This window comes from Niveispirillum sp. BGYR6 (assembly GCF_027568365.1).
In the GTDB taxonomy this organism is placed as follows: domain Bacteria; phylum Pseudomonadota; class Alphaproteobacteria; order Azospirillales; family Azospirillaceae; genus Niveispirillum.
Genome location: NZ_JANLNL010000007.1, coordinates 57324 through 114994, shown reverse-complemented (window position 1 = coordinate 114994; position 57671 = coordinate 57324). Strand labels below are relative to the sequence as shown.

The following is a 57671-nucleotide window of genomic DNA, read 5'->3' as shown; positions in this document are numbered from 1 at the left end:
CAGCCATCGCGGCACCGGTGCCGATGGGGTGCGCGACTGGCTGCCCTTCACCGTGCGGCTTTATTTTCAGGCCGGTGCCGAATCGGTGCGGGTGATGCACAGCTTCATCTTCGATGGGGATGAGAATAAGGATTTCATCCGCGGCCTGGGTCTGCGCGCATCCGTGCCGCTGGCCGATGCGCCGCACGACCGGCATATCCGCTTTGCCGGGCTTGATGGCGGCCTGTGGGGGGAGGCGGTGCGCCCGTTGACGGGCCTGCGCCGCGACCCCGGCAAGGATTATCGCGCCGCCCAGATTGCGGGCCAGCCCATCCCCGCCCTGTCCGGCATGGCGGAAACCGTCTCCAAGCGGCTGGAGCTGATCCCCAGCTGGGGTGATTTCACCCTGTCCCAGCCCAATGCCGATGGTTTTGCCATCACCAAGCGCACCAAGCCCGGCCATGGCTGGATCAACGCGCAATCCGGCCAGCGGGCTGCCGGTCTGGGCTATGTCGGCGGTGGTACGGGCGGCGGGGCCGCCTTTGCCCTGTCGCATTTCTGGGAAAGCCACCCGTCCCGCCTGGATATCCGGGGGGCCAATGGCGATCTGGCGGAGGTGACGGTCTGGCTCTGGTCACCCGACGCGCCGGCCATGGATCTGCGCTTCTATCACGACGGGATGGGGATCAAGGACCACCCGACCGAACGCGAAGCGCTGGAAATCACCTATGAGGATTATGAGGAAGGCTGGGGCCGCCCCTATGGCATTGCCCGCACCAGCGAGCTGCATTTCTGGTCCCTGCCGGCCACCCCGGCGCGGGAAAAGCTGGTGCAGATGGCCGCAGCGGTGCGGGAGCGCCCGCAACTGATGTGCCCGCCGGAACGGCTGCACGCCGTGCCGGTGTTCGGTGACTGGGCGCTGGTGGACCGCTCCACCCCTACCCGCACACTGATCGAGGATCAGGCCGATTTCCTGCTGGACCTGTATCAGCGACAGGTGGAACAGCGGCGCTGGTACGGGTTCTGGCATTACGGCGACGTGATGCACACCTATGATACCGACCGGCATGAATGGCGCTATGATATTGGCGGCTATGCCTGGGCCAATTCCGAACTCTCGCCCGATCTCTGGCTCTGGTACAGTTTTCTGCGCACCGGGCGGGGCGATGTGTTCCGCCTGGCGGAGGCCATGACCCGCCATACTGGCGAAGTGGATGTCTGCCACCTGGGTCCCTATCGCGGCTTTGGCACGCGCCATGGGGTGCAGCATTGGGCCGACAGTTCCAAACAGCCCCGCATCTCCAACGCCGCTTACCGCCGGATTTACTATTTCCTCAGCGGCGGGGATGAACGGGTGGGCGACCTGATGCGCAGCCTGCTGGGGTCGGAGGAAACGCTGACCCGCGTGGATATCAGCCGCAAGCTGGGCAAGCCGCCGCCGACCGAAGTGATGGTGGGCTTTGGCACGACCTGGGGTTCCTTCCTGGCCATGTGGCTGGTGGAATGGGAGCGCACGGGCGACAAGCGCTGGCGTGACCGCATCCTGACCGGCATGAACAGCATCGGCCGGATGCAGCGCGGCTGGTTTGCCGGGGAAGCGCCGTTCGACATGGCGACCGGCGCCTTCAAAGACCCGGGCGACCAGATCGGCGTCTCCCATCTCAGCGCCGTGTTCGGCGCGGTGGAGATCAATTCAGAGCTGCTGACCCTGGTGGATGCGCCGGAATATCGCAAGGCCTGGCTGGAATATTGCGCCTTCTATAATGCGCCCGCGGCGGAGCTGCGCGCCAAGCTGGGCAAGGATGTGAAGGGGCGCGGCCTGACCGAATCGCATTCCCGCCTGACCGCCTATGCCGCGCACCATCTGGGTGACCAGAAGCTGGCGGATCGGGCCTGGCAGGAATTCCTGACCGGCCATGCCAAGGCCGGTTACGGGCTGGGCATGACGCTGACCCATATTGATGGGGCGGCCGTGCTGCATCCGGTGGATGAAAACCCGGCCATGACCACCAACAACACCGCCCAATGGGGCCTTGCCGCCTTCCAGAATCTGGCCCTGGTGGGCGACCGGCTGGAAGCGGTGGCGGCCCAGTTGGGGCCGGATGCCTATCGGACGAAGGGGTGATAGATCACAATTGGTGTTCCACCCGTCCATAGCCGGGGATGGCGCGGCGGGTCTCATCCCCGCGACGGCCATAGACACCATCGGCCTGCTGGCGGGCGGCGATGCGGGCCATGTGACCCGTGATCGCCGCCACCGCCTCCTGCGCCGCCGTCAGGGTGCGCAGGTTGGCGGCGATGGCCTCACGCAGCCGGTCACCCGCCGCGCGCAGCGCCGCCGGCGGGGCCGGATCGTCCGCCGCTTCATCGTCCACATCCGTATCCGCTGACGGGGAAACCGTCAATGCTGGCCGATGGGCCTGCCGCAGCAGCAGGCCCAGCCGTTCGAACAGCTGGCGCTTGGCCGCCAGATAGAGGTCCAGCCCCTCGGTCTGGCTTTGGGCGACCTTCTCCGTCTCCTCCTCCAGCACCTGGGACAGCAGTTCCAGCGCCTCCAGCAGATGCAGGCGCAGATCGGGCGACATTTCCTCAGCGCGCATGGCTCAGGACTCCTTGGATTTGTTATAGGCGTCGATCTGGGCCGCCACCTGGGGGGCGATGCCCAGCCCGCCGCCGTCAGCGATGGAGCGGGCCACGGCGTCCAGCATCATCCCGCGATAGACCTCTTCGGCATAACCGCCCCCGAAAGCGCCTTCCGTGGACACACCTTCGAACATGGATTGCAGCGCCTGATTCAGCATCATCGCCTCAAATTCGCGGGCAACACTGTTCACCTTGTCCACCCCGGCCGCAGCGGGCGGCGTGGCGGGCGGGGTGGCGGCCGGCAAGGGAGCGGTCACGGCATCCAGCATCACATCACCTCCAGTTCGGCATGAAGGGCGCCCGCCGCCTTGATGGCCTGCAACATGGTGATGATGTCACGCGGCGTGGCGCCCAGCTTGTTGAGACCATTGACCAGATCGCGCAGCGAGGCCCCGCCTTCCAGCACATTCACCCGCTGGCCCTGGCCTTCATCCACCTGGATCTGGGTGCGCGGTACCAATGTGGTCTGACCCTGGGTGGCAAAGGGTGCGGGTTGGGAAACTTGCGGTGTCTCCTCCACCCGCACGGTCAGGTTGCCCTGGGCGATGGCCACCGTGCTGATCCGCACATTCTCACCCATGACGATGGTGCCCGATTGTTCATCGATCACCACGCGGGCCACCTGATCGGGCTTGATGGGCAGGGTTTCGATGCGGGTCATCAGCCCGGCGACATTGCCCTGGTAATTGGCAGGCACGGTAATATCCACGGTGGCGGGATCGGTGGACCGCGCCGTCCCGCCGCCCAACGTCTGGTTCACCGCCGCCGCGATGCGGTTGGCGGTGGAGAAATCGGGATTGCGCAGGGTCAGCCGCACCCGGCTGAGACTGTCCAGATCAAACTCCACCTCCCGTTCGACAATGGCGCCATTGGCGATGCGGCCGGAGGTCGGCACCCCCTTGGTGACGCTTGCCGCCGCCCCCTCCACCGCATAGCCCGCCGTTGCCACCGGCCCCTGCGCCACCGCATAGATCTTGCCATCGGCCCCCATCAGCGGCGTGGCAATCAGGTTGCCGCCCGAAAGGCTTTTCGCGTCCCCCATGGTGGAGATGGACACATCCAATCGTGTGCCTTGACGGGGAAAGGGCGGCAATGTCGCCGTCACCATCACGGCGGCGACATTGCGTGTTTTCACATTCAAGCCGGTGATGTTCACGCCCAGCCGTTCCAGCATCCCTTCCAGACTTTGCTGTGTGAAGGGGGAGTTCTGCAAGCGGTCGCCGGTGCCGTTCAGCCCCACCACCAGGCCATAGCCCAGCAACTGGTTGCCACGCACCCCTTCCACCTCCACCAAATCCTTGATGCGCATCTGGGCCGATGCCGCCATGGGCAGGGCAAGCGCCCACAGACAGGCCGCCATGGCCATGAAACGGCGGACGTAATGGCGCTCAGCCATGGCCTTCCCCTGCAAATTCCCGATCGGATGCCAACCATAGGCCCGCAGGGTTAAAGCGGGTTTTCAGGTCGGCTTCGCGTTAATGGTGCTTTAAGACATTTTTGATTCCCGACTTGACTACGACCTTGTGGGTAGTCATTGCTCTTTCAGGTGAGTTTCTGAGAGTAGAGCAAATCAAAAACGCTACAAAAATCATAATAAATTTTCCTCGAATAGAATCTACTGAGTCTTCCCTTGGGCTTGGACTTGAACGCAGGAGTGGGGTAATGCGCGTCTTGTTGATTGAGAACGATCGAACCATCGCGGGAGCAATTTCCCGGGCCATCGGGCGGGTTGGTGTCCGTTGCGAACATCAGACCCAGGCAGAGGCGGAGGGTTTCCTGGCCGAACGCGATGGCAGCATGGAAAACCATGACGCCATCCTGGTCGGGGGCATCAGCGGCGCTGACGGCTTCATCGCCCGGCTGCGGGCCATCGTCGGCCAGGCGATCATCGTCAGCCTGCTGGACCATCGCTGCGTCAACTCCACCATCCAGCATCTGCGGGCGGGGGCCGACGATGTGCTGGTGAAGCCGATCAATCCGCAGGAGATCGAGGCCCGGCTGCACGCCGTGCGCCGCCGCACCCATGGCCATAGCTCGCCGGAACTGACAGTGGGCCGCCTGACCGTCTATCTGGACGGGCGCGATCCCTGCGTGGATGGCCAGCGCCTGCGCCTGTCCCACCGCGAACATGCGATTTTCAGCGTGCTGGCGCTGAATGTCGGCCGGGTGGTTTCCAAGGAAAAGATTTACGAATCGGTCTATACCCTGTCCGGCTCCGACCCGCTGGACAAGGTGATCGACGTTTATATTTGCAAGCTGCGCAAGAAGATCGCCGAGGCGACCGGCGGCGACAAATATATCGAGACCGTCTATGGTCGCGGTTACAAGTTCGAGGCCCCGGCCGATGAAGACCGCGAGCTGACGCCCGCCTCCGCCAAGGATTTTCCCATGGCCCTGATGGGGGGTGCGGCGGCCTGACGGGCCGGCGGCACCTCCCCGCTGCCCAGGCAGGTCCAAGGCTCTGGCTATTTGCGCCGCCGCTCCCGCAATTGCCGGGGGCGGCCTTTTTCCGTCACGGATGAAAAGGTGGGGTGTTGCGGCCCGTTTAGGGGGCTCGTAAATTTCTTATTCTATTACAAATACCTAACCGTCATTCCCGCGCAGGCGGGAATCCAAAATCCGCGCTGTCGTATGGATTCCCGCCTGCGCGGGAATGACGGTGGTGAGATGGTAAGGTTTCAAAAAGTACGATAACCTTCCGGACCAACACTTACAGATAATTCATCAGCGACAGCTTGCCCAGGCTTGCCGTGACGGAGAAGGTGGCTTCCAGCTGGGTCTTCAAGACGGTCAGCCGCAAGGATGATTCATAAGGGTCGGCTTCCTCCAGCTTGACGATCTGGTTGTTCACCAGCCCCTTCTGAACCCGCAGATTTTCCTGGGTGTTCGACACGGTCTGTTCGTTCAGGCCCAGCAGGCTCTGCGTCTGGGTCAACTTCTCCAGCCCGGAATTGATCAGCTTCATGGCCCGCCCGGCCAGCTGCTGATAGGCCTCGTCCGGCACATCTTCGGCCCGGACGGCGGAGAGCATGTACAGGCCCTGCATCATGTCGCGCACGCTCTGGTCGCCGGCCGTCGCGTTATAGGTGATGGTGACACTGCCTTCCACCCGGCCCACCACGGGCGTGGTGGAGCCATTGAAGAAGGTGTTGGAATAATTGCCGGCCGCCGGCACACGGGTATCATTGAACAGGGCGCTGATACCGTTTGGCCCATCGATCAACGCATCCACCTGGGCGGGGCTGGTCAGTGCAGCGGTGCCGCCAAAGGCGTTGATCACCTGGGTAACAGCGGCGTTGGGGGACAGGCCCGACGCCGCCACCGCATCGGGCTGCTGCACGGGCTGCTGGTCAAAGCGGGTGCCCGCGAACAGGAAGCGGCCGGACTGGCTGCTGTTCAGCATATTGGTGATCGCCTTGATCGCATCGGTTGCCGCCCCCTTGATGGTGGCGTTGCTGGTCTGCGACTGGCTGCCCGACGCGGCCAGCGCCAGGTCACGAATTGTCTGTGCCGATGTGCGGGCCTGGGTCAGGGCTTCCTGCATGGTGGACAGGCGGGCCGCCTGTCCGGTCATGTTGGTGTCGAACTGGTTGATCTCGTCAACCGTGTTGCGCAGGCTGATCAGGGTGGCGGTGCGGCTGCCATTCTCCCCGGCCACATCCATCTTGGTGCCGGACGCCTGTTCCTGCTGCAGCTTCATCATCTCGCCCTGCATCTGCGCCACATTGTTGCGCGTCTGGCGGGCCATGGAGAGGGTGGAAACGCGGATCATGGTCATGGGTCAGATCTCCAGCAGCTTGTCCAACATGCGACCGGCGGCCTGCATGATCTGGGCGTTGGCGGCAAAGCTGCGTTCCAGCAGCATCAAGTCCTGCAGCTCTTCCTCAATATTCACACCTTCGGCCGCCTCCCGGCTGGCCTTCACGGTTTCCAGCTTCACATTCAGCGCGGTGGCGCTGTTCTGTGCCGCAGCGCGGGTTGTGTGCTGCTGGCTGATGGCCGCATTGGCGTAGTTCTTGATGGTGTTGCTGGTGCTCAGCCCGGCTGCGGCAGAGAAGCTGGTCCGGGTACTGAAGGTGCCGATGAAGGCGGCGACCTGCTTGGTATTGCCGATATCGCCGCCGCTGGCATGCAGGCCGGTCACCACCCGCGACGGGTCGCCACCGGCTGACAGCAGCACCCGTTCATTGACATCGATGCGACCAGCCATGCCAAGCACCGTGCCGGCGGCCCGGTCATGGGGCTGACCATTATCGGTGAACAGGCCGGTTGCACTGCTGCCGGTGCCGGTGACGGAGGCATCGGCGGACTGGAACAGGCTGGTCAGCACGCTGGCCACCTCATCCACCTGGCGCTGTGCCTCCGGCATGGCCTCGTCACGGACAGCAAACAGGCCGGCAACGCGGCCGCCGGCGATGCGCTGCGGCGAACCGCTGCCCGGTGTGATATCCACGCCTTCCACCTTCAGGCCCGACAGGCTGGCGGGATAGGCTGCCTGCGCCCCGATGATGGGGGTGGCGGTGAATTCCAGCGTGCGGGCCCGTTCATCCAGCAGGGTGACACCGCTGCTGGTCATCACCACCATCTCGTTCCCGGCACGGGTGAAATATTGGATATCGATCAGGGAGGCGACCTGATCCAGCAGCCGGTCACGCTGATCCTCCATCTCGCTGGTATCCTGGCCGGCGCCTGTACGGATACCGATCTGGCGGTTCAAATCCTCCATCTGCTTCAACGCGGTGTTGACCTGGGTCACCCCGTCATTGATGCCGGCGTCGGCTTGCTGGCGTATATCGGCGATGGTATCGCTGGCACTGTTCAGCCCCTTGGCCAGGGTGACGGCAGCATCCACCACGGCGCGTTGCTGGGCAGCACTGTCGGGCAGTTCCTCCAGCCCGACCAGTGCCTGTTCCAGACCGGACAATTTGCTGCTGATGCTACGCGCATCGGCGGGCTGGCCGATGCTGTTGGTGTACAGCGTCAGCATTTCCGCCTTGGCGGCCTGGGCCTGATAGGCGGATGACTGAACCCGGGTTTCCCGCACCAGGGACGCGTTGAGCTGCCGCTCCACGCTGGCCACCGTGACACCCCGCCCTTCGCCGGCAATGGTGAGCGAGGTCAGCACCGCCTGCTTGCGCGTATAGCCCTCTGTGCTGGCATTGGCGATGTTGCGGGAAATGACGGCAGATCGGGACTGGTTCGCCTGCATCCCGCTGAGGGCATTCTGCAGGGCCACGCTGATGGTCATGATGGCTGGCTCCCCTTTTCAAATCCCCGGATCAGCGCATCAACATGCTGATCTGTTCCAGCATCTCATCGGCCGTCTTGATGATCTTAGCGCAGGAGGAATAGGCGCGCTGCGTCTCAATGATACTGGTCAGTTCCTTGGCGATATCGACATTGGAGGCTTCCAGCGCCCCACCACTGATGGTGCCGGTCGACCCCGACCCGGAATCCCAGAGATAGATATCGCCCGATTCACGGCTGACCTTGTAGGCATTGCCGGCCACGCTGGTCAGCCCGTCGGCATTGATGACGGTCGCTAGCGGCAGCTGGTAGACGGGCTTGCGCAGGCCATTGCCATAGATGGCGGTGATGATGCCATCCTTGCCCACCTGCACACGATCCAGCGAAGCATAGGAGGCGCCGTCCTTGCTGATCTTGCTGGGCACATACTGGTCGCCCCACTGGGTCAGCCCGCCGGTACGCCCGATATCACCCATCTTGATGGTGATCGGCTGGCCGCCGACCGATAGGGAGATGGTACCTCCGGTCACGGTCACCCCAGCCGTGCCGCTGGTCATGCTGGACAGAGTGCCCGCCGGCAGGGTGCTGGCGATCCCGTTGGAAAAGGCCATATTGACAGAGCCGATACTGGCACCGGCACTGTCCTTGATGTTCAGCCGCCACTGGTTGGCCACCGTGGACGGCTGCCATTCCAGGGTCAGCTGCTTGGTGAAGCCCAGCGGGGTGAAATAATCGATGGAAGTGGAGAAAGAGCCGGCGGCCGGTGTCTGGCCGGTGGCACTGGCGGGCAGGTTGGCGGAAAATTCTATGTTGTTGGTCGCCTGGGCCATACCAGTAATGTCCGCCAGGTTGACCGTCTGCAAGGTAGTGAAGCTGGTCCGCGACGGCTCCCCGCCGATAACCTTGCCGTTGCTGTCCAGGGCCCAGCCCTGCAGGAAATAACCGGCCGCATTGACCAGGTTGCCCTGCTCATCCACCCGGAAGGAGCCCGAACGGGTCAGCAGCTTTTCCGACGCCTTGGTGACATCCGCGTTGGCAGCGGAACTGACCACGAAAAAGCCACTGCCGGAAATGGCAAGGTCGGTGGAGGTGGAGGTGCTCTGCACCGTGCCCTGGATGGTGGTTTCCGAACGCACATCGGTCTGCAGACCGCCGGCCGAGTAGGAACCGGGGATGGTGGTGCTGGTCACCATGGTGGCGAACTGCACATCAGTGCGCTTATAGCCGATGGTGGAGGAGTTGGAGATATTGTCGGAAATGGCACCGAACTTCGTGCTCTGGGCGGCCAGACCGGCAACACCGGAATTCATGGCGCTGTAGATGGTCATCTTTCTTCTCCAGTCTGCTTGATGCGGTTGAAGCAACCTGTTCTGGGGATGGCTGGCGCTGTCGGGCCGGCCGGGGCCGGATGCGTGCCATGGGGACTGCCCCCTTCAACCAGACTTCTGCCCGGAGGGATGTTCATGGGTGCTATTGGGGTGTTGGCACCGCGCCGGGCTTCATGCCCATCGGCAACGGCACGCGGCGCAGGACGGTGATGCTGATGCGACGGTTGCGGGGATCACCGGGATTATCCGGGATCAGGTGCAGCGTGTCGGCCATTCCCTCCACCCGCGCCATGCGGGTGGAAGGGATGCCGCCCGCGAACAGGATGCGCCGGGCGGCATTGGCCCGATCGGAGGATAATTCCCAATTGCCATAGCGCGCCGTGGTGGAAAAGCCGCGACCATCGGTATGGCCGGAAACGGCGATACGGTTGGGCACCGGCACCAGGGCTGCCGCCACCACGCGCAACAGCGCATCCGCCCGATCATTCATGCGGGTGGACCCCACCTCGAACATGGCGAAATGCGGCTGGTCGGTGATCTGGATGCGTAGGCCCTCCGGCGTCATTTCGAACAGCAGATTATCCGACAGCCCGGCCAGATCGCCGGCCGCCGCCATGGCGGTGCGCACCTCTGCCTCAATCCGCTGGAAGGCGGCCTGCTCGGCCGCCACCTTGGCCAGTTGTTCGCGCAGCAGCGGGTCCATCGCCTCCCCTTCCGGAATGCTGCCGGCGGGGATTTCGCCCAGGGTCATGTCACCGGTGGCGCCGGCCAGACCGGGCTTGCGCACCTTCTCATCCCCCACCCCTTCTTCCACGATCTGCGGCGAGGGGCCGGGGGGTGACAGGGCCGGCACGCGGGCGGCCGGGATGGTTTCCCAGGCACTGGCGACCGAACTGGTCAGGTTGCCCTTTTCCGCCACGCTGCGGCCGGAAAGCTGGCCGTCAGCGCCGGAATTACTGTCCGAGACATTGATCGGGCTGAAATAATCGGCGATGCCCTCCCGCTGTGATTCGGTGGTGATATTCACCAGCCACATCATCATGAAGAAGGCCATCAGCATGGTGGCATAGTCGGCATAGGCGATTTTCCAGCCGCCATTATGCGGCTCATAATCGCTATGCATGAATTTGCGGCGCACAATGACAGGGTGATGATTGCCGCTTCCGCGCTTGCCGGGGCCTGCCATGATCAGGCCGCCTTGCGCTCGCCACCCAGGCGCTGGGTGGCGTTGCTGGTCACTTCCTCCACCTCGTGGAAGGTGGGTTGCACTTCGCTATGCAGCATCTTGCGGGCATGTTCGATGGCCACGGCCGGGGCGGAGCCGCCGACATGGGCCACCAGTGCTGCCTTGATGCAGTGGAAATAGCGCAGCTCATCTTCCCGCATCCGGTTCAGGGCCGCGGCCAGCGGCCCGACCAGCCCATAGGAGAGCAGCACGCCCAGAAAGGTGCCCACCATGGCCCCGCCGATCAGCTTACCCAGATATTCCGGCGGTTCGGAAATGGCCCCCATGGCCTTGATCATGCCCAGCACGGCCGCCACGATGCCCAGCGCCGGCATGGCCTCTGCCATGGTGTGCAGGGCGCGCGGCGCGCGGCCGAATTCCTTGGACATGGTGTGCAGCTCCTCATCCATCAGCACTTCCAGTTCCATCGCCTTGTCGCCGCCCAGCGACATCAGGCGCAGGTAATCGGTGATGAAGCGCAGCGCGCGCTTATGGTCCACCACCTTGGGAAATTGCTGGAACAGGGCGCTGTCCTGGGGATGTTCGATATCCTTTTCCAGCCCCAGCAGCCCCTTGGTGCGGGCCGTGCGCAGGATGGCGTAGAGCAGGGACAGCAGGTCGAGATAATCGGACCGCTTGTGCCGCGTGCCCTTGAAAATGGCGATGACGGAACCGCCGGTATCCTTGATCACCTCCCACGGGTTGGCGATGACGAAGGCGCCGAAGGCGGCACCGCAGATGATGATGGCCTCGAACGGTTGCCACAGGACAGTCAGATGGCCGCCCAGGGCCATGAAGCCGCCCAGGACAGAAGCAAAGACGATGACAGCGCCGATCAGTAAGTTCATCCGAGAATCTCCGGGCTTCGGCCGCGGGGCCTGACTGTGCCCATCCTGCCCGCTTCGGGTTAAACCAGCTTTTCGATTGCGGGGGGTGTCGCTGTTTCCGGCTCACCGGGAACGGCGCCGGCGATTGCGGAAAACGAAACATCACCTACCGCCGGACAATGCCGCCCAGCACCCGGGCATCCTCTACCAGGGCGCGCAGGTCGGCATCGCCGGCCTCTTCCCCCGGTACCGGCTTGGCCAGCGTGGTCAGCCCGGCCAGCCAGGGGCGCTTGCCCAGTTGCGCGCCATGGCGCTCCAGGGTGCGGCTGGCCAGATCGCGGTCACCGGACAGGATGCCGGACAGGGCCAGCTTGGTGGCCTCCTCCCCGCTCAGGCTGTCGCGCTTTTCCAGGGCCTGCAGGGTGCGGGCCACGTCGGCCCAGCGCTGTTGACGCCAGAGCGCACTGGCCCGCGCCCGCAGGCTGGCCGCATCGCCCTGATCGGCCACCTGTTCCAGCGCGCCATTCAGGTCGCCGGTCAGCAACAGGGCTTGGGCGCGCAGCAAGGCGGCCTGCGGGGCCTGCTTGCCCAGCTTGTCGCCCAACTCGTCCAAGGTGGCAAGGGTGGCGCCGGCATCGCCGCCGGCAAGCTGCAGCCGGGCCATATCCAGCCGGATCGGCAGTTTCTCCTCTGCCGGCACCAGGGCCAGCAGGGCCGACAATTCCTGTTCCGCCCCGGTGGTCATGCCGGCATCGGCCAGATTGCCGGCATGGTGACGGCGTACCGCCCAGCCGGCGGGGCCATCGGGGATCAGGTCGCGGTTGCGTTCATAAAGCGCCACCCGCTCCGGCAACGGCTGGCTGGCGAAATCCGTCCCGGTCAGCGCCAGCAGCAGCCGGCCGGCCAGATCATCATCGGCCACACGTTCAGCCGGCGTGCGGTCGGGGAAGCGCAGCCGCAACAGGCGCAGCCACTCCAACCCCTCCGCCACCCGGCCGGCCTCACCCGCCAGCGTGGCCAGCCGGCGCAGCGCCTGCATCTCCACCTCTGCCCCCGGCCAGTCGCGGACAGCGCGTTTCAGCACCTGTTCCAGGCTGGCCGCATCGCTGGCGCCATTGCCCAGCCGTAGCTCCGTAGCAGCCATGGCCGCCAGGGCGGCATGGGGGCCGGGCAGGTCGGCCGCCTTGTCCCACTGGGTCAGCGCCAGGGCGGCGCGCTTGTTGGCGGCGTGCAGCCGCCCGATCTCATAATAAAGCCGGGCCAGATCGGCCCCTTGCGGTTTGGTGGCCTCCACCGTGCGGGCGATTTCCCGCGCCATGCCATCCAGCCCCCGGCCCGTCGCCAGCGACAGCAGGTCCAGCCCCACGGGGCGGGCCAGATCGGCGGGCAGGGATGGCAGGGCGCGGTTGGCCAGCGGCAGATAGTGCAGCGCATCGGCCATCTCCCCCCGCCGACGCAGCAGGGTGGCCGCCCAGAGCGGGCCATCGGCGGCACGCAAGGCCGCCGGCGTCAACAGAAAGTCAGCCGCCGCATCGCGCGGATCGGCCAGCGCAGCGGCCACGGCCAGCAAGGGCTGTTCGTCGTCCGTCATCCCTTGCGGATTGATGGCGGCCCGCACCTCTGATGCCAGCCCCCAGGCCAGCAGGAAGCGCAGCATATCCCGCCGCGCCGTGGGGGCAACGGCCTCCCCCGCCGCCTCAGCCTGGCGCAGCCGGTCGCGTTCGGCGCGGAAGGGCTGGCGGCGCCAGGCGGCCAGGTCCAGCAGCGGGCCTTCGGTGCCCCATTCGGTCTGGCTGGGACGCGGGGCCATCAGCGCCGCCGCCTTTTCCGCCGGATCGGGCGCCGGCGGTTTGGCGGCTTCCTTCAAGCCTTCGGCAATGGCGCTGCGGGCGAATTCGGCATCCCGGGCAGCATGATGGGGGGCCAAAGGCTGAGGCGCGGCAGGGGCCGGCGCGCCTTCTGTCAGCGGTGCCGGCACAGCCGCCGCCGCTTTTTTCTCCGCCTTATCCGCTTTCTCTGCCTTCCCCGCCTTGGCCTGCTGTTTTTCGGGCTTTTCCGGCGGGGTCGGCTTCTGGCCCGGCAGCAGCGGGGCGGCAATGGTCAGGATGCTGTGATCGCCCTCGCGGCGGTAACCGATGCGGCTACCGCATTCGGTCGCCACGGTCAGGGTGTGCGGGTCCAGCAGGCCCACCCCCTTGATATGGCCCGCCCCGCGCGCCACCGCGCCCAGATCCATCTCCTCCTCCAGCGCGAAGCCCAGCACCACATGGCATTGGCCGCGCTGGAAGCGGACGGGGCGGCGGTCGCCGCTGGCAATCAGCAGTTCGGTACCGGCCGCCGTTTCCCGCAATTCCACCGGCACTGCCGCCCATGCGACGGGGGCCAGCAGAGCGACCGCAGGCAGACAGGCCAGCAGGCAGGCGGTGCGTTTTTTCATCGGACAGGCCCCAAAGCCATCTTGAACGTGGCTTTAACCTAGCCGCTGCACATTAAAGCCCGTTCAAAACCGGGATGCGCCGAAGCAGCATATCCCGCACCGCCCATCCCGCCTGCCGGAGAAACCGGCCCGGCGGGCCCTTGCCGGAGGCTGGTCCGCCCGTGGAAAACGCGCTCTATGTCGCGCTGTCGCAACAGATGGCGCTGCGCCGGATGCTGGATGTGACGGCGAACAATATCGCCAACATGAACACCACGGCCTACCGCGCCGAACGCCCGGTCTTTGACGATTACGTCACCCGTGTCAGCCAGGGCGATCCCACCGCCTTTGTGGTGGACCGCGCCACCTATACCGACCTGCGCGAAGGCACGGTATCGGTGACCAGCAACCCGCTGGATATTGCGATCCGGGGCGATGCCTGGCTGCAGGTGGAAACGCCGGGCGGCGTCCGCTACACCCGCGACGGCCGCCTGCAGCGCTCGCAAGAGGGGATGCTGGTGACGGTGGATGGCCATAATGTGCTGGATGCCGATGGCAATACGGTGGAAGTGCCGGAAGATGTCGGCCCGATCAGCATCGGGGCCGACGGCACCCTCTCCTATATGGTCGGTGGCCAGGGGGAACAGATCCAGTCGGTGGAGCTGGGCCGCATCGGCCTGTTCACCCTGCCCAACCCGGCCGGGCTGCAGCGTGATGGCAATGGTCTGGTGAAGGCCGAAGGTGAGGCGTTGCCCGCCGTCGGGGCCAGCATCGTGCAGGGTGCGCTGGAAGGATCGAACGTGCAGCCGATCATGGAAATGGTCCGGCTGATCGATATCAACCGCGCCTATGCGCTGGCCAGCAATATGACCGACTCTGAAAACCGGCGGCAGAGCAACGCCATCGACAAGCTGGGCGGGACGGCCTCCGCCTGACCGGCCGCCCCGCCCCTTCCCATAAAGGATAGCGACCCATGCGCACGCTCGATATCGCCGCCAGCGGCATGATGGCCCAGCAGATGAATGTGGAGGTGATCTCCAACAACATCGCCAATATCAATACCGTCGGCTTCAAACGCTCCCGCGCCGAATTCCAGGATCTGATGTACCAGTCCCAATTGCGCGCCGGTTCCAGCGCGTCGGACCAGGGGCAGATCGTGCCGGCCGGCATCCAGTTGGGGCTGGGCGTGAAGCCGGCCGCCGTGTCACGCCTGCACGCCCAAGGCACGTTGAGCCAGACGGAAAACACCTATGACGTGGCGCTGGACGGGCGCGGTTTCTTCCTGGTCACCCTGCCATCGGGGGAGACGGCCTATACCCGCGCCGGCAATTTCCAGCTTTCCGCCGAGGGCAGCATCGTCACCATGGATGGCAATCAGGTGAACCCCGGCATCACCGTGCCGGAAAACACCAAAAGCGTGACCATCAACAAGAATGGCGAAGTGCTGGCCTATATTGACGGACAGAGGGATCCGGAGAATGTCGGCCAGTTTGAGGTCGCCATGTTCGTCAACGAAGCCGGGCTGGAATCGATCGGCAACAATCTCTACCTAGAAACCCCGGCCTCGGGCGTGCCGATTCTGGGCATTCCGGGTCAGCAGGGTTTCGCCAATATCCGCCAGGGCTATATCGAATCCTCCAACGTCAACATCGTCTCGGAAATCACCAACCTGATTTCGGCCCAGCGCGCTTATGAGATGAACAGCCGCACGGTGGAAGCCGGCGACCAGATGCTGACCACCCTGACCCAGATGCGCTGAGGAGGGGCCGGATGAAGCGCATCGCCCCCACCCTGCTGGCCCTTCTGCTGCTGTCGGCCCCCGTCGCCCCAGTGCTGGCCCAGCCCGCCATCGGCACCGAACAGGCCGACAGCGCCACCCGCCTACTGCTGGCGGAAATCCAGGCCCGCTATGGCGATGCGCTGGGGGAGGGGGAATTGCGCCTGCGTCTGAAAGACCCGGTGACCCGCCCGGTCACCGGGGTGGAGCAGATGAATTTCGATCCCGCCACCCGCCGTTTTGCAGCCATGCTGCGCAGCAAAATGGGCGAACAGGAGGTGCGGTTCCGCGTGGATGGGGAGGTTTGGATGGAAATCCTGGTGCCCGTCCCCACCCGCCGCATCAGCGCCGGTGAGGTCATCGCAGCGGGTGACCTGACCCTGATCCCCATGCGCAGCGATCAGGTGAGCGGACGCACCCTGACCAGCGCCCAATCCATGGTGGGGATGGAGGTCAAGCGCCTGCTGTCCCCCGGACGGCCGGTGCAGGCCAGTTCGATCAGCCAGCCGGTGATCATCCAGCGCAACAAGCCGGTGACGGTGGAATTCCGCCAGGGCCCGCTTTTGGTGACGGCCCGCGGCCGCGCCCTGGCCGATGCCGGCCTGGGCGATCTGGTGCGGGTGCAGAATCTGGACAGCAACCGCACCGTCACCGCCACCGTCACCGGTCCTGGCACTGTCAGCGCCGCCGATTAAGGAGCAAATCCGATGCCCCACATGAAGACAAAGGCGGCCATCCTGCTACTGGGCCCGCTGCTGCTGGCCGGCTGTGCCGATCGGCTGGACCATCTGGGCAAGGCCCCCAGCATAACGCCGATCGAAAATCCCGGCCAGCAGGCCGAAGCCACCGGCGTCAGTATGCCGATGCCGCAGCGTTCCACCCAGCTGCGCCAAGCGGCATCGCTGTGGGAGGCGGATGCGCGCGGCTTCCTGCGTGACCTGCGCGCCACCAAGGTGGGCGATATCGTCACCGTGGTGGTGAACATGGCCGAGCAGGCCAAAATCAGCAACCAGACCACCCGGTCGCGCGCCGGCAGCGAGAAGACCGGCGTGCCCAATTTCCTGGGTCTGGAAAGTAAGCTGAAATCCGTGCTGCCCGACGCGGTGGACCCGCAAAATCTGGTGAACCTGAATTCCAGCGGCAGTTCCAGCGGCTCCGGTGCGGTGAACCGGCAGGAAAATATCTCGTTGCAGGTGGCGGCCGTCGTCACCAACGTGCTGCCCAATGGCAATCTGGTGATTGCCGGGCGGCAGGAAATGCGGGTGAATTACGAATTGCGTGAGCTGCGCATCGCCGGCGTCATCCGCCCGCAGGACATCACCACCACCAACACCGTCAGTTACGAAAAGATCGCCGAAGCCCGCATCGCCTATGGCGGTCGCGGCCAACTGACCGACCTGCAGCAGCCGCGCATCGGCCAGCAGGTGCTGGACGCGGTGCTGCCGTTTTAGGGTCGAACGCATTTGAAGAATCGCCGGCAGCGCCAAGGGGATTTCACCACCTGCCGCGGCCTCATCTCCCGTCACCCCGGCGCAGGCCGGGGTCCAGTTTCGCAGGGGAAAGTGCCTGTGATTCTGGACCCCGGCCTGCGCCGGGGTGACGGTGGAATAGACAAACACCCCCCATCCACAGGCCAAACCATGCCCCTGCCAAAGCTTGCCCTTCCCGCCCTGGCCGGGCTGTCCCTGTTTGTTGCCGGGGCTGCTGGCGGCTATTTCACCGCCCCGTCGGAGAAGGCCCCCGTGACGGTCGCCGACGGCGATGCCAAACCGGCCATGGGCGATCTGGGCACGTTGATCGTGCCGATCTGGCAGCATGGCAAGGTGGTGGCCTTCCTGGCCACGGAGCTACGCCTGGAACTGGCCCCCGGTAACAGCCCGGACACCATCCTGCCCCCCGTGCGCGACCGGCTGTTGAGCAGCCTTTATGAACAGGGGGCCAAGGGCCAGCTGGCCCCCAGCGGCATCCAACCCGCCCGTTTCAAGGCCGATCTGCTGCGGCTGGCGCAGGAGGTGGCGGGGCCCAAGGTCACCGGCGTGGAACTGGTGCGGCTGGTGCATCAGGAAAACCGCCGGGCCTGAGCGTGGGTTATCCACCACCCCCCTTTAGGCCGGCCGCCAATCCGCCCAGGTCAGGTCCAGATCGATGCTGTTCTTCTGGGTCAGCGCATGTTCGCGGAACAGGAATTCCGCGCGCGCGCCATCGCGGCTGGCGATGGCGTCGACAATGGCGTGATGCTGCTGGTGGGCATAAAACAGGATATTATACATGCCCTCCCCGCCGCGCTGCTGGAATGCCAGGCTGAGCGGGGACACAAAGGGCACGATATTGCAGCGCTGGGCAAAGCTGACCAGCAGCGGCCGCCCCGCCCCTTCCAGGATCAGCCGGTGGAACCGGTCATTCATCACGCCATAGCGCGCCTCGTCCTCTTCCTCGATCATGCGCTTGGCGAAGATGGCATCGCCCTGGGCCAGACAGGCGCGCAGGGCTGAAAGCAACAGTTCCGGCGCGCCGCGCTCGGCCAGGGTGCGGGCGGCCAGCCCCTCCATCACCGCGCGCAGCTCTATCGCCTCCACCGTTTCCTGTGCGGTGAAGGTGCGCACGGCATAGCCGCGCCGGCCCGATGCCACCAGCAGCCCTTCCTGGGCCAGGGCCGGCAGCGCCTGACGCACCGGCGTGCGCGACAGGTTGAGACGGTCGGCAATCTCCGTCTCCCGCACCCGCTCCCCCGGCGCCAGTTCCCCGCGCAGGATCATTTCCCGGATGCGCAACACCACGGTGGCCAACTGCTTGGCCGAGGCGGCAGGGCCGGCCGGCACGGGCGGAACGGTCAGGCTGGTCATGCGACAACCCCGGAAAAACGGAAACCGCCGGCGCTGACAGGCCGGCGGATGCTGAACGGTTGCATCATATCGCCCTTCACAAAACCCGGCAAACCGGAATCCGGGATCCATACTGGATCCAGAGCAGCATTTTTCAGCGATACGAACAGGACGTATTGACCTGTTTGGATCCAAAGCCATATAGTTCTGAGAAATAACAATATGCGCTTACGGGAGGCGATGGTGACGTCAGGTCTCAATGGCATCGGTATCTCGCCTGTGCTGGTGACGGGTTTTGCCAGGGGTTTCGGCCGCACCTGCCCCGGGGGTGCATCATGATGCTGGCCCCGGTAAGCGGCAGCGGCGGCCCCACGCCGAACTATCTGGAACAACGCTTGAAGATCAGGCACTTGCGCGCCATCGACGCCATCGACCGGCATGGCAGCCTGCTGGGTGCCGCCCGGTCGCTGCATGTCAGCCAGCCGTCCTTGACCCGCACCCTGCATGAGGTGGAAAGCCTGATGGGCGGGGAGCTGTTCACCCGCCATGCGCGCGGGGTGCAGGCGACGGCGATGGGATCCATGCTGTGCGAAACCGCGCGCGGCGTGCTGGGCCAGATTCGGCGGTTGCAGAATGATATGAGCCGGCTGGCCGATACGCGCAGCGCGTCGATCACCGTTGGTGCCCTGCCGGTGGCGGCGGCCGGCCTGCTGCCCGCCGTGCTGCGCGAATTGTGCGACCGGGCACCGGACCTGAATGTCAATGTGCTGCAGGGCCGGACGGAAGAGCTGCTGCCCCGGCTGTGGGCCGGCGATATTGACCTGATCATCGGCCGGCTTTACCCGCCCGACATGCCCGATGGGCTGATCCGCACGGTGCTGTATCACGAAGCCGTCTCCTTCATCGTGCGTGAGGGGCATCCGTTGCTGACGGAAAGCGACCTGTCGCCGGACAGCATTTCCCGTTATGGGCTGGTATTGCCAACGCTGACGCAACGGATTGAACAGGATGTGCAATCCGCCATCCAGGCCGCCCGGCTGAACCCCGCCCGCCAGTTGCGCATCAGTTCGATGAGCCTGGCGCGGGAACTGGCCAGCACCACCGATTTCGTGGTGGCGGTGCCGGCCATGCTGGTGGCCGATGAAATCCGCCGGGGCCTGTTCTGCCCGCTGGCCCTTCCGGCCCAGGGGACACGGCGTTCCGGCGGCATCATTTCCCGCGATCCCCCGCAATCCGGCCCCGCCCGCCTGATCCTGCCCATCCTGCGCAACCAGTTGGCCGAACTGCGCGAACTGGCAATTGTGGAGGCGTGAGGGCGGGAGCGCTCCCGCCTCCCGGCTTTCGCTCATCCCACATCAAGCGCGGACACCCTTCATTGCCTCCCCCGCGAAAGCGGGGGTCCAGGGGCCAGGGGAACAAAGCGTCGTGATGATCCCCCTGGACCCCCGCTTTCGCGGGGGAGGCACCGAGGAATGAGAGTTAAGCATCAAACCAACCGGAAATGAGGGGGCGCAAACGCCCCCTCACCGCACCACGATCAGCGCGTCCAGGGCCAGCGCCCCCTGGCCCTGCGGATAGGCGACGACGGGGTTGATATCCACCGCGGCCACATCCGGATGGGCCAGCATCAGCGCCCCCAGCTTGGTGACGATATCGGCCACCGCTGGCAAATCGACCGGCGGCGCGCCCCGGAAGCCGCGCAGCAATGCTGCACCTTTCAGCCGCAGCAATTCCGCCTCAATGGCGTCGCGTGACAGGTCGGGCGGCAGCAGGCGGACATCGTGCAGCGCCTCCGCCATCACGCCGCCCAGCCCGACCAGCAGCACCGGCCCCCATTCGGGATCATTATGGGCCCCGACGATCAGTTCGGTGCCGCGCGGCCCCATCTTTTCCACCAGCACCCCATCCAGCACCAGGCCCGGCCGGGCCTGGGCCAGCGCCCCGGTCAGCCGGGCCCAGCCGGCGGCCAGCGCCTGCGGCCCGTCCAGGTTCAGCACCACCCCGCCGACATCGCTTTTGTGCGACAGGGCCGCCGCCTGGGCCTTCAGCACCACCGGATAGCCGATGCGTTCCGCCGCCTGCTGCGCCTCGGCCAGCGATGTCGCCATGATGCCATCGGGCACCGGCACGCCCAGCGCCGACAGCACCGCCTTGGACCGGTATTCCGGCAAGGTGCCGGTATCGAAGACGAAACTGTCGCTGGCCTTGTCCGGCACCACCCGGCCCCGCCGATCCTGCGTCACCGATGCCGTCAGCCGGGCCAGCGCCACCAGGGCGCGTTCGGCGGTGGGGAAGAAGGGCACGCCCAGCCGGCGCAAGGCAGCTATATACTCCACCGGCACATCCGCCCCTTCATCCAGCCCGGCGAAGATCACCGGCTTGGAAGGCTTCAGCCGCTCCAACGCCGCCAGGATGGGCGGGAATTTCAGGTGGCAGGTGCCGGGATCGGTCAGGATGATGCCGAAGACGATGGCATCGTACCGCTCATCCTCCAGCAGCACGGTCAGGGTGCGGTCATAAAGACCGGGATCGACCAGGGCCTGGGCTGTCAAATCCAGCGGGTTGCTGGGCGGGATGAAATCCGGCAGCACTTGCCGCAACCCGCTATCCGTCTTTTCCGACAGGGCGGGCAGGGCCAGCCCCTCCGCCTCGCACAGATCCAGGGTCAGGGCCTTGAAGGCCCCGGATTCGGTCATCACCATCACGCCACCGGCCGGCGGTTGCGGGCAGCGATACAGCAGTTCGGTGATATCCAGCAGGCTTTCCAGCCGATCGGCGATCACCACCCCTTCATGGGCCACCTTGGTGCACATCACGGCATAATCGCCGGCCATGGCCCCGGTATGGGTTTCGGCAGAGGCGCGCGCGGCGGCAGAGCGGCCGGGATGCAGCAGCACCAGCCGCTTGCCCTTGGCGCGGGCCTGCCGGGCCAGATCCAGGAAGCGCCGGGGCTGGCGGAACTGTTCCACGATCAGGGCGATGGTGTCGGCGTGCGGGTCATCCAGCAGATAGTCGATATAATCCTCCACCCCGCTGGCCGCCTCGTTCCCGGTGGAAACGTAGTAGGAAAGCCCGACATCGCGGGCCAGCAGCCCCACCGACAGCACCGCCGCCATCGCCCCGCTCTGGGAGACGATGGCCACCCCCTTGCGGTCGCCCAGCCGGATGGCCGGCACATCGGTGAAGGTGAGGAAGGCCCCATCCAGATAATTCACCAGCCCCAGGCAGTTCGGCCCTTCCACCACCATGCCATATTCACGGGCGATGTCGCGGATGCGCGCCTGATCGGCGCGGCCCTGTTCACCCGCCTCGGCAAAGCCGGCGGAAAAGATGATGACGCCGCCGACACCGCGCTTGCCGCAGGCTTCCAGCACCTCCAGCACGGCAGCGCGCGGAATGGCCAGCACCACGCAATCCACGCCCTGGGGCAGATCATCCACGCTGGCGACACAGGCGCGCCCGCTGATCTGCGCGTGCTTGGGATTGACCAGATGGATGGCGCCGTCAAAGCCGGCACGCTCTAGATTGCGCAGCACCGCAGAGCCCAGCGCCCCCGGATTGGGCGAGACCCCGACAATGGCGACGGAGCGGGGGCGCAGCAGCCGCTGCACGGAAAAGGCAGGTGACGGGTTCATGCCTGGGTTCCTCCAAAGAACAAGGGGGCGTTCGCCCGGTTTTTGGTTTTGCAGTGCGTCAGCAGAGAGCAAAGGAGCCTCTCGCCCTTTTGTGCTTCCCCCGCGGAAGCGGGGGAGGCAGCAAACAGCTTCAAGTGTTTAGCCCTTAAAGGGGGCGTTCACCGCCGATACGCCTGCAGCCCCGGCTTGATCGACTTCTCATCCAGGAACTGGCTCATGCCCTTTTCCCGGCCCTTTTCCTTGTCGCGCCCGATGGACTGGTCCACCTTGGCGTACAGGTAATCCTCGTTCTGTTCCCAGGTCAGTTCGCGGCAGCGCTTGAAACCATGCTTGGCGGCGCGCAGGATCACCGGGTTCTTGTCCAGCAGCTTGGCGGCCAGTTCCACCGTGCGCGCCTTCAGCTCCGCCGCTGGCACGGCGTAATTCACCAGCCCCATCTCGGCCGCCTGCCGGCCGGTGAAGGTGTCGCCGGTCATCACATATTCCAGGGCCTTGCGATGGCCCACCGTGTCGGCCAACGCCTTGCTGACCAGATTGCCGGGCGGAATGCCCCAGTTGATCTCTGACAGGCCGAACACGGCATCTTCCGCCGCCACCGCCAGATCGCAGGCCACCAGGGGAGAGAAGGCGCCGCCGAAGCACCAGCCATTGACCATGGCGATGGTGGGCTTGCCATAGAAGCGCAGCACCCGCCATTGCCAGTTGGAGGCATCGCGCCGCACCCGTTCCTGCACCACATCCGACTTGCCGTCGGTTTCGCGGAAATATTCCTTCAAATCCATGCCGGCGGACCAGGCCGTACCCTCGCCCGTCAGCACCACCACCTTCACCTGTTCATCCAGTTCCAGATCGTTCAGCGCTTCCAGCATTTCCCGGTTCAGGGTCGGGCTCATCGCGTTGCGCTTTTCCGGGCGGTTGAAATAGAGCCAGCCGATCCCCTGATCGTCCAGATCCACCCGCACCGTCTGCCAGCGATTCTCGTAGCTTGCCATTTCCGTTCACTCTCCTCAGACGCCCGCCCCATTTGTTTTTCTGTCGGGGCGGGCTTTATTGTTTTGAAAGGTCGCGCGTTAGACCGCTCAGAACGGCTTAGGCGAAGGCTTATCCTCCACCGTCACCCAGCGCCATTGGGTGAACAGATCCCAGTTGGCCGGGCCGCCCGTATTGCCACCATTGCCAGAGGCACCGCGCCCGCCGAACGGATTGAAAATCTCGTCGCTGACCGTCTGGTCATTGATATGCAGGATGCCGGAATTGATCTTGTCGCCAATGGCCAGGGCGCGGGCCAGATTGGGGGAGAAGACGGCAGACGACAGGCCATATTCGGTATCGTTGGCGATGCTCACCGCCTCTTCATCGCTGCCAAACGGAATGATGTTGGCCACCGGGCCGAACACTTCCTCCCCATAGGCGCGCATCCCCGGCTTCACGCCGTACAGCACGGTGGGGCGATAGAACAGGCCCTCAAAACTACCGCCGGCGGCCAGCTTGGCCCCCTTGGCCACGGCATCCTGCACGATGTCATGCACCCGGTCGCGCTGGCTGGCGCTGATCAGCGGACCCAGGGCGACATTATCGGTGGCAGGATTGCCCACCGGCAGGTGGCTGGCCTTTTCCGCCAGCCGGGCGGCAAAGGCATCGGCAATCCGCTCCTGCACCAGGATGCGGCCGGACGCCATGCAGATCTGCCCCTGATGCAGGAAAGCCCCCATGGCGGCGTTGGAGGCGGCTTGATCCACATCCGCATCTTCCAGCACGATCAGCGGGCTCTTACCGCCCAGCTCCAGCGAGGCGCGCTTCAGCAGCCGGCCACAGGCCTCCCCGATGGCACGCCCGGCGCGGGTGGAGCCGGTGAAGCTGATCATCCGCACCAGCGGATGTTCCACCAAGGCCTCGCCCACATCCACCCCACCGGGCAGCAGGTGGAAAACATCGGCAGGCAGGCCCGCCTCCTCAAACAACCGGGCCAGCACCACGCCGCCGGAAACAGAGGTGCGCGGATCGGGCTTCAGGATCACGGCATTGCCGGTGGCCAGCGCCGGGGCCACGGCACGGGCGGCCAGGATCAGCGGCACATTGAAGGGGGAAATCACGCCCACCACCCCATGCGGCACCCGCTTGGCATAGCTTTGCCGACCGGTGATGGAGGGCAGCAGCAGGCCGCGATTTTCCCCCAGCATCCCCGCCGCCTGATGGAAGATGGCGATCGTCTCGTTGATTTCCAGTTCCGCCTTGGGCCGGATGGAACCGGTTTCCCGGATGATCCAGCCGATAATCTCCTCGGCCTGTTCCCCCAGCAGGGTGGCCACCCGCAGCAGGATGGCAATCTTGGTACGCTCCGGCGTGGCCTGCCAGCGCTTCTGCGCCTCATGCGCCCGCTGTGCGGCCACCGCCACATCGGCGGGGGTGGCGGCACCCAACTGGCCCAGCGTCTCACCGGTCGCCGGCTCGGTCACTGTCAGCGTGCCCGCCGTGCCGGCGTTCCAGCCGCCCAGGAACAGTTTGCCCGTCCAGCGCCGGGGGGCCAGGAAAGTCTCAGTCGCCTTGTCCGTCACCGTTTCCTCCGTCCTTATCTTTTTGGGGGGGGCGGCTTGCTCAGGGTGCGTCCTGCAAGCTGCCCTTCATCAGCAACGATCCCTGTCGGGACCGGAAAAGCCAGTCCTCGCCCTGGCGCACCAGTTCATCGTCAAACCCGCCGACCAGCAGGCTGACCGGCCCGCCGGCCACGGGGCTGGTGAACAGGATGATCTGGCTGCGGGCCTGGGCGGACTGCCCGTCCGCCAGCAGATCAATCTCGATATTGGCGGCCAGATGCCGGGTCAGGCGCGGCGGCCGCGCCTTGAACGAAGCCAGAATGGCCGCCCGCCCGATGATCGGCTGGTCCGGCGTTGTCGGCCGGGCAAAACGCCCGTCGGGCGTGAACAGCGCCGCCAGCGCGTCATAATCCCCAGCGTCATTCAGGCGGATAAACTGATGGATCAGCCGGGTGATGGCCCGTTCCGCCAGCAATTCTTCCAGCAGTGCCGTCTGCATCACCACGGCCCCCTTTAATCCACCGCCAGCCAGCGGCGCAGGGCCTGGGTGACGGCAACGGGGGCCTCCATCGGTGCCATGTGGCCACTTTCCTCAAAAATCTCCAGCTTTGCCTGGGGAATGGCGTCGGCCATGGCCTGATGCTGGGCCGGCGGGCTCCAGCCATCCTGGCGGCCCACGCCCAGCATCACCGGGCAGCCGATACGTGACAGGCCGGGCCCGGCATCGGGCCGGTTCAGCAGCGCCCGCACCTGCCCTTCATAAATTTCCGGCGACATGCGTTCCACCATGTCGGTCAGCACGCCCATGAATTCCGGATCTTCCAGCCGGTCGGGATGCACCATCGGCGGCAGCCAGCGGGCGGCCAATGCCGTCATCCCCTCTGCCTTGGCCAGATCGATCAGCACCTGGCGCTTTTCCGGCTCGCCCGGCTGCGGGCCGTGGGTGCCGGTATCCAGCAGGCCCAGCCGGTCCACCCGGTCGGGCCGCTGGCGGATGATTTCCAGCGCCACCCGGCCGCCCATGGAATGGCCAGCCAGGGCAAAGCGGGCGGGGGCGTCGGCCAGCACCGCCTGCGCCATGGCGTTCAGGCTGTCGAAGAAGCGGAAATCGGGGATACGTACCTCATGCCCGTCGGCAGTCAGCGCCTCGGCCTGATGTTTCCAGACGATCCCGTCACACAGCAGACCGGGCAGCAGATAAATGACGGAGCGGGGGGCAGCCACGTCGCACACCTTGACGTTTGCGATCCGGTCCATGAACTGACCGTTGATCCGACTTTCCCCCGAAAGCCCCCGCCCGTCTTATCGCGTTTCCGCACGAAGCTATAACCTTTGTTGATAGGCATCGCCCAGCCGCCCGTTCTATCGGGTTTGGTTATAGCTTCGTGCCAAAACGGGATAAGACGGCAGACGTTTTTTCCCCGACATTCCGATCATCAATAACCGGGCCCGCCACAAAGCCCGGACCCCAAGGGAGGATCAGGAATGACACGAGGGCGCAACACCCGGACCCAAAGCCTTGCCCTGGCCACGGCCGGCACCCTGCTGGCACTGCTGGCGCTGCCGGCCGCCGCACAGGACCAGATTGAAGAAATCATCGTCACCGCGCAGAAGCGGTCGGAAAATGTGCAGGATGTGCCAATCGCCGTCAGCGCCTTTTCCGCCGAAGCGCTGGAGACCAAGGGCATCACCGATGTGCAGAACATCGCCGCCATCGCCCCCAACATCAATCTGGATGCCGGTTCGCCGTTTTCCGGCTCGCCCTCGGTGCTGTCCGCGTCCATCCGGGGTATCGGTCAGGATGATTTCGCCTTCAACCTGGACCCTGGTGTCGGGGTCTATGTTGATGGTGTCTATCTGGCGCGCACCACCGGCGCCAATGCCGACCTGATGGATGTCGGTCATATCGAGGTGCTGAAAGGGCCGCAGGGCACCTTGTTCGGGCGCAATACCATTGGTGGCGCCATCAGCATCGTCACCCGCCAGCCGGCCGAACAGTTCGGCGCCACCGCCTCTGTCACCGGCGGCAGCCTGAACCGGTTCGATGTGGGCGTGGCCGCCGATGTGCCGCTGACCGATACGCTGTTCAGTTCCTGGGCCTTTTCATCGAAGAAGCGTGACGGCTATCTGAAGGTGGAGAAATTCCCCGGCACCGCCGGCACCGTCACCGACCTGACCCCGCTGCACCGCGCCGGGTCCGGCACATCCGACCGGCAGGGCAATATTGACAGCCATACCGCCCGCGGCAAGCTGTTCTGGAAGGGCAATGGCAGCGTCACCAACACGCTGAGCTTTGATTATACCCGTGACCGTTCCACCACCACCAACAACCTGCTGGCCACCAACCCCGCCGGCGGCCTGCTGGCCATCTATAACCTGTGCGTCAGCAACCCGGCCCCGGTGATTGCCGCCATCAGTGCCGCCCCCGGCAACCCCAATTTCACCAATGCCTGCGTGGTGCCGCGTGCGGTGGTGGGCACACCGCTGACCGGTGCCGGCACGCGGCTGCCCTATGATAACCGGTTCCTGACCAAGGATATCGACAAGACCTATGGCAGCAATCTCAGCTTCTCCCGCCTGCAGACCTTCGGGTTCACCAATACGCTGGATTGGGACATTGACGATGATATGGGGCTTAAATCCATCACCTCCTACCGCCGCCTGCTCTGGTCGGCGGGGCTGGATGCCGATGGGTCACCGCTGAACATGGCCGACCTGTCCTTCACCATGAAGCAATATCAGGTCAGCCAGGAATTCCAACTCACCGGTACGGCGCTGAGCGACAAGCTGCATTATGTCTATGGGCTCTATTACTTCAACGAAGGCGGCAGCCTGCATGATTTCGTCACCTTCAACGAAGGTCTGCTGCAACTGGATGGGCCCAACACGCTGGAAACCAGTTCGGCCGCTGCCTATACCCATCTGAATTACAAGCTGACCGACAAGCTGGGCCTGACCGTGGGTGCCCGCTATACCTGGGAACATAAGACGTTCGAGGGCGCGCAGTCCGACCTGAACGCGCTGAATTACAAGCTGTCGGGCTGCTATCCGGTGTCGGAAGCCTGCCGCGCCGCCCTGGGCTTCCCCGTGCCGGGCCAGCCGCTGCGCTATTACCCGGCCGGGGAGAATGAGAAGACCTATTACATCTTCACCCCCCGCCTGGGGGCGGAATACCACATCACCGATGATGTGATGGGCTATGGTTCCTGGTCCAAGGGCTTCAAGTCCGGCGGCTGGACAACGCGCCTGTCCAACCCGCTGTCCACCGCCCCCGGTTTCGGCCCGGAAAAGGCCGAAACCTTTGAATTGGGCGTGAAATCGGAACTGCTGGATCGCCGCCTGCGCCTGAACGTGGCGGGTTTCCGCACCGATTATAGCGGCATCCAGCTGAACTTCCAGGAAGGCGTTTCGCCCACCCTGCGCAATGCCGGTGAGGCGCGGATCTGGGGTGGGGAAGCCGAGTTCCAGGCCCTGCTGGGCAATGGCTTCACCCTGGATGGCACGCTGGGTTACCTGCACGCCCGCTATCAGAAGGTGGATCCCGGCGCTCTGGGCGTGACGCTGGACAGCCGCCTGCCCAAGACGCCGACACTGAAATTCAGCCTCAGCCCCTCTTACACGGCCGACCTGCCCAACGACGCCACCCTGCGCTTCGGTGTGGATTATACCCACACTGGGGCCATGTATAATGACAGCGCCAATACGGCGCTGCTGCGCCGTCCGTCGATCGACATGGTCAACCTCTCCGTCACCTATACCGCACCCGATGGGCGCTGGTCGGCCACGGTGGGCGGCACCAACATCACCGACGAACGGTACCTGACCACCGGCAACCAGAATGATGCCGCCGGCGCCACCTTCGGCAGCTACAACGCCCCGGCCCAATGGTACGCGACGTTGAAATATAAGTACTGATCCAGAAGTCCCCAGCTTTACCCGGCCAACTGGCTGCGGCATCGGCCCCCCGCCGATGCCGCTTTTTTTGTCAGGCCGCCGAGAGGATGGCGTCGCGCGCGACGCTGACACCGGTGGAAAGGTCGAACTTCGTCTCCCCATCCGCACGGCGCACGCGGGTGACCGTGGCATCATAGGTAACGCTGGTGCCCGCTACGGACTTGCCGGCCTCGTCCTTGGCAGCAACGACAACAGTATAAGTGCCGTCAGCCAGCTTCACCCCGTCAGATGTCTTGCCATCCCAGGACAGGTCATAGGTGCCGGCGGTGTGGGCGCTACTGAAGCTGCGCACCACAGCCCCATCAGCATCGACAATATTCACGCCCACACTGGCCGCTCCCTTGGGCACGGTATAACGGACAGCCAGCTTGCCATCCTTCAGGCCCACCTTGTCGCCCTCCACCTCTACCTTGCGGCCGATATAGCTGAGATCGATCCGTTCGGAGGTGGATTTCAGCTCCGTCAGCACATCGCCAAGCTTGCCGTTGGACTGGACCTGCTGTTCCACGCTGGAAAACTGGGCCAGCTGCGCCACCCATTGCGTACTGTCGGTAGGCTGCATGGGATCCTGATTGCGAACCTGGGCCACCATCAGCTTCAAGAAGGCGTTGATGTCGGCCGTCAGCTGGGTCTGGGCGGTTTTGCCGGTGGTTTGACCGCTATCATTGCCGTTGATGCCAGAAACACTCATGGCCATCTTCCTTTTCAGATCTGGATATCGACAAGGCTGTCGGAGGTGTAAAGGGTCGGTGACAGGGGATCGGCGGCCGGCTCAGCCGCCGCCAGACCATAGGCCAGCCCGCCACGCCGGTTGCCGGCCTGGGCTTCAGCCCACTGGCCCGCCCCGTCACGCAGGGAGAATTGCAGGCCGCCACCGGAGAGCTGCAGCCCACCCTGTTCCACCGCGCGTTCCAGCAGGCGGGCATCACGCTGCAACAGGTCCAAGGTGGCAGGGCGTTCGGCGGCGATATGGGCCGTCACCCGGCCATCCTGCAATTCCAGCTTCACCTCCACCCGGCCCAGCGTCTCCGGGTCCAGCCGTACAGTCAGGGTGGTCCGCCCTTCGGAAACGGCCTGTTCGATGCGGCCGGTCAACTGTGCCGCCGGGGACAGGTGGCTGACGGATGCGCGGTGCACTGCCTGCGGGCCGGTGCCGGTCGCCACCTCCCGCGTCGCCTTCACGGCGGTGGTGGCAGTCTGATCTATCGGGAAAGCCGATACCGCCGGTTCGGGCAAGGGATCGGGACGGGCAGCGGCGACAGGGGCCGGCACGGGTGCAGGCTGTTCAACCGCGCCCTGCGGAGCGGGGCGCAGGGCACCGGCCGGATCATCACCGTCGGCCCCCTTGCCAGATTTGACGGGTGCGGGAACGGCGGAAGCGTCCCCCAGCCCCGGCAGCTCCGTCGCCCGCGGATCGCCATCGGCGGTGATCGGTGCGGCAGCCCGCGCGGGCCGGAGACGCGGTGTATCGGCGGGTGCCGACACTGCCGGGGGAACCGCAACAGCGCCCCCGGCGGGCGCAACGACAGCTGTCGCCACGGCAGCAGTTTCGGCAACCGCTTCGGCAATGGGACTACTGGTGATCGGTGCCTCCGCCGTCCCCGTCAGCGGTGGCGGCACTTGCCTGTCAGAAGGGGCAACGGCGCTGGACGTCGCCTTTGCCACCAGACCCCTTTGCTGACCCACCACCCGTTCGGCGGGCGCCGTGACAGGGGTGGGGGAGCTGTCGGTGACCGGTTGCTGGCCACTCATCACCCGGGGTGCCACCGGCGGGGCGACGAGAGGGGTGGATTGCGTGTCAGGCACGAGGGCCGGGGTTTCCGGCTGAATCCCGGCGACAAGTGGTGGCGGGGCGCTGACGGGCAGAGATCCGGGCAACAATGACGCTGGCTCCAGCCCCTCAGCCTGGGGCGGGATGGCAGAACCCGCCGGCCATTGCGGCGGGGACATCGCATCGGAAACGGGAATAGCCGGTGCAGCCGGCATGGACGGGATCGGTACCACCGGCACAGCGTCACCGGGCGGGGTGCTGGCGGCCGGCAGCGTCACCGGGCGGATATCCAGGGACGCGTCGGTCCCCGCCGGGGTCGGCTGCGCCAAGGCTGGCTGCGGCGCGGGTGGCCATCCGGCCAGTTGCATCAAGGCGGCGGCCAGGGAGGCTCCCTCCGCCGTCTGATCCGGCCGGGCCGGCTGCGGCGCGCTGTTCTTGCCGGGCGCGGTACCGGTGGAGGAGACGCCATCCGGCGCCGGTGCCGCGCCCCCCAGCAGCGATGCGATCAGCGCATCAAAACCCGCCCCGGATGCCGGCCCGGCCGCGCCAGGGAGGGTGCGGCCGGGGGCGATGGCCCCCCCTTCCAGGGAAACAGCAGGAACCGGTATGGCGTTCAGCGACGGCATCAGCCGGCCTCCCCCTGGGACAAACAGCGATGGTGATTGAACCATGGGGGGATTAAGGCCGGTTTTAAGCGGGACCGCTGCCGGTCTGTGCGATCAGAAGCGATAGCGCAGGCCGGCACCATATGTCGCCGGTTCCCCCACCAGCCGGGCCGCCCCGTTCAGTTCGGGGAAATAGACCTTGTCGGTGATGTTGCGGCCGTAGAGATAAACCGTCCAGTCCCCCGGTGCCGTCAAGTCCAGGCGGGCATTCAGCAACGTATAGGCCTTGGCCGTATTGTTGGGCAGGGCGTTCAGCCGGTTGCTTTCCTTGCCATGGTGGGACAGGTCGATCCGGCTGCCCAGCACCCAGCCGTCAAACAGGTCGAGATTGTGGATCAGCGCCACATTGGCGGTGATGTCCGGGGCGCCGGGCAGCGGGTCGCCCACCGTGGCCAGCACATCGGCGATGCGCTTGGAGGTGAACTGGGTGATCTTGGTATCCAGATAGGCGGCCGACGCCTTCAGGTCCAAACTCTGCCCGTCCAGCCGCAGCAGCCCCGCCTGTACCGATGCCTCCACCCCGCGCGACCAGGCACGGCCGACATTGGTGCGGCCGTTGGTATCGTTGGCCAGCCGCGTGGTGGCCTGCAAATCCTTGAACCAATAGCCGAACCCGTCCAGCGACACCCGGATGCGATCGCGCGTCCAGCGCACCCCGCCTTCCACCGACTGCACGGTTTCCGACTTGAACGGCAGCGTCTCTTCATAGGTGAAGATGGAGGTGCCGTCGAACCCGCCGCCGCGATAGCCGGTGCCATAGGAGGCAAACAGGTTCAGCTCCTCATTGGCGAACCATTGCAGGGTGACGCGGCCGGACAGATTGTCATCATCAAAGGCGCGGTCCCAGCGGAACGGGCTGGTGGTGCCGAAGCTTTTGGCGAAGGTGGAGATGCCCCAGGGGTTCAGGTCGATATTGCTGCCCTGGAAATCGGCATTGTCGCGCGTATAGCGCAGACCCAGCGACAGGCGCAGGCTGTCAGAGATGTTCCAGTCGCCCTGGCCGAACAGGGCCATGCTGTCACGCGTCTGCGAATAGGGGGACTGATAGACCGACAGCACGGTGAAGCTGGTCCACAGACTGTCGAAATCCACATCATCGCTGACATAGAAGGCACCCAGCAGCCAGTCGAACGTCCCGCCCCGGTCATCGCTGATCCGCGCCTCGAAAGAGACTTGGCTCAAGCGGTCGTCAAATTCGAACTGATATCCCGGATAGGGCGTGCCATCGCCATTGCCGCCGCCCTTGCGGGTGCTGTCCTGCCAACCGGCCAGCACGGTCAGGTTCAAATTATCGGCCAGCCGATGTTCCATTGTGCCGGACAGGCCCTTCATGTCGATATGGTGCCGGTAATATTGCGCCGTATAAAAACGATAGGGATCGGCATCCTCCCCCGCATTCATCTGCGTATTGTCCTGGGCCAGGGCCAGCCGGTCATATTGCCTTGTATCGCCGCGGTCGCGGCTGCCGAAGGCCTTGATCGTCAGGCTGGTTTCCTCGGCCAGTTGCAGGGCGATGGTGCCGCGCGCGGCGAACAGATCCTTGTCGCCAAACCCGTCGCGGGTGCCGGGGTCGCTGATGGCCGGCACCTGGGTCTGTACCTTCCCCCCGACGGAAGGGCGATATCCGGCCAGCCGGCCCGCCCCCATGCCTTCCATGAAGCCGCCGCCCTGTTCACCGAAAACCGCCAGCCGGATACCCACCTTGTCGGAAACGGGGCCGCCCACGGCCGCCTCAAACCCGGTATAATCATGGCTGCCGGCCTTCAGATCGACATAGCCTTCCAGCCTGTCGCCCGGCCCCTTGGTGATGGCATTGATCACGCCCGCCGTGGTGTTGCGGCCATAAAGCGTACCCTGCGGGCCCTTCAGCACCTCGATCCGCTCCAGATCGAACAGGGGCGTGCCCAGATAGGCGTTGGAAGTCTGGTAGATGCCATCGACATGCAACGCCACCGAGGGGTTGCCATTGGGCTTGTAATCATCGGCCCCGCCGATGCCCCGGATGGAGAGCAGCCCGTAATTGGCCCCGCCGAACGCGTAATTGATGGACAGGCCCGGCACCTCATCCACCAGCCGGGTGAAATCGGTGACGCCGCGCTTGGCCACCTCTTCCCCATCCATCACCGCCAGCGCGGCGGGCACGAATTCAATCGGCTCGGCGCGCTTCTGCGCCGTCACCAGGATTTCCTCCAGCACCAGCGGTTCCGCCGCCGCAGGGGCCGCGGCGTGGGGTGCGGCGGCGGGGTGGGGCTTGGCCTTGGGGGCCGCCGGGGCGGGGGCGGCCGTCAGCGTGACGGAGCCATCGGCCTCCACCACGGCGCGCAAGCCCGACCCGGCCAGCATGATATCGATGGCGGTGGTGAAATCTGCCACCTTGTCGATGGCGACGGAGCGGCGGCCCTGCACCATCTCCGGCGTGAACAGCACATTGCGGCCCGACTGACGGGCCAGCGCCATCAGGGCGGCGGACAAATCCTGTGCCGGCACGCTATAGCCGGGCTGCACCCCCTGCCCGACCTGCGCCATGGCGGGCAGCGACAGGCTGCCCGAAAGAATGGTGCCCGCCAGCAGGCAATGGTTCAGCATACGTGCAAACATCTATTCCCCCGTCATCACTCTATCCGGTCTCGCCCGGTGACAAACAGAGACGCAGGGGACACAGAGATTCCGGGATTACTTAAAACTTTCACATTTGAAGGGGCAAGGTGCTGCTGATTTGTTGCCGACGCCGCCTCAGCCCACCGGCTCCACCACCACCCGGCCGGGGGCTGACTGGTGCCAGCGCACCTTGTACAGCCGACTGACGGCGTTCAGGAAGGCGATCAGGTCGCTGTTGCGGTAAACCCCGCTGACCTTTAACTCCGCCGCCCCTGGCAGTACCTGCACATCCACGGGCGAATAGCGGGCGAATTCGGCCAGGGCGGTGGCCAGGGGCGTGGCCTCGAACGCCACCTGCCCCTGCCGCCAGGCGAATTCACGGGTGGCGTCGCTGCTGGCCAGGGCCAGCTTGCCATCGGCCGCCAGATCAGCCCGCTGGCCGGGGGTCAGCCGGGTCAGCAGCCGGTCATCGGCCAGAAGGCGCAGATCGACCCCACCTTCCGCCAGGAAAACCCGCGTGCCCCCTTCCGAGTCACGCACGCTGAACCGCGTGCCGGTGGCCCGCACGGACAGGGTGTCATCGCGCACGGTGAAGGGGCGGAAATCGCCATGGGCGACGGTGAATTCCGCCTCCCCGCGCTGCAGACGCACATTGCGGCCCAGCCAGCCATATTCCACCGTCAGCACCGTATCGGTGTTCAACCGCAGAAGGCTGCCATCGGGCAGGGGGACTTCCACCATCTGGCCGATGGCAGAACGGTAGGTCTGTTGCGTGGCATAATTGGCGGGCGGGAAAATGCTGACCACCGCCAGTGCCGCCGCTGCCAGCGCCCCGGCACCGGCCAGCGCCATGGACCAGGGCCGCACCGGTCGGGCCGGCGGCCGGGTCGAGGGGCCGGCCAGCCGCAGGCCACGGGCGCGGCGGCGTTCAGCCTGGATCAGCGGATCATCGGCCAGATCGCCACTGGCGCGCCAGCCGCTTTCCACCAGATGCATGGCTTTACCATGGCGGGGATCGGCATAAAGCCAGCCGGTAAATTCATCCCAATCGGCATCACTGGCCTCCCCGCCCGTCAGGCGGGACAGCCAGGCTGCAGCATCGGCCAGCAGCCCGTCATCGCCATGGTGATGTCCGTCTCCAGAACTGACTGTCATGCCTGATCGGCCACCCGCCGGGCCAGATGAATCATCGCGCGCTCAATATGCCGCCCCACCGCCACGGTGGGGATGCCCAGGCGCGCTGCAATTTCCTTATGCGACATACCCTCGTAACGGGCAAGCACGAAGGATTGCCGGCAAACCGGGTCCAGTTCCAGCAGGGCCGCGCGCACGGCGGCCAGCCGCTGACGCCCGGCGGTGGCCGCTTCCGGCGATGTGGCGCCGCCATCGCAGACCTCAATCGCCTCGTCAAAGGCGACATGGCGGTCGCGCACCCGCGCCTTGTCACGCCGGAACCGGTCGATCCAGACGCTCGACGCCACACGCATCAGCATGTCGCGCCAATTGGCCACCCGCTGCCCATCCACCCGTGCCGCCAGCACCCGGCAATAGACATCCTGCACATGGTCATCCACCTCATCCGCCGCCTCAACGCGGCGGGCGAAATAGGCGCGCAGGGCAGCGCGGTGGTCGGCATGGTCCAGCGCCTGCGTGCCGGGGCGCGGCGGAAGCGGACGGTTTTTCAAAGGGGGCATGGCCGTCTCCGTTACCGGTCGGGTTGACCCAAGAAAGCGGGGCCGCCCCTATAGCACCGGTTCCGCGACAGTTTCGTGTAAGTTGGATGGCAGAGAGCCCGTCAGTAAACGTCGCGGCAATAACGCCGCTCGGCCGCCATATCGGCCAACATGTCGGCACCCAGCATCTGTTCCAGCACCGCGTGCACCCCGCCGGCCATGCCATCCAGGCTGCCGCAGACATAGAGGGCTGCCCCCTGTGCCACCCAGGCCCGCAGCTCCTCCGCCGCTGCGGCCAGCCGGTCCTGCACATAGCCGCCGCCATCGCGGGAAAAGGCCAGATCCAGGCGGGAGAGATGGCCCGCCGCCTGCCAGGCGGCCAGTTCATCACTGAAAAGGCTGTCATGGGCGCGGGTGCGCTCCCCGAACAGCAGCCAGTTGCGCCCATGCCCGGCCGCCGCCCGCGCCTTCAACTGCGCCCGCAGCCCGGCAATGCCGGTGCCATTGCCGATCAGGATCAGCGGCCTGTCATCGGTGGGCGGGTGGAAGGCGCTGTTGCGGCGCAGGCGCAAACGGACAGGCCCGCCCATCGCCGCGTGCTGCGTCAGCCAGCCGGAGCCCAGGCCCAGCCGCCCATCGGGGTCGATCACCTGCCGCACCACCAGTTCCAGCGCCCCATCGGCCGGCAGGGAGGCGATGGAATATTCCCGGTGCGGCAGTGGCTCCAGCCGTTCGCGGATCGCCGCCGGCGACAGGCCGCGCCAGCTTTCCGGCCTTTCCGGCAGGCGGGCAAAGGTCAGATCAGCTTCCATATCCGCCGGCAGGCCCAGGGTGGCCAGCAGGGCCGCCACCTGTGCCGGATCGTTCCCCGGCCCCACCTCCGCCACATCACCGGCCTGCCAGTCCGCCACAACATCGGCCGGCGGAGACAGGCGCAGGTGATGGACCGGACCGCCGGGGCTGCCGGGATTCAGGTGGCTGCGGGTTTCCAGTCGCCAGGACTGATAGGCCACAGGCGCCCAGTCTGCCGCCACCGCACCACCGGCCAGATGCGCCAACTGCCCCTGCCAGTGGCGCAAGGCGGCACCATCGCCATTATCCACCTCCACCCGGTCGAACAGGGGCACCGCCCCGCCATGGCGCAGCCAGCCATCCAGCGCATGGCCAAAGGCGCAATAATGGCGATAGGATCGGTCACCCAGCGCCAGCAGGCCATAATTCAGCCCCTGCAGGGCCGCCGGCTTGGCCATCACCTGGGCAACAAAGCGGGCGGCATTGTCCGGTGCATCGCCTTCGCCTGTGGTGCTGATGATGAACAGCACCTGCCCGGCCGCCGCCAATGCTGCCGCATCCAGCCCGCCCAGCGGGGTGGCCCAGGCGGCACGACCGGCCCCCTGCAGGGCGGCAACCGTGCGTTCGGCCAGCATTTCGGCAAAGCCGGTCTGGCTGGCATAGGCCACCAGCACCCCGCCCGCCGGCCCGGTTGCCGCGCGCTGGCGCCGGCGGTGGCGCCACCATGTCCAGCCGCAGAAACCGGCATAGGCCAGCAGCAGCGCGCCGGCCGCCAGCGGGCGCGCCGTGGCGGGGGACAGCAGCAACAGCGCCTCAGACATCATCCTCATCCAGCATGGCGGCCAGGGCCGGGCTGAACCGCTCCACAATCCCGCCGCCGTCACGCAGCAGGAACAGGGCGGCCAGCCCCTGCCGGGTGGCCAGTTCCATCCCCTGTTCCGGTCCCAGCACGCCCAGGGCCGTGGCCCAGACATCAGCCAGCATACATTCCGGATGCAAAACAGTCACCGCCGCCAGCCGATCCGGCACCGGGTAACCGCTGCGCGGGTCGATGGTGTGGGACAGGCGGCGCCCATCCTGGCTGATGAAGCGCCGGCTGTCGCCGCTGGTGGCGATGGAAAGCCCGTGCAACGCCACCTTGGTTTCCACGCCCCCCATCACGCCATCCAGCGTGCAGGCCCGTTCCAGCCCCACCCACCAGGGGGTGGCATCGGGTTTGATGCCCCAGCCGCGCAACTCCCCGCCAATATCCACCAGAAAACTGCGGATACCGCGTGCCGTCATGGCGGCCGCCACCTTATCCACGGCAAAGCCCTTGGCGATGGCCGACAAATCCAGATGCAGCCCGCCGGGTTGATAGAGCCGGATTTCATTCCGGTTCAGCAACAACCTTTGCCAGCCGCAGCTTTCCCGCGTGCGGGCAATGCTGGCAGCATCGGGAATCGCCGCCGGCCCGGCCGGCCCGAAACCCCAGAGATCCACCAGCGGGCCGATGGTCGGGTCATAGGCGCCGCCGCTGGCCGCCGCCACATCCAGCGCGCAGCCGATCACCTGGGCCATATCAGCCGGCAGATCATGCCAAGTGCCCGGCTCTGCTTGATTGTACCGGGTTAGCAACGAATCCTTTTCCCAGTTGCTCATCTGCTGGATGACCCCATCCAGGATGGCCATCACCTGCATGCGCAGGGCCACCGGGTCGGGGGCGGCGGGCTGGATCAGGCGCAGCGCCCAATAGGTGCCCATGGTCTGCCCCTGCAGGGTCACCATGGGCGTACCGGGCGGCGGCAAGGCCGCCTCCGGCGCATCAAGCGGAAGGATCAGGCGCAGCATCGGAACCGGACAAGCGGGACAAGGGAGGAAAAACGGGGGCGCCAGGGCATGGCGCCCCCTGCCCGTTACTGGGCCAGCACTTCCAGCGTGGTGTTATAGCTGGCGCGGCGCTTGGCCGCCTGCTTGACGGAGGTTTTGTTATCCTCCAGATCGGCTTCCAGCCAGTACATGCCGGGGGCCGGCCATTTCACCGTCAGCTTGCCGTCCTTGTCGGTCTTCAGCTTCATCTCGCCCAGCTCATTGCGATAACGAATGCCGCCGGGGATGATGGAGACTTCCAGGTCAGGGGCCGGCTTGCCATCCAGCACGAACTGGAAAACGGCATTCTCCCCGGCGAACAGGTCGTTCGGGTGGGTCACCGGCACCAGTTCCAGCCCCTTGCCCGTCGGCTTCAGCACCGTATCGGTCGGCTTGCCGGCGGTGGCGAAGAATTCCATGCGGCGGAAATTCTCCGTCACCTGCAGCTTTTCGGCATTGGCCGGCACTTCCTTGGCGAAAGTCTCGGCCGTGCCGCGCCAGCGCTTGCGCTGACCGCCTTCTTCCCAGGATGCCATCAGGCCACCGCTGGCCATCGCCACCTTATAGGTGCCGGGCTTGTCCAGATGCACATCAAAGGTGGAGCGGTATTTGCCGGTGGCCTGGTTCTCCGCCTTGCCCTCCCCCCCATCGGGGGTGATGACCTGCAGCCCGTCCAGGCGCAGCGGCACATGTTCGAAGTAGAACAGATCGTTGGAAACGGCGGCATCCACCGTGATCCACGGGTCTTGGCCCGACAGCACGGTGGCCGATGGCAGCATCCAGGTGCGGTGGGCGGCGGCAGGCAGGGCCATGCCAGCAATCAGGGCGATGGCAATGCCGGTGCGGGCGAGCAGCGATTTCATGGTTTGTGACCCTTTCCAGAGGCAGAAAAATCAGGGCTTGATGGCAAGTGCGATGGTGCCCAGCTCACTGCTGCCCTTCACCGATTGTGAAACGGCTGCCTTGGCGGGCCATTCGAAGGGAATGCGCAGCAATTCGCGGCCGCCCACTTCGCGCGCCGCCTCCACCACCAGGGCATAGGCACCGGGCTTCAGCCCCGCCAGCGGGCCCTTGGCCGTATCAAAGCTCAGCTTATGTTCGCCCACTGGCAGGGTGGGACCGGAGACGCCATCCATGGGGAAAGTCTGGTCGCGGCCCGACCGGCGCCACCATTGGCGCATGTCCTTCAGCCATTTGGTGCCTTCATTGTCGCGCTTCTGCACATCGTAGCGGACAGTCAGATTGGCGATGGCCTGATCATTCTGTTCCACCCAGACGGCCAGATAGGGACGGTGATATTCGGCCACGTCCAGGCGGGGGATTTCCACCGTCACCGCCATTTCCCCCGCCATGGCGGGGGTGGCGACCAGACCGGTCAGGGTGACGCTCAACAACTTGCGCATCGGTTTCCTCGTCAATGACTGAATAGATAAGCAACTCAATGGATCAACAGGATCATCAGCAGCAGCGGTGCCACCAGCCCCAGCCCCACCAAAGGCCAGGTGGTGGGGCGGTTGCGGGCGTGCATCTGCAACAGGAACAGACCGGTCAGGCAGAAGACCAGACAGGCACCGGCAGCGATATCGATGAACCAGGCCCAGGCGGCCCCGGTATTGCGGCCCTTATGCAGATCGTTGAAATAAGAGACCCAGCCGCGATCGGTAACCTCGTGCAGCACCGCCCCGCTTTCCCGGTCGATCGACAGCCAGGCATCACCACCGGGGCGCGGCAGGGAAATGTAAAGCTCCTCCGCCGACCATTCCACCGGCCGGTCGGCCACCGTCACGCCCAGCGTCTCGGCAATCCAGTCCGCCACGGCGGCCGGCACCGGCGGGGCGGGCTTGGCCGTATCATTCACCGCCGCCAGGGCGGGGCGCAGCGCTTCGGGCAGGCTGGTGCGCTGTTCGGTCACCACCGGCTTGGCCTCAATGGCGCCGGCATGGTTCAAGGTGATGCCGGTAATGGCGAATCCCAGCATGGCGATCAGGCACAGGGCCGAACTGACCCAGTGCCATTGATGCAGATGTTTCAGCCAAAAGGCGCGGCGCGACTGCGCCGCCACATCGCTGGCCACTTTCCCTTTCCCAATCGCCCCCGCCATCGCCATCCACAAGCAGCAACCCATCATCGGCGCAGATATGAAGCACGGATGCGAATAAGTCGCAATGAAATTAACACAGGGGCGATGGCGGTTTTGGGGTAAAGTCCCGCAGCTTTTTGCCTGAAATTTCCAGGGCAGCCCTGGCCGGCCTCTTGTCGCGGAAGTTGCCTAACCCTCAGCATAGAAAGCCAGGAGCCGCACGATGGCCTATCATCCTGTCAGAATGTGTTGGCCGGAAAGTTTCTTTTGGCAACACCCTCATCTCATTGTTTACGGGAAACCCAGGTCTTGCTGAACCCTTGGTATCAAATCCAGGACGAAGGGTCCGTCCGGGCGGCGCAATCGGTCGCCTTTGTTCAGCAATTGCCGATGATCATTGCGGGCAACCTGTTCGGCGCCTGGATCGGCGCCCTGCTTCTGGCCGAACAGTTCTCGGTGTGGGAGCTGCTGCCGCTGACCCTGGGCGTACCCCTGCTGTTGAGCCCGGCGATGATGGGCGTCATCCGGGCGCGGCGGCGGACAGCGCCGCTGACCGTCTCTCGCCAGCGGATCGGGCGCATCATCCGGGCGTCTTCCATGCTGGGGCTGGTCTGGTGCGGGCTGATGTTCTATTACCTGCCCCGCACCACGCCCGATATCCGTTTCCTGCTGATGGGCGGCTGCACCTTCCTGGCGGTGGGGGCCAATGCGGCCCTGTCCACCGTGCCGCAGGCCTGTCTGGCCTATGCCATGCCGATGAATCTGGCCGCCATCATGGTGGCCATCCTCGTCCCCCATCCCGACCGGGTGGGGGTGGTGCTGCTGATGGGGTTGATGACGGCGGGGCAGCTGGCTTTCCTGCGCGGCAACTGGCAGGGTTTCCTGGCGCTGCGCCATCATGAAAGACGGTTGGCAACAGCACAGAAGGTGGCGCAGCTGGGCTGGTGGGTCAGCGACCCCACCACCGGCCATCATGAATTTTCCAGCAATCTACCGGCCCTGATCGGGCTGCCGGCCGATACGCCATTGACGCGGGACTCGCTGTTGCCAACCCTGCGGGCATTCACCCCGGTGGCGGGGACAGAGGGGGCGGATGCCAGCAGCAGCCACCCGGTGCAGCGGCCCGATGGCACGCTGGCCTGGATCCGCCGTGATACCGCCCTGCTCGCCGGGCCGCAGGGCGGGGGTGACTGGGTGATGACCACTTTCCAGGATGTCACCAGCCTGGAAGAGGCGCGCGGCATGGCCCAGGCGCGCGAAGCCATGCTGGGCACTGTGCTGGAAACGGTCGATCAGGGCATCATCGCCGTGGATAGCGACCTGAAGGTGCTGGCCTTCAACCGCAGCCTGGAGGGGATTCTGGGTCTGCCGCCCGGTCTCTGCCATATCGGGACATCCATGGCCGAGCTGATCCGCTGGAACGCGCTGAATGGTGAATATGGCCCGCTGGAGGATGTGGAGGCGGCCGTGGCCCAGCGCATCGGCCGCATCAAGCCGGGCGAACCGCACAAGTTCGAGCGTACCCGCCCCAATGGCCGGGTGCTGGAGGTGCATGGCAACCCGATGCCGGGCGGCGGCTTCGTCACCACTTACACCGACATTACCGCGTCCCGCCAGCGGGAGGCGGAACTGACGCGGCTGGCCCAAGCCTTGACCGACGCCAAGACGGCAGCAGAAGCGGCCAGCCGCGCCAAATCCGAATTCCTGGCCAATATGAGCCACGAAATCCGCACGCCGATGAATGCCGTGATCGGCATGAGCTATCTGGCCCTGCGCACCGACCTGCCGCCCAAGGCGCGCGATTATCTGCGCAAGATCGAATCCTCGGGCAAGGCGCTGCTGGGCATCATCAACAGCGTGCTGGACCTGTCGAAGATCGAGGCCGGCAAGGTCACCATCGAACAGGTGGAATTCCCGCTGGAGGAGATGCTGGACGGCATCGCCGCCATCCATGCCGAGGATGCGCGGCGCAAGGGCCTGCGCTTCCAGCTGCGCGCCGCGCCGGAACAGCCGCGCGTGCTGATCGGCGATCCGCTGCGCCTGACCCAGGTGGTGAATAATCTGGTGGCCAATGCCATCAAATTCACCACCATCGGGCATGTCAGCGTCAATACCCATACAGAAATGGTGGAAACCGACCGGCTGACCCTGGTGATTGAGGTTTCCGACAGCGGTATCGGCATGACCGAAGAACAGATATCGCGCCTGTTCGTCAGTTTCAGCCAGGGGGACACCTCTACCACCCGCAAATATGGCGGTACCGGGCTGGGTCTGGCGATCAGCCGGCAATTGCTGGAGTTGATGGGCGGCAAGGTGGAAGTGCGCAGCACACCCGGCCTGGGCAGCCTGTTCCGGCTGCGCGTGCCGCTGCGCTGGCGCCCGGTCAAGCCGGGCGACACGGCCCGCGGCATGGTGGATCTGTTCGGCCGCCGCGCCCTGATCGTGGATGACAGCGCCGTGGCAGTGGAGGTGCTGGCCGACATGCTGGAACAGCACGGCATCCAGGTCACCGGCGTGCGGTCGGGGGATGAGGCGCTGTCGCTGCTGGCTCGGGCGCGGGAAGAGGGGCAGCCCTTCGATCTGGTGCTGATCGACTGGCGGATGCCCGGCATGGACGGACTGACCCTGTGCCAGCGCATCCATGACCTGCCCGGCGGGGAGCCGGAACCGATCCTGATGGTCACCGCCTATGATGTGGATGAACTGTCGGGACAATTGGCGCAATTGCCCATCTGCCGCGTACTGGCCAAACCGGTGACACCTGCCGATATGCGCGATGCCCTGCATCAGGCCTTCGCCACCAGCATCCAGATACCGGATGGAAGCGATCCGGGCGACAGCCTGGACGGGGTGCGCGGTGCCGATATCCTGCTGGTGGAGGATAATCCGCTGAACCAGCAGGTGGCGATGGATCTGCTGGCCCGCTGGGACATGCGGGTCAGTCTGGCGGAAGATGGGGCTCAGGCCGTGGCCATGGTGGCCCGCCATCGCTTCGATCTGGTGCTGATGGATGTGCAGATGCCGGGCATGGATGGCTATGCCGCCACCCGCGCCATCCGCGCCAACCCGGCCAATGCCCAGCTGCCCATCCTGGCCATGACGGCCCATGCGCTGGACAGCGACCGGCAGCGCTGCCGCGATGCCGGCATGAATGACCATGTCACCAAGCCGGTGATTCTGGAAGATCTTGCGGCGGCCCTGCGGCGCTGGTTGCCACAGCGTGCCGCCGAACAGCTCGGGGAGCGGCCGGCAACAGCGACGGTGACGGCGGATATGCAGCGGCTGGATGCCTTGCGGGGGCTGCTGGATATTGAGGATGCGCTGGCGCGGGCCGGTGACGACGCCACCCTGCTGACCAGCCTGATCACCAGCTTCACCCACCAGCTGGACAGCCTTCTCCCCGCCCTGCATGACGCCCTGGCGCTGCCGGACAGTCAGGCGGTTGGCCGCCTGCTGCATATGCTGGCCGGCACGGCCGCCACCATCGGGGCCGCCGATCTGGGCCGCCGCGCCGCCACCGCCAATCAGGCTCTGCGGGAAGAAAAGCCGATCTGGCAGGCCATGGCGGCGGAGATCAGCGAAAGGCTGGCCGCCCTGCATCAGGCCCTGAAAGGCTGGTCCGATCCGCCAGCCCTGCCACCGCCACCTCCCGCAGCCCCCCCCTGCCCCGTGGCCAAGGAAGCGCCCCGGCATCTGCTGGTGGTGGATGACAGCGAGCTGAACCTGGCCCTGATCGCCAGCCTGCTGCGCCGCCAGGGCTTCCACGTCACCACCGCTGCATCAGGGGAAACCGCCCTGGAAGCGGTGGCGGGCGCGCCGTTTGATGCTGTGCTGATGGATGTGCAGATGCCCGGTATGGACGGGCTGGAAACCACACGCCGGATCAGGGCACTGGCCGGTCCGGCCGCACGTGTGCGCGTCATCGCCGTGACGGCCCAGCAGAAGGAACAGGTCTGGCCCGATCTGGTGGCTGCCGGCATGGATGGCTTCATCCCCAAGCCCTTCACGCCCGACAGCCTGCGCGAGGCCGTGGAGGCTGCCTTGGCAGCAGGTGAGCCGGGCTGAAACGGTGTTGCCAACAATGCTGAAAAGAAAAAGCCCGTCGGATGATACCGGCGGGCCTTTAGTTTTCAGGACAGAGAGGGTCGGGGGACACTAAGCCCTCCCCCATGGGCATCTGGACAGGGGCAAAGCCCCGAAGATGAGAGACAAGCCCGAACCGATCATCCGGTCTTGATGATGTAAGAATAGGTGCATTCGGCCGTTAACGCTTTGCGCTAGATCAAGTACCGACAGCTTTTTTCATTTATGGTTGCGGCGGGCTGTCGCAGCGAATGCAAGATTACGCATAGAAAAACCCCCGCGCAGCGAATGCGCGGGGGTTCAGGGTACCGTTCAGGCCGGCAAATACTTACTGACCACCACCCAGGGCGTGCACATAAGTGGCCAGCACCTTCACCGTGGCCGGGTCCAGGCGCTCGCTCCAGGCCGGCATGGAACCACGGCGGGCATAGGTGATGGTCTCAACCACCGTCTTGCGGTCGCCACCATAGAGCCAGATGCCATCCGACAGGCGGGGGGCGCCCATCTCATGCATCCCCTCGCCCTTCTCGCCATGGCAGGCGGCGCAGTTTTCAGCGAAAACCGTGGCGCCGCGTTCCAGAACGGCCGGGTCGGCCGCCGTGCCGGAGAGCGACAGCACATAATCCGCCACATCGCCGATCTGTTCCTTGGTCAGCAGACCATCGGCCCCGAAGCGCGGCATGTCAGAGACACGGCTGTTCTCGTTGGCATTGCGGATGCCATAGGTGATGGTCTGCAGGATGTCTTCCGGCTTGCCACCCCAGATCCAGTCGTCATCGGCCAGGGTGGGGAAACCGACGGCCCCCGCACCACCGGCACCATGGCAACCGGCGCAATTATCGGCAAAAGCCACACGACCGGCCGCCTGGACATAGCCCATCAGGGCCGGATCCTTGCGGATTTCTTCAATCGGGGTGGCCACGATCTTGGCGCGGGTGTCCGCCTGCGCCGCCTTCTGGGCTGCCAGCGTTTCCGCCAGCTCACCCCGGCGGCTCCAGCCCGACGTGCCGCTGAAATGGTTGTTCAGGGTGGGCCAGGACGGGTACAGCACCGTATAGGCAATGCCCCAGACGATGCAGAAATAGAAGGTATAGAGCCACCATTTCGGCAGCGGCGTGTTCAGTTCCTTGATGCCGTCCCACTCATGGCCGGTTGTATCCTGGCCGGTGGTGGCATCCTTTTCGATCTTGGTCGGCATGATGGATCACCTTTAACGGCGGGTCGGGTGGGGGGCAGGGCCCCCCAGGTCATTATCTTCCAGCGGGATGCGGGCCTGGGCATCGAAGCGGGGCTTGGAGCCCGGCCGGAACGCCCAGAAGCAGATACCGAGGAACAGCACCAGGAACCAGACCAGCCAGAGCTGTTTCAGCAGGGGGAGGAGTTCAAGCATGGTGCCCTCTCCTTACTGCTGCACATCTTCGGGGTTGATGCGGGTGAAATCGACCAGGGTGCCCAGCATCTGCAGATAGGCCACCAGGGCGTCCATCTCGGTCACTTCCTCCGGCTTGCCGTCGAAGTCACCCAGACGGGCCTTGGGATAGCGGGCCAGCAGACCGGCCGTATCCGCATCCGGCAGGGCGCCGGCCTGGAGACGCACATCCTTCACCGCCTCTGCCACCATCTCGTCCGTATAGGGGACGCCGGCGATGCGCAGGGTCTTCAGGTGATCGGCGTAATCCTCGAACTTCAGCGGCCGGTTCAGGAACTGGTAGGTGGGCATGATCGATTCCGGCACCAGGGCGCGCGGATCGTTCAGGTGGGCCACATGCCAGGCGTTGGAGTACTTGCCGCCAACGCGGGCCAGGTCCGGACCCGTGCGCTTGGAGCCCCACTGGAACGGGTGGTCATACATGCTTTCAGCCGCCAGGCTGTAATGGCCATACCGCTCCACCTCGTCCTTGAAGGTGCGGATCTGCTGGCTGTGGCAGAGATAGCAGCCTTCACGGATATAGATGTTGCGCCCCGCCAGCTCCAGCGGGCTGTAGGGGCGAACCCCGTCAACCCGCTCGATCGTGCTTTCGATGGTGAACAGCGGCACGATCTGCACCAGACCGCCGATGGACACGGTGAGCAAGGACAGCACCGCCAGCAGCAGGACGTTCTTTTCAATGATCGCGTGGGAGAACTTCATGATGGGCCCCCTCCTTACTCGGCGGCCACGGCAGCAACGGCCGACTTCGGCTCATTGCTTTCGGCGCTGCGGATGGTGCGGAACATGTTGTAGGCCATGAAGAGGGCACCGGTCAGGAACAGCAGCCCACCCGTGCCACGGATGACATAGTAGGGGTGCATGGCCGCGACCGTTTCCACGAACGAGTATTGCAGGAAGCCATACTCGTCATAGGCGCGCCACATCAGGCCCTGCATGATGCCGCTGACCCACATGGCGGTGATGTAGAAGACGATGCCGATGGTGGCCGTCCAGAAGTGCCATTCCACCAAAGCCTTGGAATAGAGCCCCTTCTTGTTCCACAGCACCGGAACCAGATAATACATCATGCCAAAGCAGATGAAGGCGACCCAGCCCAGCGCACCGGAGTGCACATGGCCGATGGTCCAGTCGGTATAATGCGACAGGCCGTTGACCGCCTTGACCGACATGACCGGGCCTTCAAAGGTGCTCATGCCATAGAAGCCGACGGCGGTGACGGAGAAGCGCAGGCCCGGATCGGTGCGCAGCTTATCCCAGGCACCCGACAGGGTCATGATGCCGTTGATCATGCCGCCCCAGCTGGGCATCCACAGCACGACCGAGAAAACCATGCCCAGCGTCTGCGTCCAGTCCGGCAAGGCCGTGTAGTGCAGATGGTGCGGGCCGGCCCAGATATAGAGGAAGATCAGCGCCCAGAAGTGCACGATGGACAGGCGATAGCTGTAAACCGGACGCTGCGCCGCCTTGGGGATGAAATAGTACATCATGCCCAGGAAGCCGGCGGTCAGGAAGAAGCCCACCGCATTGTGGCCATACCACCACTGGATCATCGCATCCTGTACACCGGCCCAGACGATATAGGACTTGGTGCCAGTGAAGCTGACCGGGATGGAGACATTATTCACGATGTGCAGCATGGCAATCGTGATGATGAAGGCCAGATAGAACCAGTTGGCCACATAGATATGCGGCTCACGGCGCTTGAACAGCGTACCGGCAAAGGCGATCAGATAGGCCACCCAGACGATGGTCAGCCACAGATCGACATACCATTCCGGCTCGGCATATTCCTTGCCCTGGGTGATGCCCAGCAGATAGCCGGTGGCGGCCATCACGATGAACAACTGGTAGCCCAGGAAGACGAACCAGCCCAGATAGGCGCCGCCGAACAGCGGTGCGCGGCAGGTGCGCTGCACGACATACAGCGACGAGCCGATCAGCGCGCTGCCGCCGAAGGCGAAAATAGCGGCCGATGTGTGCAGCGGTCGCAGACGGCCGAAGGTGGTCCATTCCAGGCCCAGATTCAGCGACGGAAAAGCCAATTGAAAGGCGATATAGACACCGGCGGCGAAAGCCGCGATGCCCCAGAACATGGCGGCGACCATGAAGGCCCGGACCACATCCTCGTGATAGGATTCTGTGACCACGGGCCTCACGCCCACCATCCCCTGCGCCCCGATGGCGCTTGCTACACCCATGACGACCCCCGGTATCGACGTAATGATTGCTCGGGCGCGGACGTTGACACCGCCCGCAATATCGCCTTCATGCGCTGATCCGGGGTAACCCGCATTGACATGCATCAAGGTGCCGGCTGGCGCTTTCTGGGCTGGTCTCAAACGGCTTGCTGTGCCAGATATCCAGGGTGCGGATGGGCATCATTGTTCGGATAATCCGAATTGTCTTATCGTAAATGCCCTCTTTATTCAGCGCCCTCTCCGGCCCATGTTGCAACGCACAGTGCCGGGAACAGCGTTTCCGACGCTGCTTTCAGCCTTTGGAGGGGAAGAATCGCCGGAATTCGTATCAAATCGCAGGATTTTGCTGAAAAATCATTCCCCCTGCGACGGCCATCACAGCGCCATCACGGCAACGCGGCATAAGGTGATGTTGGCGCGGTCCAACAACCCCCGGATCGACCACCCCCAAACAGCATGATCCGCGGCGGATTCGGCAGGTGAAGGCCGGTCCGTCAACCGACCCTGCTGCCCGAACGACCGATACTTCTTTCAATTCCGTCGCGGTGCCGTGGCGGAAACCGCCCTTGTGCGGCCTATCGCAGGAGCCAAGACATGACGAGCAAGCGCAACAAGCTGGCCTATTTTCTGGCAGCGGGTGCCACAGTCGCCGCCATCGGCGGAACCGCCATCTTCCAGGGTGGCCCCTCTCTCCCCAAAGCCCAAGCCGCGACCGCCGCCGCACCGGCGGCGGTCGCGGTGGATGTCGCCCCCGTGGTGGCCCGCAAGGTGGTGGACTGGCAAAGCTATTCCGGCCGGCTGGAAGCGGTGGAGCGGGTGGATATCCGCCCCCGCGTGACCGGTACCATCACCCAGGTGCATTTCAGGAATGGCGCCCTGGTGGCCCAGGGCGACGTGCTGTTCACCATCGATCCCGAGCCATACAAGGCCGAGGTGGCGCGGGTGGAAGCCCAGCTTGCCGCCGCCCAGGCCCGCCAGCGCTATGCCGATGCCGAGCTTGCCCGGGCCGGCCGACTGGTGGCCGACAGCACCATCACCCGCCGCACCCTGGATGAGCGGGAAAACAATGCAAGTGAGGCCGCCGCCGCCGTCCGCGCGGCACAGGCGGAGTTGCGCACGGCGCGGCTGAACCTCTCCTATACCCAGGTGACGGCCCCAATTGCCGGCCGTGTTTCCCGTGCGGAAATCACCGCCGGCAATGTCGTGGCCGCCGGGGCCGGTGGGGTGGCGCTGACCAGCATCGTGTCGGTTTCCCCCATCTATGCCGCCTTTGACGTGGATGAGCAGACCTATCTGCGCCACATCGCCTCGGTGAAGGATGACAGGGGCGTGCCGGTGCGGCTGGGTCTGGCCAACGAGGCCGAGTATTCCCGCGACGGCGTGATCGAACATGTCGATAACCGGCTGGATGCCGTCTCCGGCACCATCCGGGTGCGGGCTTCCTTTGACAACAAGGATGGCTTGCTGGTGCCCGGCCTGTTCGCCCGCATCCAGGTGGGCGGGTCGGAGCCGGAACCGGCGGTGATGGTGGATGAACGCGCCATCGGCACCGATCAGGACAAGAAATTCGTGCTGGTGGTGGGAACGGACAACAAGGTCGAATACCGCCCGATCAGCCTGGGCAGCCGCCAGGAAGGCCTGCGCATCGTCACCAAGGGTCTGGCACCGGGTGAACGGATCGTCGTCAACGGCATCCAGCGCGCCCGGCCGGGGGATATGGTGCAGCCCAACATGGTGGCGATGGAAAAACCCGCCACCCAGGCGGCCGATGCCGGCAAGGGTGAAGGGGGGAGGCGGGGGGATTTGTGAGGGGGGGGCCTTTTCATGTCGGTGACAAGCCGGTGAGACGACGCCAACCATTTTGGGATCGATAAGCGCTTCTTCCACCGTCACCCCGGCGAAGGCCGGGGTCCAGAGGCCACAAGCGCTTTGCTCTACGAAACTGGACCCCGGCCGCAGCATGGGTGACGGTAAGTGAGAGAGGCCTCTTCCCACAAAAGACGACCAATCCCCCGCCCGCCCTGCCGAGGCCAATTCCCATGAATATTTCCCGATTCTTCATCGACCGCCCGATCTTCGCGGGCGTGTTGTCGGTGGTGGTTTTCCTGGCGGGGTTCATTGCCCTGTTCCGGTTGCCCGTCGCCGAATATCCCGAGGTGGTGCCGCCCTCCGTCGTGGTGCGCGCGCAGTATCCCGGTGCCAACCCCAAGGTCATCGCCGAGACTGTTGCCTCCCCGCTGGAGGAACAGATCAATGGCGTGGAAAACATGCTCTATATGCAGTCGCAGGCCAACAGCGACGGCAATATGGCGCTGACCGTCACCTTCAAGCTGGGCACCGACCCGGATCAGGCCACGCAGTTGGTGCAGAACCGGGTTTCCCAGGCGCTGCCCCGGCTGCCGCAGGATGTGCAGCGGCTGGGCGTCACCACGGTGAAATCCTCACCCACCCTGACCATGGTGGTGCATCTGCACTCCCCCAATGACCGGTATGACATCACGTACTTACGCAATTACGCGGTGCTGAATATCCGCGACCGGTTGGCCCGCATCCAGGGCGTGGGTGAGGTGCTGTTATGGGGTGCGGGCGATTACGCCATGCGCGTCTGGCTGGACCCCAACAAGGTGGCCGAACGCGGCCTGACCGCCAGCGATGTGGTGGCCGCCATCCGTGACCAGAATGTGCAGGTGGCTGCCGGTGTCATCGGGGCCAGCCCGTCGGTGCCGGATGCGCCGCTGCAGCTTTCCGTCAATGCCCAGGGCCGGCTGAAAACGGTGGAGGAGTTTCAGGATATCGTCCTGAAGACCTCTGGCGGGGCCGTGACCTATCTGCGCGATGTGGCGCGGGTGGAACTGGCCGCCGCCCAATATGGCCTGCGCTCCCTGCTGGATAATAAGCCGGCCATCGCCATGGCCATCAACCAGGCGCCCGGCGCCAATGCCCTGGCCATTTCCGAGCAAGTGCGCGCGGTAATGGCCGAGTTGAAGCAGGACATGCCCGATGGCGTGGATTACGCCATCGAATATGATCCCACCCGCTTCGTGCAGGCCAGCATCGATGCGGTGATCCACACGCTGCTGGAAGCCATCGCCCTGGTGGTGCTGGTGGTGATCATCTTCCTGCAGACCTGGCGCGCCTCCATCATCCCGCTGCTGGCGGTGCCCGTCTCCATCGTCGGCACCTTCTCGCTGATGCTGGCCTTCGGCTTTTCCATCAATGCCCTGTCGTTGTTCGGCATGGTGCTGGCCATCGGCATCGTGGTGGATGACGCCATCGTGGTGGTGGAGAATGTGGAGCGTAACATCGCCGCCGGCCTGTCACCCAAACAAGCAACCTATAAGGCGATGCAGGAGGTGAGCGGCCCCATCATCGCCATCGCCCTGACCCTGGTGGCCGTGTTCGTGCCGCTGGCCGCCATGTCCGGCCTGACCGGCGAATTCTATAAGCAGTTCGCGATGACCATCGCGATTTCGACGGTGATTTCCGCCTTCAACTCCCTCACGCTCTCCCCTGCCCTGTCGGCCCTGCTGCTGAAAGGCCATCATGACAAGCCGGATTGGTTGACGCGCGGCATGAACAAGGTGCTGGGCGGCTTCTTCCGCCTATTCAACCGGGCATTCCAGCGCGGGTCGGAGGCCTATGGGGCCGGCGTGTCCGGCGTCATCCGCCGCAAGGGCGCGATGATGGCCGTCTATGGCGCGCTGCTGGGGCTGACCTTCCTGCTGGGCAATGCGGTGCCGGGCGGCTTCGTGCCGGCGCAGGATAAGGAATATCTGATCGGTTTCGCCCAGCTTCCCACCGGTGCCTCCCTGGACCGCACGGAAGAGGTCATTCGCGCCATGAGCGACATTGCCCTGAAACAGCCGGGCGTGAAGGCCGCCATCGCCTTTCCCGGCCTGTCGGTCAATGGCTTCACCAATTCGTCTTCCGCCGGTATCGTCTTTGCCACCCTGGAACCCTATGAGGAACGAGCCAAGCAGGGCCTGTCGGCAGCCATCATCACCCAGCAGCTCCAGCAGAAATATGCCGGGTTGAAGGAAGCCTTCGTCGCCGTCTTCCCGCCGCCGCCGGTGATGGGGCTGGGCACGCTTGGCGGTTTCAAGCTGCAGGTGGAAGATCGCGGTGCGCTGGGGTACGAAGCGCTGGCCAAGGCCGCCAATGATTTCGTTGCCAAGGCGCGGCAGACGCCGGAACTGGGGCCGACCTTCAGCTCTTATGAAATCAATGTGCCGCAACTGGATGTGCAGTTGGACCGGGTGAAAGCCCGCCAGTTGGGCGTGCCGGTGACAGATGTCTTCGCCACCATGCAGGCCTATCTCGGTTCGCTCTATGTCAATGATTTCAACCTATTCGGTCGCGTCTACCAAGTGCATGTGCAGGCCGACGCGCCGTTCCGCGCCCATGCCGATGATATCGGCCTGCTGAAAACCCGCAATGATCAGGGAATGATGGTGCCGCTGTCATCGCTGGTGCAGGTGGTGCAGAGCTACGGCCCGGAAATGGTGGTGCGCTATAACGGCTATACAGCGGCCGATATCAATGGCGGCCCGGCGCCCGGTTTCTCCTCCGGCCAAGCACAGGCCGCGGCGGAGCGGATCGCGGCAGAGGTGCTGCCGCGTGGGATGCGCTTTGAATGGACGGATCTGACCTATCAGCAAATCCTGGTCGGCAATGCGGCACTGTGGGTCTTCCCCATCTCCGTGCTGCTGGTCTTCCTGGTGCTGGCCGCCCAGTATGAAAGCCTGACCCTGCCGCTGGCCATCCTGATGATCGTGCCGATGAGCCTGATGTCCGCCCTGGCCGGCGTCTGGCTGACCGGCGGGGATAACAACATCTTCACCCAGATCGGCTTCATGGTGCTGGTGGGGCTATCCGCGAAGAACGCCATCCTGATCGTGGAATTTGCCCGTGAGCTGGAGGCCCATGGTCACACCGTGGTGCAGGCGGCGATTGAGGCCAGCCGGCTGCGGCTGCGCCCCATCCTGATGACCTCCATCGCCTTCATCATGGGCGTGGTGCCGCTGATCACCAGCAGCGGGGCCGGGGCGGAAATGCGTCAGGCCATGGGTGTTGCCGTGTTTGCCGGGATGCTGGGCGTCACCCTGTTCGGCCTGCTGCTGACCCCGGTCTTCTATGTGCTGCTGCGCTATCTGGCAGGGGCAAAACGGCAGGAGGAGGCGACGACCAGCGATACACCCGCTGGTATGCTGACACCAGCCGGGGAGTGAGCGCACAAAAAAGGCGGGCCGCAATCGCGGCCCGCCAAGGCTGGAGCATCAGGGAAGTATCAGGGATCAATCGTCGGCGTAGATGTCGATGTCCTTGGTTTCCTTCACAAACAGCGCACCGATGACAAAGGTCACGGAAGCGATGATGATCGGGTACCACAGGCCATCATAGATATTGCCGGTGGCCGCCACGATGGCGAAGGAAGTGGTGGGCAGGAAGCCGCCGAACCAGCCATTGCCGATATGATAGGGCAGCGACATGGAGGTGTAGCGGATGCGGGTGGGGAACATTTCCACCAGCATGGCGGCGATCGGCCCGTAGACCATGGTGACATAGATGACCAGGATGGTCAGCAGCACCACCACCATGACATAGTTGACCTGGGCCGGGTCAGCCTTGGGCGGATAACCGGCGGCCTTCAGCGCATCGGCCACAGCCTTTTCAAAGGCGGCACCAGCGGCTTTCGGATCGGTCGGGCCGGCATGGCTGCTGGGACCGTGGGAGAGGGAAACTTCCGTCTTGGTGGCGACGCCGGTGGCGTCGTAGCTGTCGATCACCGTCGTGCCGACGCGGATCTGGGCCAGGGTGCCGGCGGGCGCCGCCTCATTGCTGTAGGGCACGCCCTTCTTCACCAAAGCCGCCTTGGCGATATCGCAGGAGCTGGTGAATTTGCTGGTACCGACCGGGTTGAACTGCACGGAACATTGGGCCGGATCAGCCACCACAACGATGGGGGAGGTGGCAACCGCCTGTTCCAGCGCCGGGTTGGCAAAGTGGGTGATGCCCTTGAACAGCGGGAAATAGGTGATGACGGCGATGGCAAGGCCCGCCAGGATGATCGGCTTGCGGCCGATACGGTCGGACAGGGTGCCAAAGATGATGAAGAAGGGGGTGCCGATCAGCAGGGCCGCAGCAATCATCAGGTTCGCGGCAGCAGCATCCACCTTCAGCGTCTGGGTCAGGAAGAACAGGGCATAGAACTGGCCCGTGTACCAGACCACCGCCTGACCGGCGACCAGACCGAACAGGGCCAGCAGCACAACCTTCAGGTTCTTCCAGTTGCCGAAGGCTTCGGTCAGCGGCGCCTTGGAATGCTTGCCCTCTTCCTTCATCTTCTTGAAGGCCGGGCTTTCATTCAGCATCAGGCGGATCCAGACCGACACGCCCAGCAGCAGGATGGAGACCAGGAACGGGATACGCCAGCCCCAGGTGTCAAAATCCTCCGTGGACATCGACATGCGGCAGCCCAGGATCACCAGCAGCGACAGGAACAGGCCCAAGGTCGCCGTGGTCTGAATCCAGGCCGTATAGTTGCCGCGGCGACCATGCGGGGCATGTTCGGCCACATAGGTGGCGGCACCGCCATATTCACCGCCCAGCGCCAGACCTTGCAGCATACGCAGGGAAATCAGGATCACCGGGGCCGCAATGCCGATGCTGGCATAGTTGGGCAGGATACCAACGATGAAGGTCGAGGCACCCATGATCAGGATGGTGACCAGGAACGTATATTTACGGCCGATCATGTCGCCAAGGCGACCGAACACCAGGGCGCCGAAGGGGCGCACGGCAAAACCGGCGGCAAAGGCCAGCAGGGCGAAGATATAGGCCGCCGTCTCATTCACACCTGAGAAGAACTGCTTGGCGATCACCGCCGCCAGCGAACCATAAAGGTAGAAATCGTACCATTCGAAAACGGTGCCGAGCGAAGAGGCGAAAATCACCTTCTTCTCTTCCTTGGTCATGGGGGCGGGGGTTACCGCACCACCTGCTGTTACATTTGCCATATGCCCTCCCAGAAGTCGCGACGTGTCTCGGACGTTCATCGCTCGGCGTCTTATGAAGCGCCGTTGGCGGCGTCTGACCGCCGTCCATGCCGATCGATGCTGCTACGATGTGACACAGTTGCAGAAGCGACAGCCCCGACCTTGGTCGGGAAGGTTAATGTGACAGTGCTTTGACAATACAAGGATTTTTGGTGCGGCGCAGCAGGCGCCCCACCCAGGGATGCCGCTTCGGCAAATCATCATTGGACCGTTGCAGCGACAGGCAACGAACCAAAACAGCCTTATATCAAAGAGATAATGACGTACCGCCGCCATGCGGCTGGCGCAAATCGGCCAAGCACCAAACAAGGATCAGGGAAGAGTTTCTGATACGAAACCTATATCGCACCGCAACAATTTTGGCGGTCGCTGGATGGGGGCATCTGCTGCCGCCCCTCCCGACATTGGTCGGGCCTTTCATAAACCAGGGGAATTCCCGCCCGACCCGCGGGGTGCAGCCGCAAATCAGGCCAGAATCGCGCGGGTGGTAAAATGAAAAAGGATGCGGGCACCGGCGGTACCCGCATCCCCTTCGAAACCTTGCAAGCGTCGGAAAGTGACGTCTTATGCTGAGTTGCGATGAGTTCTCCTCATCGCAACTCAGTACGGCGGCGACTGCCGCCGCGCCGCACATGCGGCGTAGCCAAGCCAACGGAGTTGGCGCCGGCGATTGAGGGCCATGATCAGAACCATAGGTTCTGATCATGGCAACAGAGTATTACTTGGCGGCAACCTGGGACTGCTGGCCCTTGAAAGCGCGCAGTTCGCTGTTGAAGCTGCCAACGGTCATTTCCAGACGGTCGACCACCTGATCGCGGTGGGCGGCGATGGCGGCGCGATAGGCCGGCTGAGAGAGGTAGGCGGTGGAGATATCGGCATTGTCAACGCAGCTGAGATAGTTGGCAGCCTTGTCGGCATAGCCACGCACGGCAGCGGCGGTCTGGCGCATCGCCTGTTCGGTGGCGGACTTGCCCTCAATCACAGCCGGAGCGGCCGGGGCTTCACCGCAGACGCGCTTGATGGCGGTCGGGGCGGCATTGGACTGGCCAACAGCCAGCAGAGCAACGGCGGAAACGAAAAGAGCGGTGTAGATCGTCTTCATAGCGATACTCACAAGGTTGAACGGGGGCGGATGCCACCGACGTTATGGGCCCTGTACGTTCGCTCCCTGAAAAATGGGTCTGTCTTAACTGCGTACCCTTGTTGTGCTTTGCACTATAACGATGTCGCAGTGCAGCGAAAAGGGCATTTACCATATAAATGGGTCGCTAATGATACTAGCGATCATGCAGCTGATGCATGACTTAAAAATAACTAAAATGCTCAGGTAATCCATATCGTTTGTAACGATACTACCTGTTTATCAGGCCGATTGGGGAGATTCACGCTTACCCGTATTCTTGCTGCAACTGCGATTACGCTCTCATCCCACGCCGGGCCACTGAGGCAAAGGGGCTAGGTCGGCGGGTTTACGGGCAGCGGCAATGGGCCCACATAAGCAAATCCCACGGCCTGCAGTCCAGACTTGGAAGGGGCTGATCCAGCAGGTGGGCAGCCAGCGCCCCAAGCCCTGTGCCGTCATTAAATAGTGCGGGATGCGAAGAGCCATTGATCATGGCTCCCGGTATATGCATGTTGCCTCTGGTATCAGGCGCCGCCATCGGGCGGCCGGGCTAGGGTGCATGGATGCGCGTCGGCGACCGTTGACGAGCGAGGGTCCGCAAGCCAGGGCCTTCCATCATCAATCAGCAGGGAACAGAGGCGTTCGGCATGGGTGATTTCCAGGATGGCATCCCAGCAACCGCCATGGTCGATCTGCTGTTGTTCACGCTGGATGACCGCAGCTATGCGCTGCGGCTGGAACGGGTGGCGCGGGTAGCCCCGCTGGTGGATATCACACCGCTGCCGGCCGCCCCCGCCATCGTGCTGGGGGTGATCGATGTCGCCGGGGACATTCTGCCGGTGCTGGATATCCGCCAGCGTTTCGATCTGCCGCCCCGCCGGCAACGGCTGGAGGATGCGCTGGTCATGGTTCGCACCGACCAGCGCCTGGTCGCCCTGCTGGTGGACCATGTGACCGGCACCATTCAGTTGCCGGCGGCATCACTGGTTCCGGTGGAAAGGGTGGTCCCCGGTACGCGCTATTTTGACAGTGTCACCCAGCTGGCCGATGGGCCCGTCTTCATCCATGATGTGGACCGGTTCCTGTCGCTGGCAGAGGCCGCCGCCCTGGATGACAGCCTTGGCCGCCAGCGGGGCGATGCATGAGCATCAGCAGCGATGGCGGCGTGCTGACGGCGTTCAGCCAGTTCCTGGAAACGCGCACCGGCCTGCATTATGCCCCCGAACGGCGGGCGGAACTGGGTCGGGCCGTTGCCATCATGGCCAAGGAACTGGGCTTCCCGGATGCGTTGGCCTGTATGCAGCATTTCCTGGCGACAGAGCCGACGCGGGAACAGATTGAAATCCTGGCCAGCCATCTGACCATCGGCGAAACCTATTTCTTCCGTGAACCACAAAGCTTCAAGGCGCTGGCGGAGACCGTGCTGCCGCCGCTGATCGCCGCGCGGCGACAGGCGGGCAAGCGGCATCTGCGGATCTGGAGTGCTGCCTGCAGCACGGGCGAGGAAGCCTATTCCGTGGCCATGCTGCTGGATGGGTTGATCCCGGATATTGCCCTTTGGAACATCACTATCCTGGCAACGGACATCAATCCCCGCTCCCTGCGCCGGGCGACAGAGGGGCGATACGGGGAATGGTCCTTCCGGGGCGTTGATCCGGCCGTCCGGCAGAAATATTTCGAGGCCCAGGACGGCAGGCAGGTGATCCTTCCCCGCATCCGCCGCATGGTCAGCTTTGCCTATCATAATCTGGCAGAGGATCTTTATCCGTCCGTCACCAGCAACACCAATGCGATGGACATCATCTTCTGCCGCAATGTGCTGATGTATTTCAGCTTTGACCGGGCGCGGCAGGTGGTGGCCAATCTGCATAATTCCCTGGTGGAAGGCGGGTGGCTGGTGGCCAGTTCGGTCGAAGGGTCGACAGAACTGTTCCAGCCCTTCGTCAATGCCCAATTGCCAGGGGCC

45 protein-coding genes (2 of these 45 cut by a window edge) are annotated in these 57671 nt (G+C 64.7%); 14 read left to right on the top strand and 31 right to left on the bottom strand.

Features of this window, described 5'->3' with window-relative positions:
• Positions 1-2104, top strand: the 3' portion of a protein-coding gene (locus tag PCJ49_RS15665; protein ID WP_269911743.1) for a hypothetical protein. Its footprint begins 665 nt before the window's first position; only the last 2104 of its 2769 coding nucleotides appear in the window; the start codon falls outside the window, past its left edge; its stop codon occupies positions 2102-2104.
• 4 nt (positions 2105-2108) lie between these two features.
• On the opposite strand, the gene PCJ49_RS15660 is transcribed toward PCJ49_RS15665, so the two are convergent.
• Genes PCJ49_RS15660 through PCJ49_RS15650 form a run of 3 tightly spaced genes read right to left on the bottom strand, consistent with a single transcriptional unit; the run spans position 2109 to position 3988 of the window.
• Positions 2109-2579, bottom strand: coding sequence for a hypothetical protein (locus PCJ49_RS15660; RefSeq protein WP_269911742.1), 471 nt, complete (start codon positions 2577-2579; stop codon positions 2109-2111).
• Between the two features lie 3 nt (positions 2580-2582).
• The gene (locus PCJ49_RS15655) at positions 2583-2891 is read right to left on the bottom strand and encodes a rod-binding protein (protein ID WP_269911741.1); all 309 of its coding nucleotides are present in this window, start codon (positions 2889-2891) and stop codon (positions 2583-2585) included.
• Positions 2891-3988 (bottom strand): flagellar basal body P-ring protein FlgI, encoded by a 1098-nt coding sequence (locus PCJ49_RS15650; RefSeq protein WP_269911877.1) that lies wholly within the window; start codon positions 3986-3988, stop codon positions 2891-2893. The genes PCJ49_RS15655 and PCJ49_RS15650 overlap by 1 nt, the downstream gene beginning before the upstream one ends.
• A 296-nt stretch (positions 3989-4284) precedes the next feature.
• Between PCJ49_RS15650 and PCJ49_RS15645 the strand changes: the two genes are divergently transcribed.
• The gene (locus tag PCJ49_RS15645; protein WP_269911740.1) at positions 4285-5040 is read left to right on the top strand and encodes a response regulator transcription factor; all 756 of its coding nucleotides are present in this window, start codon (positions 4285-4287) and stop codon (positions 5038-5040) included.
• A 292-nt stretch (positions 5041-5332) separates the two neighbouring features.
• Here PCJ49_RS15645 and PCJ49_RS15640 read toward each other — a convergent pair whose 3' ends face one another.
• The 6 genes from PCJ49_RS15640 to PCJ49_RS15615 form a co-directional block, all read right to left on the bottom strand.
• Entirely contained in the window at positions 5333-6400 is a 1068-nt protein-coding gene (locus tag PCJ49_RS15640; RefSeq protein ID WP_269911739.1) for a flagellin, read from the bottom strand.
• A 3-nt stretch (positions 6401-6403) separates the two neighbouring features.
• Positions 6404-7870, bottom strand: a complete 1467-nt coding sequence (flgK, locus tag PCJ49_RS15635) for a flagellar hook-associated protein FlgK (RefSeq protein WP_269911738.1) — start codon at positions 7868-7870, stop codon at positions 6404-6406.
• A 31-nt stretch (positions 7871-7901) separates the two neighbouring features.
• Entirely contained in the window at positions 7902-9197 is a 1296-nt protein-coding gene (locus tag PCJ49_RS15630; protein WP_269911737.1) for a flagellar hook protein FlgE, read from the bottom strand.
• A 142-nt stretch (positions 9198-9339) separates the two neighbouring features.
• Positions 9340-10383 (bottom strand): flagellar motor protein MotB, encoded by a 1044-nt coding sequence (locus PCJ49_RS15625; RefSeq protein ID WP_269911736.1) that lies wholly within the window; start codon positions 10381-10383, stop codon positions 9340-9342.
• Positions 10384-10385: 2 nt separating this feature from the next.
• Positions 10386-11270, bottom strand: a complete 885-nt coding sequence (gene motA, locus PCJ49_RS15620; RefSeq protein ID WP_269911735.1) for a flagellar motor stator protein MotA — start codon at positions 11268-11270, stop codon at positions 10386-10388.
• Positions 11271-11415: 145 nt separating this feature from the next.
• Positions 11416-13686: a hypothetical protein gene (locus PCJ49_RS15615; protein ID WP_269911734.1), complete on the bottom strand. Its 2271-nt coding sequence runs from the start codon at positions 13684-13686 to the stop codon at positions 11416-11418.
• A 161-nt stretch (positions 13687-13847) separates the two neighbouring features.
• Between PCJ49_RS15615 and flgF the strand changes: the two genes are divergently transcribed.
• From flgF to PCJ49_RS15590, 5 genes are all read left to right on the top strand, one after another.
• Entirely contained in the window at positions 13848-14600 is a 753-nt protein-coding gene (flgF, locus tag PCJ49_RS15610) for a flagellar basal-body rod protein FlgF (protein WP_269911733.1), read from the top strand.
• A 38-nt stretch (positions 14601-14638) separates the two neighbouring features.
• Complete coding sequence (flgG, locus tag PCJ49_RS15605) at positions 14639-15424, top strand: flagellar basal-body rod protein FlgG (RefSeq protein ID WP_089288181.1); 786 nt, start codon at positions 14639-14641, stop codon at positions 15422-15424.
• An 11-nt stretch (positions 15425-15435) separates the two neighbouring features.
• Positions 15436-16137, top strand: coding sequence for a flagellar basal body P-ring formation chaperone FlgA (gene flgA, locus PCJ49_RS15600; RefSeq protein ID WP_269911732.1), 702 nt, complete (start codon positions 15436-15438; stop codon positions 16135-16137).
• A 12-nt stretch (positions 16138-16149) separates the two neighbouring features.
• Positions 16150-16893 carry a flagellar basal body L-ring protein FlgH gene (gene flgH / locus PCJ49_RS15595; protein ID WP_269911731.1) on the top strand — a complete coding sequence of 248 codons (744 nt, stop codon included), beginning with the start codon at positions 16150-16152 and terminating at the stop codon, positions 16891-16893.
• A 189-nt stretch (positions 16894-17082) separates the two neighbouring features.
• Positions 17083-17523: a hypothetical protein gene (locus PCJ49_RS15590; protein ID WP_269911730.1), complete on the top strand. Its 441-nt coding sequence runs from the start codon at positions 17083-17085 to the stop codon at positions 17521-17523.
• Positions 17524-17547: 24 nt separating this feature from the next.
• Here PCJ49_RS15590 and PCJ49_RS15585 read toward each other — a convergent pair whose 3' ends face one another.
• Positions 17548-18285, bottom strand: coding sequence for a GntR family transcriptional regulator (locus tag PCJ49_RS15585; protein ID WP_089288312.1), 738 nt, complete (start codon positions 18283-18285; stop codon positions 17548-17550).
• 314 nt (positions 18286-18599) lie between these two features.
• On the opposite strand from PCJ49_RS15585, the gene PCJ49_RS15580 reads away from it, so the two are divergent.
• The gene (locus PCJ49_RS15580; protein ID WP_089288185.1) at positions 18600-19577 is read left to right on the top strand and encodes a LysR substrate-binding domain-containing protein; all 978 of its coding nucleotides are present in this window, start codon (positions 18600-18602) and stop codon (positions 19575-19577) included.
• Positions 19578-19787: 210 nt separating this feature from the next.
• Here the strand turns inward: PCJ49_RS15580 and PCJ49_RS15575 are convergent, their stop codons facing one another.
• From PCJ49_RS15575 to PCJ49_RS15555, 5 genes are all read right to left on the bottom strand, one after another.
• Positions 19788-21899, bottom strand: coding sequence for an acetate--CoA ligase family protein (locus PCJ49_RS15575; RefSeq protein WP_269911729.1), 2112 nt, complete (start codon positions 21897-21899; stop codon positions 19788-19790).
• Positions 21900-22057: 158 nt separating this feature from the next.
• A complete protein-coding gene (locus PCJ49_RS15570; RefSeq protein ID WP_269911728.1) occupies positions 22058-22891 on the bottom strand; it encodes a p-hydroxycinnamoyl CoA hydratase/lyase in 834 nt (277 codons plus the stop codon).
• A gap of 87 nt (positions 22892-22978) precedes the next feature.
• A complete protein-coding gene (locus PCJ49_RS15565; RefSeq protein WP_269911727.1) occupies positions 22979-24454 on the bottom strand; it encodes a benzaldehyde dehydrogenase in 1476 nt (491 codons plus the stop codon).
• Between the two features lie 40 nt (positions 24455-24494).
• Positions 24495-24932, bottom strand: coding sequence for a nuclear transport factor 2 family protein (locus PCJ49_RS15560; protein ID WP_269911726.1), 438 nt, complete (start codon positions 24930-24932; stop codon positions 24495-24497).
• Between the two features lie 14 nt (positions 24933-24946).
• Positions 24947-25690: an alpha/beta hydrolase gene (locus tag PCJ49_RS15555; RefSeq protein WP_269911725.1), complete on the bottom strand. Its 744-nt coding sequence runs from the start codon at positions 25688-25690 to the stop codon at positions 24947-24949.
• 228 nt (positions 25691-25918) lie between these two features.
• On the opposite strand from PCJ49_RS15555, the gene PCJ49_RS15550 reads away from it, so the two are divergent.
• A complete protein-coding gene (locus PCJ49_RS15550; protein ID WP_269911724.1) occupies positions 25919-28348 on the top strand; it encodes a TonB-dependent receptor in 2430 nt (809 codons plus the stop codon).
• 70 nt (positions 28349-28418) lie between these two features.
• Here PCJ49_RS15550 and PCJ49_RS15545 read toward each other — a convergent pair whose 3' ends face one another.
• From PCJ49_RS15545 to PCJ49_RS15500, 10 genes are all read right to left on the bottom strand, one after another.
• A complete protein-coding gene (locus PCJ49_RS15545) occupies positions 28419-29078 on the bottom strand; it encodes a flagellar hook assembly protein FlgD (protein WP_269911723.1) in 660 nt (219 codons plus the stop codon).
• Positions 29079-29092: 14 nt separating this feature from the next.
• Entirely contained in the window at positions 29093-30784 is a 1692-nt protein-coding gene (locus PCJ49_RS15540; RefSeq protein ID WP_269911722.1) for a flagellar hook-length control protein FliK, read from the bottom strand.
• A gap of 93 nt (positions 30785-30877) precedes the next feature.
• Positions 30878-33421 carry a TonB-dependent receptor gene (locus PCJ49_RS15535; RefSeq protein WP_269911721.1) on the bottom strand — a complete coding sequence of 848 codons (2544 nt, stop codon included), beginning with the start codon at positions 33419-33421 and terminating at the stop codon, positions 30878-30880.
• Positions 33422-33556: 135 nt separating this feature from the next.
• On the bottom strand, positions 33557-34576 hold the full coding sequence (locus PCJ49_RS15530) for a FecR domain-containing protein (RefSeq protein WP_269911720.1): 1020 nt from the start codon (positions 34574-34576) through the stop codon (positions 33557-33559).
• Entirely contained in the window at positions 34573-35115 is a 543-nt protein-coding gene (locus tag PCJ49_RS15525; RefSeq protein ID WP_269911719.1) for an RNA polymerase sigma factor, read from the bottom strand. Before PCJ49_RS15525 ends, PCJ49_RS15530 begins: the two co-directional genes overlap by 4 nt.
• Before the next feature lie 101 nt (positions 35116-35216).
• Positions 35217-36716, bottom strand: coding sequence for a sulfite reductase subunit alpha (locus PCJ49_RS15520; protein ID WP_269911718.1), 1500 nt, complete (start codon positions 36714-36716; stop codon positions 35217-35219).
• Complete coding sequence (locus tag PCJ49_RS15515; protein ID WP_269911717.1) at positions 36700-37716, bottom strand: FAD:protein FMN transferase; 1017 nt, start codon at positions 37714-37716, stop codon at positions 36700-36702. Before PCJ49_RS15515 ends, PCJ49_RS15520 begins: the two co-directional genes overlap by 17 nt.
• 65 nt (positions 37717-37781) lie before the next feature.
• Positions 37782-38597 (bottom strand): DUF4198 domain-containing protein, encoded by an 816-nt coding sequence (locus PCJ49_RS15510; protein ID WP_269911716.1) that lies wholly within the window; start codon positions 38595-38597, stop codon positions 37782-37784.
• Positions 38598-38627: 30 nt separating this feature from the next.
• Positions 38628-39137, bottom strand: coding sequence for a DUF2271 domain-containing protein (locus PCJ49_RS15505; protein ID WP_269911715.1), 510 nt, complete (start codon positions 39135-39137; stop codon positions 38628-38630).
• Positions 39138-39172: 35 nt separating this feature from the next.
• Positions 39173-39808 (bottom strand): PepSY-associated TM helix domain-containing protein, encoded by a 636-nt coding sequence (locus PCJ49_RS15500; protein WP_269911714.1) that lies wholly within the window; start codon positions 39806-39808, stop codon positions 39173-39175.
• 315 nt (positions 39809-40123) lie between these two features.
• Here PCJ49_RS15500 and PCJ49_RS15495 point away from each other — a divergent pair, with 315 nt between their 5' ends.
• Entirely contained in the window at positions 40124-43879 is a 3756-nt protein-coding gene (locus tag PCJ49_RS15495; protein ID WP_269911713.1) for a response regulator, read from the top strand.
• Between the two features lie 346 nt (positions 43880-44225).
• Here PCJ49_RS15495 and ccoP read toward each other — a convergent pair whose 3' ends face one another.
• The 4 genes from ccoP to ccoN are packed head-to-tail and all read right to left on the bottom strand — an operon-like array spanning position 44226 to position 47494.
• A complete protein-coding gene (gene ccoP / locus PCJ49_RS15490; RefSeq protein ID WP_269911712.1) occupies positions 44226-45095 on the bottom strand; it encodes a cytochrome-c oxidase, cbb3-type subunit III in 870 nt (289 codons plus the stop codon).
• 12 nt (positions 45096-45107) lie between these two features.
• Positions 45108-45287, bottom strand: a complete 180-nt coding sequence (locus tag PCJ49_RS15485; protein ID WP_269911711.1) for a cbb3-type cytochrome c oxidase subunit 3 — start codon at positions 45285-45287, stop codon at positions 45108-45110.
• A gap of 12 nt (positions 45288-45299) precedes the next feature.
• A complete protein-coding gene (ccoO, locus tag PCJ49_RS15480) occupies positions 45300-46028 on the bottom strand; it encodes a cytochrome-c oxidase, cbb3-type subunit II (RefSeq protein WP_089288205.1) in 729 nt (242 codons plus the stop codon).
• 14 nt (positions 46029-46042) lie between these two features.
• A complete protein-coding gene (ccoN, locus tag PCJ49_RS15475) occupies positions 46043-47494 on the bottom strand; it encodes a cytochrome-c oxidase, cbb3-type subunit I (protein ID WP_269911876.1) in 1452 nt (483 codons plus the stop codon).
• 627 nt (positions 47495-48121) lie between these two features.
• Between ccoN and PCJ49_RS15470 the strand changes: the two genes are divergently transcribed.
• Positions 48122-49336 carry an efflux RND transporter periplasmic adaptor subunit gene (locus PCJ49_RS15470; protein WP_269911710.1) on the top strand — a complete coding sequence of 405 codons (1215 nt, stop codon included), beginning with the start codon at positions 48122-48124 and terminating at the stop codon, positions 49334-49336.
• 230 nt (positions 49337-49566) lie between these two features.
• The gene (locus tag PCJ49_RS15465) at positions 49567-52755 is read left to right on the top strand and encodes an efflux RND transporter permease subunit (protein ID WP_269911709.1); all 3189 of its coding nucleotides are present in this window, start codon (positions 49567-49569) and stop codon (positions 52753-52755) included.
• Positions 52756-52821: 66 nt separating this feature from the next.
• Here the strand turns inward: PCJ49_RS15465 and PCJ49_RS15460 are convergent, their stop codons facing one another.
• Both PCJ49_RS15460 and PCJ49_RS15455 read right to left on the bottom strand, forming a co-directional pair.
• The gene (locus tag PCJ49_RS15460; RefSeq protein WP_269911708.1) at positions 52822-54543 is read right to left on the bottom strand and encodes an MFS transporter; all 1722 of its coding nucleotides are present in this window, start codon (positions 54541-54543) and stop codon (positions 52822-52824) included.
• Between the two features lie 757 nt (positions 54544-55300).
• Positions 55301-55684: a hypothetical protein gene (locus PCJ49_RS15455; RefSeq protein ID WP_089288296.1), complete on the bottom strand. Its 384-nt coding sequence runs from the start codon at positions 55682-55684 to the stop codon at positions 55301-55303.
• Positions 55685-56352: 668 nt separating this feature from the next.
• Between PCJ49_RS15455 and PCJ49_RS15450 the strand changes: the two genes are divergently transcribed.
• Together PCJ49_RS15450 and PCJ49_RS15445 are read left to right on the top strand one after the other, a co-directional pair.
• Positions 56353-56850: a chemotaxis protein CheW gene (locus PCJ49_RS15450; protein WP_269911707.1), complete on the top strand. Its 498-nt coding sequence runs from the start codon at positions 56353-56355 to the stop codon at positions 56848-56850.
• On the top strand, positions 56847-57671 hold the 5' portion of the coding sequence (locus tag PCJ49_RS15445) for a CheR family methyltransferase (RefSeq protein ID WP_269911706.1). Its footprint extends 627 nt past the window's final position; the window shows 825 of its 1452 coding nt (coding positions 1-825); its start codon is at positions 56847-56849; its stop codon lies beyond the right edge, outside the window. Before PCJ49_RS15450 ends, PCJ49_RS15445 begins: the two co-directional genes overlap by 4 nt.

Excerpts from the sequence above, each read along its gene's own strand:
- PCJ49_RS15515 (WP_269911717.1), bottom strand. The coding sequence starts at position 37,716 with ATGCTGCGCCTGATCCTTCCGCTTGATGCGCCGGAGGCGGCCTTGCCG.
- PCJ49_RS15455 (WP_089288296.1), bottom strand. The coding sequence starts at position 55,684 with ATGAAGACGATCTACACCGCTCTTTTCGTTTCCGCCGTTGCTCTGCTG.
- PCJ49_RS15615 (WP_269911734.1), bottom strand. The coding sequence starts at position 13,686 with ATGAAAAAACGCACCGCCTGCCTGCTGGCCTGTCTGCCTGCGGTCGCT.
- PCJ49_RS15655 (WP_269911741.1), bottom strand. The coding sequence starts at position 2,891 with ATGCTGGATGCCGTGACCGCTCCCTTGCCGGCCGCCACCCCGCCCGCC.
- PCJ49_RS15530 (WP_269911720.1), bottom strand. The coding sequence starts at position 34,576 with ATGACAGTCAGTTCTGGAGACGGACATCACCATGGCGATGACGGGCTG.
- PCJ49_RS15485 (WP_269911711.1), bottom strand. The coding sequence starts at position 45,287 with ATGCTTGAACTCCTCCCCCTGCTGAAACAGCTCTGGCTGGTCTGGTTC.
- PCJ49_RS15560 (WP_269911726.1), bottom strand. The coding sequence starts at position 24,932 with ATGCAGACGGCACTGCTGGAAGAATTGCTGGCGGAACGGGCCATCACC.
- ccoP (WP_269911712.1), bottom strand. The coding sequence starts at position 45,095 with ATGCCGACCAAGATCGAAAAGGATGCCACCACCGGCCAGGATACAACC.
- PCJ49_RS15510 (WP_269911716.1), bottom strand. The coding sequence starts at position 38,597 with ATGAAATCGCTGCTCGCCCGCACCGGCATTGCCATCGCCCTGATTGCT.
- PCJ49_RS15470 (WP_269911710.1), top strand. The coding sequence starts at position 48,122 with ATGACGAGCAAGCGCAACAAGCTGGCCTATTTTCTGGCAGCGGGTGCC.
- PCJ49_RS15520 (WP_269911718.1), bottom strand. The coding sequence starts at position 36,716 with ATGAGGATGATGTCTGAGGCGCTGTTGCTGCTGTCCCCCGCCACGGCG.
- flgH (WP_269911731.1), top strand. The coding sequence starts at position 16,150 with ATGCCCCACATGAAGACAAAGGCGGCCATCCTGCTACTGGGCCCGCTG.
- ccoN (WP_269911876.1), bottom strand. The coding sequence starts at position 47,494 with ATGGTGGGCGTGAGGCCCGTGGTCACAGAATCCTATCACGAGGATGTG.
- motA (WP_269911735.1), bottom strand. The coding sequence starts at position 11,270 with ATGAACTTACTGATCGGCGCTGTCATCGTCTTTGCTTCTGTCCTGGGC.
- PCJ49_RS15460 (WP_269911708.1), bottom strand. The coding sequence starts at position 54,543 with ATGGCAAATGTAACAGCAGGTGGTGCGGTAACCCCCGCCCCCATGACC.
- flgG (WP_089288181.1), top strand. The coding sequence starts at position 14,639 with ATGCGCACGCTCGATATCGCCGCCAGCGGCATGATGGCCCAGCAGATG.
- flgA (WP_269911732.1), top strand. The coding sequence starts at position 15,436 with ATGAAGCGCATCGCCCCCACCCTGCTGGCCCTTCTGCTGCTGTCGGCC.
- PCJ49_RS15545 (WP_269911723.1), bottom strand. The coding sequence starts at position 29,078 with ATGAGTGTTTCTGGCATCAACGGCAATGATAGCGGTCAAACCACCGGC.
- ccoO (WP_089288205.1), bottom strand. The coding sequence starts at position 46,028 with ATGAAGTTCTCCCACGCGATCATTGAAAAGAACGTCCTGCTGCTGGCG.
- PCJ49_RS15540 (WP_269911722.1), bottom strand. The coding sequence starts at position 30,784 with ATGCCGTCGCTGAACGCCATACCGGTTCCTGCTGTTTCCCTGGAAGGG.
- PCJ49_RS15580 (WP_089288185.1), top strand. The coding sequence starts at position 18,600 with ATGATGCTGGCCCCGGTAAGCGGCAGCGGCGGCCCCACGCCGAACTAT.
- PCJ49_RS15660 (WP_269911742.1), bottom strand. The coding sequence starts at position 2,579 with ATGCGCGCTGAGGAAATGTCGCCCGATCTGCGCCTGCATCTGCTGGAG.
- PCJ49_RS15575 (WP_269911729.1), bottom strand. The coding sequence starts at position 21,899 with ATGAACCCGTCACCTGCCTTTTCCGTGCAGCGGCTGCTGCGCCCCCGC.
- PCJ49_RS15630 (WP_269911737.1), bottom strand. The coding sequence starts at position 9,197 with ATGACCATCTACAGCGCCATGAATTCCGGTGTTGCCGGTCTGGCCGCC.
- PCJ49_RS15550 (WP_269911724.1), top strand. The coding sequence starts at position 25,919 with ATGACACGAGGGCGCAACACCCGGACCCAAAGCCTTGCCCTGGCCACG.
- PCJ49_RS15625 (WP_269911736.1), bottom strand. The coding sequence starts at position 10,383 with ATGGCAGGCCCCGGCAAGCGCGGAAGCGGCAATCATCACCCTGTCATT.
- PCJ49_RS15535 (WP_269911721.1), bottom strand. The coding sequence starts at position 33,421 with ATGTTTGCACGTATGCTGAACCATTGCCTGCTGGCGGGCACCATTCTT.
- PCJ49_RS15570 (WP_269911728.1), bottom strand. The coding sequence starts at position 22,891 with ATGGCAAGCTACGAGAATCGCTGGCAGACGGTGCGGGTGGATCTGGAC.
- PCJ49_RS15465 (WP_269911709.1), top strand. The coding sequence starts at position 49,567 with ATGAATATTTCCCGATTCTTCATCGACCGCCCGATCTTCGCGGGCGTG.
- PCJ49_RS15590 (WP_269911730.1), top strand. The coding sequence starts at position 17,083 with ATGCCCCTGCCAAAGCTTGCCCTTCCCGCCCTGGCCGGGCTGTCCCTG.
- PCJ49_RS15650 (WP_269911877.1), bottom strand. The coding sequence starts at position 3,988 with ATGGCCATGGCGGCCTGTCTGTGGGCGCTTGCCCTGCCCATGGCGGCA.
- PCJ49_RS15450 (WP_269911707.1), top strand. The coding sequence starts at position 56,353 with ATGGGTGATTTCCAGGATGGCATCCCAGCAACCGCCATGGTCGATCTG.
- PCJ49_RS15555 (WP_269911725.1), bottom strand. The coding sequence starts at position 25,690 with ATGGACCGGATCGCAAACGTCAAGGTGTGCGACGTGGCTGCCCCCCGC.
- PCJ49_RS15505 (WP_269911715.1), bottom strand. The coding sequence starts at position 39,137 with ATGCGCAAGTTGTTGAGCGTCACCCTGACCGGTCTGGTCGCCACCCCC.
- flgK (WP_269911738.1), bottom strand. The coding sequence starts at position 7,870 with ATGACCATCAGCGTGGCCCTGCAGAATGCCCTCAGCGGGATGCAGGCG.
- PCJ49_RS15585 (WP_089288312.1), bottom strand. The coding sequence starts at position 18,285 with ATGACCAGCCTGACCGTTCCGCCCGTGCCGGCCGGCCCTGCCGCCTCG.
- PCJ49_RS15640 (WP_269911739.1), bottom strand. The coding sequence starts at position 6,400 with ATGACCATGATCCGCGTTTCCACCCTCTCCATGGCCCGCCAGACGCGC.
- PCJ49_RS15525 (WP_269911719.1), bottom strand. The coding sequence starts at position 35,115 with ATGCCCCCTTTGAAAAACCGTCCGCTTCCGCCGCGCCCCGGCACGCAG.
- PCJ49_RS15645 (WP_269911740.1), top strand. The coding sequence starts at position 4,285 with ATGCGCGTCTTGTTGATTGAGAACGATCGAACCATCGCGGGAGCAATT.